This window comes from Petrotoga sp. 9PWA.NaAc.5.4 (assembly GCF_002895485.1).
Lineage (GTDB): Bacteria > Thermotogota > Thermotogae > Petrotogales > Petrotogaceae > AZRK01.
Window position 1 is genome coordinate 1 of the sequence record NZ_AZRK01000020.1, and the last position, 57,671, is coordinate 57,671.

The 57,671-nt window shown below is 29.2% G+C and carries 54 protein-coding genes and 1 pseudogene (1 of these 55 running past the window's edge); 26 read left to right on the top strand and 29 right to left on the bottom strand.

Going from position 1 to position 57,671, the window contains the following annotated elements:
• The 4 genes and pseudogenes from X924_RS10160 to X924_RS06765 all read left to right on the top strand — a co-directional run.
• A pseudogene (locus X924_RS10160) lies at positions 1 to 352 on the top strand (methyl-accepting chemotaxis protein); the annotation flags it as partial.
• Positions 353 to 608: 256 nt separating this feature from the next.
• Positions 609 to 1,856 carry an extracellular solute-binding protein gene (locus X924_RS06755; RefSeq protein WP_121958173.1) on the top strand — a complete coding sequence of 416 codons (1,248 nt, stop codon included), beginning with the start codon at positions 609 to 611 and terminating at the stop codon, positions 1,854 to 1,856.
• Positions 1,857 to 1,944: 88 nt separating this feature from the next.
• Entirely contained in the window at positions 1,945 to 2,868 is a 924-nt protein-coding gene (locus X924_RS06760; protein ID WP_121958174.1) for a carbohydrate ABC transporter permease, read from the top strand.
• Between the two features lie 26 nt (positions 2,869 to 2,894).
• Positions 2,895 to 3,698 (top strand): carbohydrate ABC transporter permease, encoded by an 804-nt coding sequence (locus tag X924_RS06765; protein ID WP_121958224.1) that lies wholly within the window; start codon positions 2,895 to 2,897, stop codon positions 3,696 to 3,698.
• 237 nt (positions 3,699 to 3,935) lie between these two features.
• On the opposite strand, the gene X924_RS06770 is transcribed toward X924_RS06765, so the two are convergent.
• From X924_RS06770 to pfkA, 6 genes are read right to left on the bottom strand one after another with little or no spacing between them, the layout of a single operon-like run.
• A complete protein-coding gene (locus tag X924_RS06770) occupies positions 3,936 to 5,480 on the bottom strand; it encodes a TrkH family potassium uptake protein (protein WP_121958175.1) in 1,545 nt (514 codons plus the stop codon).
• Between the two features lie 11 nt (positions 5,481 to 5,491).
• Positions 5,492 to 6,166: a TrkA family potassium uptake protein gene (locus X924_RS06775; RefSeq protein ID WP_121958176.1), complete on the bottom strand. Its 675-nt coding sequence runs from the start codon at positions 6,164 to 6,166 to the stop codon at positions 5,492 to 5,494.
• Complete coding sequence (locus X924_RS06780) at positions 6,163 to 6,594, bottom strand: NAD(P)-binding protein (RefSeq protein WP_121958177.1); 432 nt, start codon at positions 6,592 to 6,594, stop codon at positions 6,163 to 6,165. The genes X924_RS06775 and X924_RS06780 overlap by 4 nt, the downstream gene beginning before the upstream one ends.
• A 19-nt stretch (positions 6,595 to 6,613) precedes the next feature.
• A complete protein-coding gene (hslU, locus tag X924_RS06785; protein WP_121958178.1) occupies positions 6,614 to 8,023 on the bottom strand; it encodes an ATP-dependent protease ATPase subunit HslU in 1,410 nt (469 codons plus the stop codon).
• 29 nt (positions 8,024 to 8,052) lie between these two features.
• Positions 8,053 to 9,489, bottom strand: a complete 1,437-nt coding sequence (gene pyk, locus X924_RS06790) for a pyruvate kinase (protein WP_121958179.1) — start codon at positions 9,487 to 9,489, stop codon at positions 8,053 to 8,055.
• A 45-nt stretch (positions 9,490 to 9,534) separates the two neighbouring features.
• On the bottom strand, positions 9,535 to 10,494 hold the full coding sequence (gene pfkA / locus X924_RS06795; protein WP_121958225.1) for a 6-phosphofructokinase: 960 nt from the start codon (positions 10,492 to 10,494) through the stop codon (positions 9,535 to 9,537).
• A gap of 290 nt (positions 10,495 to 10,784) precedes the next feature.
• Between pfkA and X924_RS06800 the strand changes: the two genes are divergently transcribed.
• A complete protein-coding gene (locus tag X924_RS06800; RefSeq protein WP_158245340.1) occupies positions 10,785 to 11,231 on the top strand; it encodes a Fur family transcriptional regulator in 447 nt (148 codons plus the stop codon).
• A gap of 5 nt (positions 11,232 to 11,236) precedes the next feature.
• Here the strand turns inward: X924_RS06800 and X924_RS06805 are convergent, their stop codons facing one another.
• The 10 genes from X924_RS06805 to X924_RS06850 form a co-directional block, all read right to left on the bottom strand.
• On the bottom strand, positions 11,237 to 11,779 hold the full coding sequence (locus tag X924_RS06805) for a ComF family protein (RefSeq protein ID WP_121958181.1): 543 nt from the start codon (positions 11,777 to 11,779) through the stop codon (positions 11,237 to 11,239).
• A gap of 67 nt (positions 11,780 to 11,846) precedes the next feature.
• Positions 11,847 to 13,115, bottom strand: a complete 1,269-nt coding sequence (locus tag X924_RS06810) for a HEAT repeat domain-containing protein (protein ID WP_121958182.1) — start codon at positions 13,113 to 13,115, stop codon at positions 11,847 to 11,849.
• Between the two features lie 312 nt (positions 13,116 to 13,427).
• Positions 13,428 to 13,874 carry a type II secretion system protein gene (locus tag X924_RS06815; protein WP_121958183.1) on the bottom strand — a complete coding sequence of 149 codons (447 nt, stop codon included), beginning with the start codon at positions 13,872 to 13,874 and terminating at the stop codon, positions 13,428 to 13,430.
• Positions 13,875 to 14,390 carry a hypothetical protein gene (locus X924_RS06820; protein ID WP_121958184.1) on the bottom strand — a complete coding sequence of 172 codons (516 nt, stop codon included), beginning with the start codon at positions 14,388 to 14,390 and terminating at the stop codon, positions 13,875 to 13,877. It lies immediately after the preceding gene.
• Positions 14,391 to 14,694: 304 nt separating this feature from the next.
• Positions 14,695 to 15,312, bottom strand: a complete 618-nt coding sequence (locus X924_RS06825) for an LptA/OstA family protein (protein WP_158245341.1) — start codon at positions 15,310 to 15,312, stop codon at positions 14,695 to 14,697.
• Entirely contained in the window at positions 15,309 to 16,085 is a 777-nt protein-coding gene (locus X924_RS06830) for a patatin-like phospholipase family protein (protein ID WP_121958186.1), read from the bottom strand. The genes X924_RS06825 and X924_RS06830 overlap by 4 nt, the downstream gene beginning before the upstream one ends.
• The gene (locus X924_RS06835) at positions 16,082 to 16,882 is read right to left on the bottom strand and encodes a patatin-like phospholipase family protein (RefSeq protein WP_121958187.1); all 801 of its coding nucleotides are present in this window, start codon (positions 16,880 to 16,882) and stop codon (positions 16,082 to 16,084) included. The genes X924_RS06830 and X924_RS06835 overlap by 4 nt, the downstream gene beginning before the upstream one ends.
• Positions 16,883 to 17,068: 186 nt before the next feature.
• Positions 17,069 to 19,144: a hypothetical protein gene (locus tag X924_RS06840; protein ID WP_121958188.1), complete on the bottom strand. Its 2,076-nt coding sequence runs from the start codon at positions 19,142 to 19,144 to the stop codon at positions 17,069 to 17,071.
• 2 nt (positions 19,145 to 19,146) lie between these two features.
• Positions 19,147 to 20,838 (bottom strand): PEGA domain-containing protein, encoded by a 1,692-nt coding sequence (locus X924_RS06845; RefSeq protein WP_121958189.1) that lies wholly within the window; start codon positions 20,836 to 20,838, stop codon positions 19,147 to 19,149.
• An 11-nt stretch (positions 20,839 to 20,849) separates the two neighbouring features.
• On the bottom strand, positions 20,850 to 21,293 hold the full coding sequence (locus X924_RS06850) for a MarR family winged helix-turn-helix transcriptional regulator (RefSeq protein ID WP_233186604.1): 444 nt from the start codon (positions 21,291 to 21,293) through the stop codon (positions 20,850 to 20,852).
• Between the two features lie 354 nt (positions 21,294 to 21,647).
• Here X924_RS06850 and X924_RS06855 point away from each other — a divergent pair, with 354 nt between their 5' ends.
• Complete coding sequence (locus X924_RS06855; protein ID WP_199172660.1) at positions 21,648 to 23,009, top strand: MATE family efflux transporter; 1,362 nt, start codon at positions 21,648 to 21,650, stop codon at positions 23,007 to 23,009.
• A gap of 14 nt (positions 23,010 to 23,023) precedes the next feature.
• Here the strand turns inward: X924_RS06855 and X924_RS06860 are convergent, their stop codons facing one another.
• The 10 genes from X924_RS06860 to X924_RS06905 form a co-directional block, all read right to left on the bottom strand.
• Positions 23,024 to 23,785, bottom strand: a complete 762-nt coding sequence (locus X924_RS06860) for a Sir2 family NAD-dependent protein deacetylase (RefSeq protein ID WP_121958190.1) — start codon at positions 23,783 to 23,785, stop codon at positions 23,024 to 23,026.
• Positions 23,786 to 24,111: 326 nt separating this feature from the next.
• Positions 24,112 to 25,902: an ATPase gene (locus tag X924_RS06865; protein ID WP_121958191.1), complete on the bottom strand. Its 1,791-nt coding sequence runs from the start codon at positions 25,900 to 25,902 to the stop codon at positions 24,112 to 24,114.
• Between the two features lie 484 nt (positions 25,903 to 26,386).
• Positions 26,387 to 26,971: a ribosome biogenesis GTP-binding protein YihA/YsxC gene (gene yihA, locus X924_RS06870; RefSeq protein WP_121958192.1), complete on the bottom strand. Its 585-nt coding sequence runs from the start codon at positions 26,969 to 26,971 to the stop codon at positions 26,387 to 26,389.
• Positions 26,972 to 27,094: 123 nt separating this feature from the next.
• Entirely contained in the window at positions 27,095 to 27,571 is a 477-nt protein-coding gene (locus tag X924_RS06875; protein WP_121958193.1) for a metallophosphoesterase, read from the bottom strand.
• 12 nt (positions 27,572 to 27,583) lie between these two features.
• Entirely contained in the window at positions 27,584 to 28,231 is a 648-nt protein-coding gene (locus tag X924_RS06880) for a thiamine diphosphokinase (protein WP_121958194.1), read from the bottom strand.
• A 114-nt stretch (positions 28,232 to 28,345) separates the two neighbouring features.
• Positions 28,346 to 29,818: an NAD(P)H-hydrate dehydratase gene (locus tag X924_RS06885; protein ID WP_121958195.1), complete on the bottom strand. Its 1,473-nt coding sequence runs from the start codon at positions 29,816 to 29,818 to the stop codon at positions 28,346 to 28,348.
• Positions 29,819 to 29,866: 48 nt separating this feature from the next.
• A complete protein-coding gene (locus tag X924_RS06890) occupies positions 29,867 to 31,126 on the bottom strand; it encodes an adenylosuccinate synthase (RefSeq protein WP_121958196.1) in 1,260 nt (419 codons plus the stop codon).
• A gap of 288 nt (positions 31,127 to 31,414) precedes the next feature.
• The gene (locus tag X924_RS06895; protein WP_121958197.1) at positions 31,415 to 31,882 is read right to left on the bottom strand and encodes a 23S rRNA (pseudouridine(1915)-N(3))-methyltransferase RlmH; all 468 of its coding nucleotides are present in this window, start codon (positions 31,880 to 31,882) and stop codon (positions 31,415 to 31,417) included.
• Positions 31,883 to 31,884: 2 nt separating this feature from the next.
• Complete coding sequence (locus tag X924_RS06900) at positions 31,885 to 32,793, bottom strand: hypothetical protein (protein WP_146255679.1); 909 nt, start codon at positions 32,791 to 32,793, stop codon at positions 31,885 to 31,887.
• An 8-nt stretch (positions 32,794 to 32,801) separates the two neighbouring features.
• Positions 32,802 to 33,911, bottom strand: a complete 1,110-nt coding sequence (locus tag X924_RS06905) for an FtsW/RodA/SpoVE family cell cycle protein (RefSeq protein WP_158245342.1) — start codon at positions 33,909 to 33,911, stop codon at positions 32,802 to 32,804.
• 271 nt (positions 33,912 to 34,182) lie between these two features.
• On the opposite strand from X924_RS06905, the gene X924_RS06910 reads away from it, so the two are divergent.
• The 20 genes from X924_RS06910 to X924_RS07005 all read left to right on the top strand — a co-directional run bounded on the left by X924_RS06910 (position 34,183) and on the right by X924_RS07005 (position 54,302).
• The gene (locus X924_RS06910) at positions 34,183 to 34,917 is read left to right on the top strand and encodes a biotin--[acetyl-CoA-carboxylase] ligase (RefSeq protein ID WP_121958200.1); all 735 of its coding nucleotides are present in this window, start codon (positions 34,183 to 34,185) and stop codon (positions 34,915 to 34,917) included.
• 127 nt (positions 34,918 to 35,044) lie between these two features.
• A complete protein-coding gene (gene hpt / locus X924_RS06915; protein WP_121958201.1) occupies positions 35,045 to 35,557 on the top strand; it encodes a hypoxanthine phosphoribosyltransferase in 513 nt (170 codons plus the stop codon).
• 17 nt (positions 35,558 to 35,574) lie between these two features.
• Positions 35,575 to 36,411: a purine-nucleoside phosphorylase gene (locus tag X924_RS06920; protein ID WP_121958202.1), complete on the top strand. Its 837-nt coding sequence runs from the start codon at positions 35,575 to 35,577 to the stop codon at positions 36,409 to 36,411.
• 57 nt (positions 36,412 to 36,468) lie between these two features.
• Positions 36,469 to 37,476 carry a lytic transglycosylase domain-containing protein gene (locus X924_RS06925; protein WP_121958203.1) on the top strand — a complete coding sequence of 336 codons (1,008 nt, stop codon included), beginning with the start codon at positions 36,469 to 36,471 and terminating at the stop codon, positions 37,474 to 37,476.
• A gap of 34 nt (positions 37,477 to 37,510) precedes the next feature.
• Positions 37,511 to 39,058 (top strand): flagellar basal-body MS-ring/collar protein FliF, encoded by a 1,548-nt coding sequence (fliF, locus tag X924_RS06930; protein WP_121958204.1) that lies wholly within the window; start codon positions 37,511 to 37,513, stop codon positions 39,056 to 39,058.
• 25 nt (positions 39,059 to 39,083) lie between these two features.
• Positions 39,084 to 40,100 (top strand): flagellar motor switch protein FliG, encoded by a 1,017-nt coding sequence (gene fliG, locus X924_RS06935; RefSeq protein WP_121958205.1) that lies wholly within the window; start codon positions 39,084 to 39,086, stop codon positions 40,098 to 40,100.
• Positions 40,093 to 40,797, top strand: coding sequence for an HrpE/YscL family type III secretion apparatus protein (locus tag X924_RS06940; protein WP_121958206.1), 705 nt, complete (start codon positions 40,093 to 40,095; stop codon positions 40,795 to 40,797). The genes fliG and X924_RS06940 overlap by 8 nt, the downstream gene beginning before the upstream one ends.
• Positions 40,784 to 42,121, top strand: a complete 1,338-nt coding sequence (locus X924_RS06945) for a FliI/YscN family ATPase (RefSeq protein WP_121958207.1) — start codon at positions 40,784 to 40,786, stop codon at positions 42,119 to 42,121. Before X924_RS06940 ends, X924_RS06945 begins: the two co-directional genes overlap by 14 nt.
• 20 nt (positions 42,122 to 42,141) lie before the next feature.
• Positions 42,142 to 43,506, top strand: a complete 1,365-nt coding sequence (locus X924_RS06950) for a carbohydrate ABC transporter permease (RefSeq protein WP_121958208.1) — start codon at positions 42,142 to 42,144, stop codon at positions 43,504 to 43,506.
• A 236-nt stretch (positions 43,507 to 43,742) separates the two neighbouring features.
• Positions 43,743 to 45,974, top strand: a complete 2,232-nt coding sequence (locus tag X924_RS10240; RefSeq protein WP_199172661.1) for a carbohydrate ABC transporter permease — start codon at positions 43,743 to 43,745, stop codon at positions 45,972 to 45,974.
• 25 nt (positions 45,975 to 45,999) lie between these two features.
• Complete coding sequence (locus X924_RS06960; RefSeq protein ID WP_121958209.1) at positions 46,000 to 46,332, top strand: hypothetical protein; 333 nt, start codon at positions 46,000 to 46,002, stop codon at positions 46,330 to 46,332.
• On the top strand, positions 46,292 to 47,068 hold the full coding sequence (locus X924_RS06965; protein ID WP_233186605.1) for a class I SAM-dependent methyltransferase: 777 nt from the start codon (positions 46,292 to 46,294) through the stop codon (positions 47,066 to 47,068). The genes X924_RS06960 and X924_RS06965 overlap by 41 nt, the downstream gene beginning before the upstream one ends.
• Positions 47,065 to 47,979, top strand: a complete 915-nt coding sequence (gene miaA, locus X924_RS06970; RefSeq protein ID WP_121958210.1) for a tRNA (adenosine(37)-N6)-dimethylallyltransferase MiaA — start codon at positions 47,065 to 47,067, stop codon at positions 47,977 to 47,979. Before X924_RS06965 ends, miaA begins: the two co-directional genes overlap by 4 nt.
• Before the next feature lie 17 nt (positions 47,980 to 47,996).
• Positions 47,997 to 48,239, top strand: a complete 243-nt coding sequence (gene hfq / locus X924_RS06975; RefSeq protein WP_121958211.1) for an RNA chaperone Hfq — start codon at positions 47,997 to 47,999, stop codon at positions 48,237 to 48,239.
• 111 nt (positions 48,240 to 48,350) lie between these two features.
• Positions 48,351 to 49,337 (top strand): M23 family metallopeptidase, encoded by a 987-nt coding sequence (locus X924_RS06980; protein WP_121958212.1) that lies wholly within the window; start codon positions 48,351 to 48,353, stop codon positions 49,335 to 49,337.
• 426 nt (positions 49,338 to 49,763) lie between these two features.
• Entirely contained in the window at positions 49,764 to 50,969 is a 1,206-nt protein-coding gene (metK, locus tag X924_RS06985) for a methionine adenosyltransferase (protein WP_121958213.1), read from the top strand.
• Positions 50,970 to 51,417: 448 nt separating this feature from the next.
• On the top strand, positions 51,418 to 51,735 hold the full coding sequence (gene rpsT, locus X924_RS06990) for a 30S ribosomal protein S20 (protein ID WP_121958214.1): 318 nt from the start codon (positions 51,418 to 51,420) through the stop codon (positions 51,733 to 51,735).
• Positions 51,736 to 51,834: 99 nt separating this feature from the next.
• A complete protein-coding gene (gene trmB / locus X924_RS06995) occupies positions 51,835 to 52,785 on the top strand; it encodes a tRNA (guanosine(46)-N7)-methyltransferase TrmB (RefSeq protein WP_158245343.1) in 951 nt (316 codons plus the stop codon).
• A complete protein-coding gene (locus X924_RS07000) occupies positions 52,782 to 53,780 on the top strand; it encodes an NAD(P)H-dependent glycerol-3-phosphate dehydrogenase (protein WP_121958216.1) in 999 nt (332 codons plus the stop codon). Before trmB ends, X924_RS07000 begins: the two co-directional genes overlap by 4 nt.
• Positions 53,781 to 53,852: 72 nt before the next feature.
• Entirely contained in the window at positions 53,853 to 54,302 is a 450-nt protein-coding gene (locus X924_RS07005) for a hypothetical protein (RefSeq protein WP_121958217.1), read from the top strand.
• Positions 54,303 to 54,357: 55 nt separating this feature from the next.
• Here the strand turns inward: X924_RS07005 and X924_RS07010 are convergent, their stop codons facing one another.
• The 3 genes in view from X924_RS07010 to X924_RS07020 are tightly spaced (at most 44 nt apart) and all read right to left on the bottom strand, a layout consistent with a single transcriptional unit that may run on beyond the window.
• Entirely contained in the window at positions 54,358 to 55,680 is a 1,323-nt protein-coding gene (locus tag X924_RS07010) for a hypothetical protein (RefSeq protein WP_121958218.1), read from the bottom strand.
• Between the two features lie 44 nt (positions 55,681 to 55,724).
• Positions 55,725 to 56,642, bottom strand: a complete 918-nt coding sequence (locus X924_RS07015; protein ID WP_121958219.1) for a glycosyltransferase family 4 protein — start codon at positions 56,640 to 56,642, stop codon at positions 55,725 to 55,727.
• Positions 56,643 to 56,672: 30 nt separating this feature from the next.
• Positions 56,673 to 57,671, bottom strand: the 3' portion of a protein-coding gene (locus X924_RS07020) for a glycosyltransferase family 2 protein (protein WP_158245344.1). It continues 3 nt past the right edge of the window; 999 of the gene's 1,002 nt are visible here — the last part of the coding sequence; its start codon lies beyond the right edge, outside the window; its stop codon occupies positions 56,673 to 56,675.

Consider the following 57,671-nt stretch of genomic DNA (forward strand, 5'->3'; position numbering starts at 1 on the left):
TAGAGTAAACCAAACGACAGTAAAAGTAGTAGGAACGATAGAAGACATAAACAAAGAAATGGGAAATGTATTAGAAAGTTTCAAACACATAACAGAAAGAATAGAAAAGATGAATCAAGGGATAGAAAACATGACAGCCAGTGCTCAAGAACAAAGTGCAAGTGCCCAAGAGATGAGTTCGGCGATGCAAAAGGTTGAAAACTCTATTAAAAGTATAATGGAAAATTTACACAAAAACTATAACAGTATAAAAGAACTTCAAGGAGATTCAAATAAAATAAGAGAAAACAGCAAAAATTTACATGAAATATCCCAAAATCTTATTTCTCAGATTAGTACGTTTAACTTTTAACTTAGCAGGCATTTTAGAATTTTAGAAATAGAGGCTTTTCTTTTGAAAAATAAATTTTTTATGGGCGCAAGGCGGAGTCTTCCTCACTATCTTTAGGTAAAAATAGCGAAGAGTTAAAGAAATAGAGAATAGTTCAAAATTAGAATCGTGGAATCATTTTATTTAAAGTTAAACGTTAAAATATTGATAAAACTTGAATTTTATAATTTTTAAAGCGAGCAAAAAAAATCCAATTACCAAAAGGAGGTAGAAAAGCATGAAAAAGTTAGTTAGCTTAGTACTTTTAAGTGTATTAAGTTTCACGGTAATATTTGCTCAAAGTGGACGATTAGAAATATTCAGCTGGTGGACAGGCGGTGGTGAAGAAGCTGCATTACTTGCAACAATAAAAGACTTCAATTCCTTATATCCTAACATTGAAGTTATTAATGCAACTGTAGCTGGAGGAGCTGGAACAAATGCAAAAGCAGTTTTGAAAACAAGGATGCTTGGAGGAAACCCTCCAGACACATTTCAAGTACACGCGGGTTGGGAACTAACTGATACATATGTCATTCCTGGACTCATGGAACCTTTAACGGACGCATTAATTTTATGGGGTGTTTATGACAAGTTTCCATCAGGTTTAATAGATATAGTAAGTTACAATGGTGAAGTATATTCGATTCCCTTAACAGTTCATAGAAGTAATGTTATCTTTTACAACAAAAAACTATTTAAAGAAATTGGTTTAACTAAAGAACCAGAAACTTGGCAGGAATTCATCGACGCTTTGAATAAAGCGAAAGCCGCAGGATACATACCTTTAGCTATGGGTGATAAGGAAAAATGGGAAGCTGGACAAATTGTAGAAAATCTTATGGTTGCTGAATTCGGTTCCCAGGATTATAATGCACTTTTTAATGGGGAACTTTCCTTTAACGATAAAAGATTAGACAACGCACTACAAAAGATGGTACAACTAATGGACTATGTTAACGTTGATCACGCTGCCTTAGCATGGCAAGAAGCTGCAAGACTTTTGTATGATAACAAAGCAGTTTTCAATTTAATGGGAGACTGGGCTGAAGGTTATTTCAAAGAATTAGGATGGAAACCTGGAGAAGATTTTGGATGGTTTGAACTTCCAGGGACACAAACCGTATTTGTATTAATATCAGACACATTTGGATTACCCAAAAAGGCACCTCACAGAGAAAATGCTTTAATATTCTTAGAATATTTGGCTTCTAAAAGAGCTCAAGAAATATTCAATCCAATTAAAGGTTCAATTCCAGCAAGAATAGATGCAGATCCGGGAGATGATCCATATCTAATAGAAACTGCAGAAGACTTTAGAAAATTAGCTATTAGCCCTTCAATAGTTCATGGTTCAGCAGCGCCAGAAGCGTTTGTAACTTCCTTCAATGATGCGGTTAATGCTTTAGTTACAACAAAAAATATATCTCAAGCAAAACGAATGATTTTGTGGGCAGCTGAAGATGTAGGATTATTAACAGATTAATTTAAAAATATCAAAAATAAATGTGTTGTTTTAGACTCGGTTCTTTTGAACCGAGTCTTTTTAAAAAATAAGAAAAGGGGAGATAGAAATGGCTGTTCAAAGAAAAAGAGCAAGGGCAGGATTCTTCATTATTCTACCTTCTCTTATATTTATAGGTATATTTGTTTATTATTTTATCTTTCTAACTATTAAAACATCAACTTCGAATTGGAACAGTTTTGCTGCGTTGGTAAGGGGAGAATATCAATTTGTTGGATTACGAAATTACCAAAGACTTTTTATGGATCCAAGATTTCAAACTGACCTTTGGAATACGCTTTTTTTTACATTATTCTTTTTAGCAGGGTGCATAATATTAGGTTTATTCCTTGCAAATATTATTGATAAAAAATTAAAAGGATCAAGTTTTTTTCAAAATCTCTTCTTATTTCCTATGGCAATTTCGTATGTTGTTACTGGAACAGTTTGGGGATGGATATTTGCTCCAGGAAATCTACCTACTGATCCACAAGGCATAAATCTCCTGTTACAAAATCTTGGTTTAACAAATTTGCAATGGATGTGGTATACAAGTACCCAATCCCTCGGAAAATTTAACTTAGCACTTATTCCAGTGATAATTGCGGCAACTTGGCAAATGTCAGGTTATGTTATGGCTATGTATCTTGCTGGTTTAAGAGCAATTCCTGAAGAAATGATAGAAGCTGCCCAAGTTGATGGTGCAAGTGGAACACAAATCTTTTGGGGAATAAAAATGCCTATGTTAAGGCCAATTACTTTAAGTGCGATGATCGTAATAGGCCATATGTCTCTTAAAATATTTGATCTAATATATGCTATGACAGGAAGTGGACCAAACAATGTTACGGATATGCCAGCCATATACATGTTTGAACAAATGTTTAGATCGAATAGATATGCCATAGCTTCAGCAATAGCAATAATAATGTTAGTTATGGTAGCAGCAGTTATTATACCATATCTATACAGTTCTTTTAGGGGGGAGAGATAATGGCTGAAAAAACCAGTAAAACCTCTATGGTCATATATTATATAATACTTGCAATATTTACAATCTTTTATATACTTCCTTTTTATGTAACTCTAAGTACATCTTTCAAACCTTTTGAAGAAGTATCCATTGCTAATATGTGGAAATTACCAAATAAAGTATCTTTTGATGGTTTCAAGCAAGCTTTTATAAGGCTCAGTCCAAATCTTAAAAACAGCCTTTACTTAACTATTCCCGCTACTTTAATTTCAGCAATGATAGGTTCAATAAATGGTTTTGCATTATCTAAATTAAAATTTAGATATTCCAATTTAATTTTTGCATTAATCTTATTTGGTATGTTTATACCTTATCAAAGCGTTTTGTTCCCATTGATACAGTTTTTTCAAACAATAGGATTGTATGGAACGATACCTGCTTTAATAATTACTCATGTTATATATGGAATACCGATTACAACTTTGATGTTCAAAAATTATTATGAAGAAATACCCAATGAGTTAGTGGAAGCAGCATCGGTTGATGGAGCAAATATATGGCAGTCCTATACAAAAATTCTTCTTCCAATATCAATACCAGGATTTGTAGTAGTAATAATATGGCAATTTACCAATATCTGGAATGAATTCTTGTTTGCTGTAACTATAACAAGTGATCCTACAAAACAGCCTATAACAGTCGCTTTAGTAAATTTAGCGGGTAGTCAAATCGTAGAATGGAACGTGCAAATGGCAGGAGCTTTGTTAGCCGCTCTACCTACGTTGATAGTGTATATTATCTTGGGAAGATATTTTGTAAGAGGATTACTCGCAGGTTCCGTTAAAGGATAATTTTAAAATTTTAATTCAACCAAAAAATAATAAAATATTGAAAATCCATAACACATATTATGAAAGTAAAAAAGACAAATAAATATTAATACACTATTTTTTTAAAATAAGCCGCAATATTAAGCTATGATTCATGATGCGGCTTATATTTTGTTATTTTTAAATTTGTTTTTTGTATATGAAAAACAAATAATCGTTCAAGTATTATAGATGTTTAAAAATAAAAAATTTATAAAATTATAGAAATTCTCTTAAATCTTTCATAACTTTAATAACAGCATCAATAATTACAAAAAATTCCAAACGTCCTAAATACATTCCCAATGTTTGTGTCCAAATTACAACAAGAGGGGCATTTGCAGAGGTAATACCTGTTGAAAGGCCAACTGCAGAAAGAGTAGAAGCATATTCAAACAAAGCTTGATCTAAAGGATAACCATAAATAAGTAAGATAAAAACTCCTATAAAGTAGGTAAGAAAATACATTGTAAACACAACCACCACATTTCTAATAGCTTCAAGGTCTATTTTTTTTCTTGAGACGCCTTTGTAAACTTCTATGTAAAAAGTAGAACCAGTGGGTTTAAAAAATTCTGAAATTTGGTTTGCAATTAATTTAAAAGCTATATATACTCGATATAGTTTTAATCCTCCAGAAGTGGAGTCCATCATGCCACCAAGAGTCATTAGTATTGTCAGAATTAATAACCCAAAGTAGTTCCAGTTGTTAAAAGAAACTGTCGAAAATCCTGTTCCTGTTAAAGCTGTAACGCTCTGGAAAGCTGAATGTATTATTCCATCTTTAATGCCATATAGCGGGAAGGTTGTGAAAATAAAAATAACTATAAAAGCTATGATCAAAATCATAAACATTACTTTAGGTTCTGGATTTTTAAAGAAAGGTTCGGATTTTATCTTTTCTTTAAAATCCAGTGAGCTAATCTTACCTTCTCTATAATCCTTTCTATATCGCGCAATTTTTCTTACCATCAATAAGCCCGCATAATGTACACCGAAACCGGTACTACCCATTATCATTAAAAGCATAATAATTATTTCAACACTTAAACTATTAAAAGCACCAATACTTGCATTTTTAGTAGAAAAACCTCCTGTCGCTAAAGCCGTTAAAGTATGATTAAATGCATCAAAAAATGGAAGTTTACCGACTAATATTAAAAGTAAAAGTCCAATTATAGCCCATGTTAAATATATACGAGTTATAATTTTAGCAGATTCTCTAATATTGGGAACTAAGTTATCCGTCCTTCCTTCTGCTTGATATATACCTACTCCTAATGGGCCTGCTATAACAACAGTTATTATAGCAAAGCCTGCTCCACCTACATATTGCATAACAGATCTCCAAATTAATATAGATCGAGGTAATTTCTCAACATCCTCAAACATCGAAAGCCCGGTTGTTGTCCAACCGCTTGTAGATTCAAAAATAGCTTGATGAATATTGAGAAGCCCAGAAAATACAAAAGGTAAAGAAGATAAAAAAATAGATAAAGTCCATACGAAAAAGACAGTAACAACCGCATCTTGCATTGTTAGTTCTTTCCTTCTACCTTTTTTACCTAAGCTTCTAAAAAGCCAACCTATAACAAACGTTAAAAAAGCTGTATTCAAAAAAGGAAAAAATTCATAGTAACTATCATAGAAAAATGCACTCAAGCCAACCACAAATATCAAAACAGATAAACCTATAGTAATATTTCCGGTATTTCTAAATATTGTTTTGTATTTTAGCGCCAAAAAATGTCTGTAAGATGGCACTCAATCACCCTCTATTTTAAAATATCCCTAACTTTATCAACTTCTTCTTTAAGTCCTAAAATAATTAAACGATCTTCTGTATTTATAATGGTTTCTCCCTGTGGAACTAAAATGTCACCATTTTTTCGAACTATTACAGCTATTATTGAATTTTCTGGAAGTTTTAATTCTTTTAATCTTTTTCCTAAAGCTTTATCGTGCTCGTTCATCACTAATTCTAATATAGACAATTTCTCTACATATGGATTAAAAAAATCAGTAATATCTTCATGCAGAATAGAAGATTCTATAAGTTTTTCCATCCATAAAGTAGGTGATAAAGTTTCAACATTTATACCTTTAAATATAACTTCATTCTCCATAGCATTGACTAAAGCAATTATCTTTATATTTTCATAATACTGCCTTAGTAACCAAGAAACAACAAAATTTAATGAATCATCCGATGAAATAACAATTATTGCTTCCACTTTTCGGTTTAAATCAAGGTTCTCTATCCATTTAATATCTGTAGGATCTTCACGAACTAATTCTAACTTTGGGAAATTAACTTTCAATCCATCTAACATTTCAAGACTTTCTTTATCTTTACTTATATAATATACATCGTTTCCCATTAATAAAAGTTTTTTAGCCAAAGAATAGGCAAGCATACTCCCTTCAATAATATAAAAAATTCTACTCATATTTTTTCATCTACCTTGTCTAACTCTTCGACTAATTGATTGACAGAATCTTCAATAGGACAAAACAAGTTCACATTAGCTTTTATGAAAATAGCTTTTTTCAAAGGGTCATTAACTCTCGCCGCTAACTTTATTTCTTCGTTTATTTCACGAATACCGTATGCAAGCATAAAATTCAAATTATCATCAGGCGTAACTATATATATCATATCTGCTTTATCAATGTTCAAATCCTTTAAAGCTGCCATATCGTTAGTATCCACAACTCTTGTAAAGCCGATAAAATTCCTTTTCGTGAGCCTTTCAAATGATGTCTCATCTTTATCTATCACAACAACGTTGTGATTTTTACTTAATTTTATAGCTAATTCAGACCCTAATCTACCACAACCAATTATTATTATAAACTTAGTTTTACGATCTCTCATTTTATATCACTTCCAAAGTTTACAAAATATATTCTCTAAGATCTTCATCTCCAAAAATTTTGTTCAATCTAAGGTCCACATAATTTTTATCAATTTTTAATTCCCACTCTCCACTTGCGGGAGCTTCATACGAAACCTCTTCTAACACCTTTTCCACAATTGTATATAACCTTCTTGCCCCTATGTTTTCAACTTTTTCATTTAATTCAAAAGCAATATCTGCCATTCTTTCTATACCATCCTCTGTAAACTCAATATTAACTCCATCGGTTTGCAACAAATACTTATATTGCTTTAAAATAGCGTTCTTTGGTTGAGTTAAAATTCTTACAAAATCTTCTTTTGTTAAATCAGACAATTCAGCTCTTATAGGAAACCTTCCTTGCAACTCTGGAATCAAATCTGAAGGTTTTGATTCACTAAATGCACCTGCAGCAATGAAAAGAATATAATCGGTTTTTATGCTACCATACTTTGTTAATATAGTTGTTCCTTCAACTATTGGCAATAAATCTCTTTGCACACCTTCTCTTGATACATCAGGTCCTGAAGAGCTTCCTCCTTTAGAAGTTACCTTGTCTACTTCATCTATAAAAATTATTCCACTATTTTCAGCTCTATTTAACCCTTCCTGAACAAGTTTATCTTGGTCAATAAATTTTTCTGCTTCTATAGGTTCCAAAACTCTTCTTGCTTCCGAAATCTTCATGCGTCTTCTTTTTTTCTTTTTTGGCATCAAATTCTGAAACATTTCACCAAATTGTATACCCATATCTTCAAATTCTGGTCCTAATCCAGCAAACATTGGAGCAGACTGTTCTTCAACTTCTATTTCTATTTCCACATCTTCTAATTCTTTATTACGCAGTTTTTCTAAAATTTCTTGTCTTCTTCTTATTACTGATTCATCTTCTTCTATCGGTTTTTCACGACTATATTGATTTCCTTGATTGAGCATTTGAAACATATCCATAAATGATGCCTGCTGTTGCCGGTACTTCTTTTCTGGAGGAACTAAAGCTTCGGCAATTCTTTCTTCTACAGCTTTTTGCGCTTTATCTTTTACTTCTTCCATCATTTCTTTTCTTACCATATTCATAGAAATGTCTACCAATTCTCTAACCATACTTTCAACATTCTTTCCAACATATCCAACTTCTGTAAACCTTGTAGCTTCAAATTTAGCAAAAGGTGCATTTGCGATTTCTGCTAACCTTCTAGCAATTTCTGTTTTACCTACACCTGTAGGACCTATCATCAAAATATTTTTGGGTATAACGTCTTTTCTTATATCTTCATCTAAGGCAAGCCTTCTTATTCTGTTTCTTAAAGCAATAGCTACTTGCCTTTTTGCTTCATCTTGACCAATTATATACTTATTTAACTCTTCAACAACCTTCTTTGGAGTTAATTCATTTTTATTTTTCATAAAAATCACCTCAAATTTAAATTCTCATATTATATTTCATGAATTTTCAAAAGATTAGTTTTACTTGAAAAACCATATGGAATACCGGCAGTTATTACTATATTTTCTCCTGAGACTCCAAAATTCAACGATTTAACTATATTAGTTACATTTTCTAACATTGTATCGGTATCCGTAAACTTCTGCATAATAACAGGAGTCACTCCCCAAACCAAAGCCAATCTATTATAAATAACCTGCCTTGGAGAAGCGGCTATAATTTTAATATTTCTTCTAAAGCGAGATATTGCTCTGGCGGTATACCCACTATAAGTTGTTGCAACTATAACATTTATCCCTAATTGTTCAGCCACTTTTATCGCAGATAAAGAAATTGCATTTGTTGAAGGGTCTCCTCCTCCATAAGTGGAATACTCAAATTTATATGAGTAATCATCCAAATATTTTTCGGTTTCCAGAGCAACTTTACTCATAACTTTAACTGCTTCGGCAGGATATTTTCCAATAGAAGTTTCACCAGACAACATAACTGCATCGGTACCGTCTAAAATTGCATTAGCTATATCAGTTGCTTCAGCCCTTGTTGGAAATGGATTGTTTATCATGGTTTCAAGCATTTGAGTAGCAGTTATAACAGGTTTTGCCATCGTGTTTGCAATCTCAATAATTCTTTTTTGAAGTAAAGGAATTTGTTCTACTGGGGCTTCAACTCCCAAATCTCCTCTTGCTACCATAACCCCATCAGCTTCTTCAATAATAGCTTCAAGGTTATCGATTGCCTGAAGAGTCTCTATTTTTGCAATTATTGGTAAATCAGGGATTCCCATTTCAGTTAAAACCCTTTTTGTTTTTATTATATCTTCTGGTTTTCTTACAAAAGATTGGGCAATATAATCTATATCCCATTCCATAGCTTTTACCAAATAATCTTTGTCTTTTTGAGTTAAAGGTGGTAAACTAATATCAACACCAGGGACATTTATACCTCTATGATGAGTTATATATCCCCCAACTAAAATTTTTGTGGTAATTTCTTTCCCATCTACTTTCAAAACTTCTAACTTAATTTTTCCATCATCTAATAAAATTATTACTCCACTTTTAACTTCTTTTGGAAGTTCTTTATAATTAATGCTAACTCTTTCAGCATTACCAATAATATCTTCTGTAGTTAAAATAAATTGTTTACCTTCTTCAAGAAGTACCTGGTCTGTTTCAAAATTACCTGTTCTTATCTTGGGACCCTCTAAATCCAATAAAATCGCTAAAGGTACGTTCATTTCTTTTCTTACCTTTTTTAAAAGCATAACCCGTCTTTCATGTTCTTGTATACTATCGTGAGAAGTATTTAACCGGGCGACATTCATCCCATTAGATATTAACTTTTTTAACATTTCTTCACTATCAGTTGATGGACCTATTGTACAAACAATTCTTGTTTTTTTATTTTCAATATTATCGGACATTTTTCACCCCCTAAAACTTTCTAATAACTAATTTACCCAAAAGCTTTACGAAAGAACGTTAGCTAATTTAACGATATTCATATCGATAGACTTTTTTTCAGATAAAACCTTCTCTAAACTTACCCTTGCCATATCATTTCTACTAAGTCCGATCATAACATTATAATCTCCATCTAAAAGAGTTCTCACCGCTTCATGACCGATTCTTGAAGCTAAAATTCTATCAAAAGCCGAAGGAGAACCTCCCCTTTGAACATGCCCCAAAATAGTTATTCTTGTTTCAAAACCTATTTTGTTTTCTAAATGTCTTGCAACGGTATAAGCACTTGCAGACCCTTCAGCAACAACTACAATAGAATTAATTTTTCCTCTTTTCCTTTCGTCCCACATCTTTTCTGCCAAAGAATCGTAATCAATTGGAACCTCAGGAATGATAATTGCTTCGGCACCCACAGCGAGTCCCGCCATCAATGCAATGTATCCAGACGTTCTTCCCATAACTTCAACTATAAAAGCTCTTTCATGAGAAGAAGCCGTATCTTTTAGCTTTTGCATAGCATCAATAACTGTATTTAAACAAGTATCAACTCCTATACACATATCGGTATAAGCAATATCATTATCTATGGAACCAGGAATCCCAACAACTGGTATTCCTTGTTCTTCTACCAATAATTTACCGCCTGTTAAACTCCCTTCCCCACCAATTATTACTAAAGCATCGACACCTAATTCTTTTAATATATCCGCTGCTTTTTTTCTTACTTCTGGTACCTTAAATTCGGGCACTCTGGAAGTTCTTAAAATTGTTCCGCCACGTTCCATAATTCCACCCACATCCGAATAAGAAAGCTTTTTATATTCCTTGTCTAAAATTCCAGCAAAACCTCTTAAAAATCCATAAACTTCTATACCCTCAACAACGGCGCTTCGAGTCACAGATCTAATAGCAGCATTCATACCAGGGGCATCTCCTCCACTGGTTATAATTCCTATCCTTTTTATTTCATTCACTTTTATCCCTCCTAAAAGATCCTTTTTAATATCTTTAAATATTTTAAAACTGGAGTTTTTTATTATAAAACACTTCCAAAATCTAATTCTCACTAAATATAAATTTCTTTAACTTTTAAAAAAATACTTTTAAATAATTCTCTATAGAAAAAAACTACTTCATAATTATATCACTTAAAACATTAATCTTTTGTTAAGATGTCTATAAAATGGATTATTGAGAGTTGTATTTATGTTATAATATTTTTAGAAAGATTTTTATTAATCAAAAGGTGATGCCAATGGAGAATATTTATGATAAAGGGAATATAGCAAAAATTTTAAAAAATTATAATATTAAAGAAACTCCGAATAGAATAAAAGTAGCTTATGAACTACTTAATTCTTCAAATCATCTTACAATAAACGACATTCATGAAAAACTTTTAAAAAAAGGGCAGAGAATATCTTTTACTTCTATATACAATATAGTAAAACTTTTTGAAAGTGCTGGATTAGTAAAAGAATTAAAAACTAACGACAAAATACATTATGACTCTAATACTTTGCCGCACATACATTTCATATGTGAAAAATGTCAAAATATATGGGACTTAAACATTCAAGAAAATACTGATTGGAAAGAATTGCTGGAAAGCAACTTACCAAATTACAAATTGGGAAGTGTAGAAATTACTTTGCATGGAATATGCGAAAATTGCTCAAAAAATCAGAATATTAATGTTTAAAAAAATTATCTATGAATCGTGCGAGCTACAGTTAAACATACGAGAATTTCGCACTTATTTTTAACTAAATTCTCTATTTCATTCATAGTAGATCCTGTTGTGTAGACATCATCTATAATTATTAGATAAGGTGTAGGAGTTCCCGTTAACTTAATTTTATTCTTCATATTTTTTGTTCTTTCTTTGACATTGAGTTGAGCCTGCCTTCTGAACGCCTTTGATTCAAATAGCTGAATTAGTGGAAATCCTAAAAGTTGTGAAAAACTTTCAGCAATTAGTTTAGCTGGAGTAAAACCCTTTTCGTATTTACTAAGATAATTAGATGGTACATAAGAAACAGAATAAGATAGTTCGGGAAAGTTTAAACTTAAAAACCATTTTGATAATAGTTCACCAAACGTATTAGCTATTTTAGGATGTGAATGATATTTAAATTCGGTAATTATTTTTGATAGAGGGTATTCATATTTACCATAATGATAAATTTTATACGCTCCATCTGTAATGGAAGGAGCATATATCTTTTTTATACACTTTCTGCACAACATTTTATTAAAAGCAATAGGTTCCCCACAAATAATACAAGTTGGTTCAAAGAAGATTTCAAAAATTTTTTTAAAAATTTACTACCATCTCCGCATTTAATCTCAGAAGGGCATTTAAAGCCGATAACTTCAAACTACCGTTTTCATAAGGATCTTTTAAAATCCTATGAGGGATTTCCCAATACTCTTTAGCATTAAAAAATTTTAGCAAATTTACAGCGGCTTTTCTTATTGAAACAGGATAAATCTTTTTTGCAGCAATTTCTGAAATCTCATTTAAAAAATTATTTAATTTCATTTTTTTAATTATTTTTAAACCTTCTTTTATACGTTTAGATGAAACAGAATTCATGAAATCATTAATATAATCTGTTAACGTATAATCTTGAAAAGAGAGAAGATAATCAGCTGCTCCTATAACTAAATCATCATCGATTTTGTTTAATAAATTTCTGCTAAACTCAATATATCCCATATCTTCTTTCTCAGCTGCTAATTTCAAGCCGAATCTTATCAATTTAGTATTCTCACTATTTATAAATCGATCGATCAAAAATGATGGTAAATTATCAATCCCACATACTTTTTTTAATGTTTTTGCAGCATTTTGAAGAACTTCTAAATTATTCTCTTCGTTAATTACTTTCTCTATAAACTTATTTATAACTTCGCACGGCAGTCCAGAAAAAAACTTAACGATTAAATTTTTTACTTGGTCATCACATTCAAAATAAATTTCTTTTAAAGAATTAAAAAAACTTATAGAATCTGATACAGCATAAAATCTTCTTAAAGCCATAAGCTTGACACTGTTTTCTATATTTGTATCTATAAGAGTTTCTGAAATATTATCTAACGCAAATATCAATTGCCTTATTTTGACGTAAGGATCTTCTTTCATTAAATCAATTATTTCGTTAGATTCTTCAGGACAAAATTCTAAAAACATACATAAAAGTTGATATCGAACATTAGGATCAGGATCTTTACTATATTTTAAAATGAAATTAAGGGGTTCAATTTTCATTGAAATATAACTAACAATAGCTTCTTTTCTAATTGCTGATGAAATATCGTTTAAAGCTGTTTTCACTGTTTCTTCATCTAAAAGAGCCATTTTATCTAAATATTTGTACGCATAAAATCTTACATCTTTATCAGGATCTTGCAAATAATCTTTAACTATTGAAATTTCTATTTTGTGCTTAGTTAATTCTTGAATAGCTTTTGATTTAAAAGCCGGATATGGAGAATTTAACATTTCATAATATATTTGAACATTTTCTGATTTTATTCTTTCTTCTAATATCTTATAACTTTCAATTATTTCGTTAGCCATTTTACCTCCTAATAATAGACGTTACTTACTTTAGAAATTCCAAAATCCTTATTATATGTATGTTTTAGATTTGAATTATTTTATAATGCCGATCTTGGTACTTGTAGCCAAGAAAGGGGAAAGGGCTCCGCCCTGAACCCGTTTTAAATTCAAAAGCTTATTTTTCAAAAATCTTTAATCCTAAAGTCCCTATCCAATCCTTACTAATTCTTAATTTTTTTAACTCTTTCGCTTACGTATAGCCAACGAAGGGGAGGGCTCCGCCCTGGACCCATTTTAAATTCAAAATTCTATTTTTAGAAAATTCTCATTTTACTGAGGAAGAGGGGAGGATTCCGGTTTTATATATAATCTCATTATATTTTCCTCATTGAAAATTACTTTTAAGAAATTCTCGTCATATGAAAAACCGATTACTTTATCCGAAATTAAAGTTTCACGAGAAGGATACTGTGATCGAAACCTATAAATCCTTTTGGTAAGATTATCATAATACAAACCAACCTGACCGCCTTCTTTAAAATCTCCTTGTACATATTTAGAATCATAGACTCTAACATTTTGCATCTCATTTTTTGAGATGATGATAATCTCCATTGCAGCATTTGATATGAGATTTTGATAAATCATCTCTTCTAAAGATATCTTTAAAATATTAACGGTACTTGCAAAAGTTGTTAATACGATTAACGTGCTCAAACAAACTATAAATATTTCAAAAACTGTCTCTAAAAGTATGAATCCTTGATTTCTTCTCATTTAAATTGGTTCTACTAAAAAAATTGAAAAATCTATTCTACCGTTTACAAGTCTTAACTCCATTTTTAAATCATCTATAAAGTCTACAGGTTTAGGAACAATATATCCAACTTTTAATACAAAATAATCTAAGAAATTTTCACCTCTTTGAAAAGGATATCCTACATAAAATTTAGCCAAAATGTTTTGAAAATTAGCATTTATCGCAGAATATAAAAAGTTTCCTCTATATGCAGCATCATTTAACCACAACAATCCCACATCCAAAAAAAGATATTCATTAATATCCCAAATTTTTGCAGAAACATCTGTTATAGTAATCAATTCAAAATTTTCACCAAACTTAGGGCTCATATCAAAAGAAAAGTTAAAAGCACTTGATTCCAAACCAAATCTTAACGCAAAATTGAAGCCACTTTCATCATTTAAAACCGAAAAACCAAGGTCATAAGAGGTTTGAGAAAAAGTTAGAATTATTATTAATAAAGCTAATAAAACTAAAAACGTTCTTTTCATATTTTTCCTCCTTTATTTTATTCATTTACTAACTTTAGAAACTCTCAAATCCATATTTTATAAATATTTTAGCCTTTAACTTTATATAAAATACCTTCACAGATCTAATTTTGAACAATTCTCTATTTTTTTAATGCATTCAGTACTTGTCCGAAAAAGAAAGATAAGGCTCCGCCTTGGACCCTTTATAAATTCAAAATATTATTTAGAAAGTCTCTATCTCCAAAGTATCTATTTATCCATTTACTAACTTTAGAAACTCTAAAGCTACTATTTTATTTATATAACAATGTTGAATAGATTATTAATCACCTACTTCTAACGTCAAATCAACTGTTGTTGCTTCTATTTCCTCTGTTATTGTATCAAAAGTAGCTTTTTCAGATTTCATATCGATTTTTTTTGCTTTATTAATAATGTGAACTTCTTCCATTAGATTCAACAAATTTTTTTCTTCTTCATATCTGAATTTTTTTGAATATATAAAATAATCACTTTTTGTAATAGTCACTAAATTATTTGAATTTCCTTCATAAATTTTATTTATGTTATCAAATTGCATTTCATCACAAATAATTTCTATTGTTGAATCCTCTAACAAAATTTTAGAAATAACCTCACCTTTTAATAACCCTTTCTCCATTTGAAGGTCAAAATCCATTAATAATGCTTTTGATTCAAAAGATTCACTTTTAATTGACACTTCATTTGTTTTTACATTTCTCCACTCATTGTTGATCAAAGTAATTGTAGCATGATTAGTGGTTATAGATAAATCCCCTTTTTGAATCAGTACATTATCCGTTAAAATGTATTGATTTTCACCTCCTCTGACATTTCCTGCGCGAACATTTATTGTAGCAGAAAAAAGTAAAATATTTATTAAAAAAAAGCTTAATAAAAGAATTAAAGACTTTTTCATACGTGCTCCTCCCACCATTTTTCTGATTCATTATGGCCATCAAAAAATAAAGCCATATTATAAAAATTACTATTAGAAATTTTCGAAGGTATAATGCTTTGATGTTTTTCTGATAATATTTTATAATTTTTAAGAGTTCGAGAATAAGAAACTTTTAATAGCAGTTCAACAATATTTTTGGGATTAGGGTATTCTAAAGATGAATCAAAAGATATTATTACTGCGTTCTTAGAAAATTTCTGAGGAATGAATGAAAGAAAAGAAGTAGGGATAAAATTCCCTCCTTGATACTCATAAAAATGGTAATATGGTGGAAAAGATAATTCCATCATTAACATATCAACAATCATTGTTTCTTTAGGTAAAATAAAAACTTTGTTCTTTTTAATATCAAAAACTTCAAAATATATGTTTGCTGGTAAACTTTCCAAAGTTTTATCCCCAAAGTACTTTTCTAAAAAGGCTTTTAAATCATTTGGTTCATACAAAGACATCTTGCCTCTTCCAAGCTTTAAAAGTGCTGCGGTTTGTGCATACAAACTATTGTACAATTCTGAAGATTTCATTATTTCTTTCAGAGGATTATTTTTTTCTAATATAAAGTCTTTTAAACGAATAAAAAAATGTTGTCCATATAACCCAAAAAAGACACCCCTTAAACTCCCTATACCCGTAGTATAAAGTGTTATGTTTTCTGTTTTTTTAGCAAAGAATTCTAACGCACCTGATTCCCAATAAAAACCTTCAAAATTCCCTCCCATTACTAAATTCATTGTAAAACACCTTCTTGCTGAAAATTCTCAGATATCTGCTGTTTGGATTGTTGATATATCTCAGTAAAATGGTCGAAATCATTCCAAGAAAATCCTATTTTATAACTATATACTTCATCTGCATTTTCTAAATCTTTTTTTACTAAAAATTGGTTTTTATAATCATCTATAGAAATTAAATATTCTAAGCCATTGTCAAATTCAAAATTTTTTATTTCATCTTCATTTAAATCACTTGCTATAACATAATCTGAACCTAATTTTTTTGCAAAATTTACAGGAATTGGATTTAAAATTCCGCCATCTAATAAATCCATTCCTCCCAATCTAAGAGGGGGGAAAACACCAGGAACACTCGATGAAGCCATAACTGCATCTATTATATAACCTTCTGTAATTTCTACTTCCTCTCCACTTTCCAAATCATAAGAAACAACTCCTAACTTAATTTTACAATCAGAAAATTTTTTCTTTCCATAAAGTCCTTTGTAAATATCATAAACAAACTCATTTTTTAAAAAACTTTTCGAAGCAACTAATTTAGGAAAATTAGAAATTTTTCTATTTAAAACTTTGAAATTTGAGGATATCTTCTTTTTATTCTCTTTTATTATTTCCTGAAAAACTTCTGTTAAATTACTTTCAGGATACAATGCAAAATATGCTCCAACAATGGCTCCTGCACTTGAACCAGTTACTATCTCTATATCGATCTTTCTGTATTTTAAAACTTCTATTAAAGCCAAATGAGCAGCGCCTCGTGCTCCTCCACTACCTAAGGCTAATCCGTAATGCATTTATTTCTCCTTTCTTTTTATTTATAAATTAAGTAAAATATTTAATTCTATATTTAATTTTTTATTATACTATAACTAAAAATACTATTAACTACGAAATAGTCGCATTCTTGTAATATTTTTAAATTCAAAACTCCATTATTAGAAAAATCTTTACTTCTATGCATCAAATAAATATGTGCAATTTTATTGAGATGACAAAATGAACCATGTAATAATTACCCCCGCTGCTACCCCTAATAATCCTGTAGTAAGAGGAATCCAATAATTTTGTTGAGGTTTTTGAATTTCAATTAATGAATTTTCAACAGCTTCTACACGTTTTAAAGTTTCTTCATTATTCAAAGTTAGTTTTCTTATATTATCTTCATAGGTAACAAAAGTTTTTTCAATGTTAGTTAATCTTAAATCTAAATTATATAGCTCGTTGCTCAAACTATTAATATTTCTTTCTAAACCAACTATTTCTAAAGATAAATTTTGAGATAATTCAGCTTTAATATCATTTTTCAATACCATTGTATCTGTTGTATATTCCCATTGGCTTCTAAAGACATAATACTCGTCAAGCAAATCATTATAAGCTTTTCTAAGTTCTTGTATCTCAGCAGAAGTTATTTGAAAGTTACCCAACGCATTTTCTATTTCATTTATCCTGCTTTCTAAATTTATTATATCATTTGAAAGTTGAAACTGCTCTTTACGTAAATTTTCTATGTTATTTCCTAATACATTAAAATTAAATGACAATTCAGCAATATCTCCCATATGTGTCAAAGTTTCTTGATCAAGATTGTTTAATTTTGATAAAGCCTTAACCTGTGCATCAATACTCTCCATTTGTTTTTGCAAATTGCTCATCCCTGCTGAATTTATTTCCACTGTTCTTTTTAAAGCTTCAAAGTCCTTATTTAATTTCTCAAAAGTTGAAGCATAAACACTTAACTTTCCCATTTCATCATAATAAATGCCCATAGTTCTTTCTAAACTAGACACTCTCTCTTCCAAATTTTTTAAATTTGTATCATTTAGAGAAAGTAAAGTTTCCGTTGAATTTGAACTCAACTTTGATATTTCAAAGATTATACTATCCAATTTTTTATTCTGAAAATTAATCTGTTCTAATAATGATTCATACTTTTTTTGCATATCATTTATTGAATTGTTGTAATAAAAATGTCTTGCGTCAAAAGTTTCTATATATGATTTGTTAGTTTTAATTTGATCACTAAGTGAAGAAAGTTCCAATAATATATTATCAGTTTTCATCTTTAAACCTTCAATATCAGCCTGAATCCACAAAAATTTATCATTATTATTAACTTTTGCATCTGAAATAGTAATATTTTCTAATATATAATTTAACTTTGCTTCATTTTCGTTAATTCTTCTATTGAGCTCTAAATAATCTCTTTCTTGAGGATTAATTTGGGATTCTAAATTTGCGACTCTCATATCTAAAGAAGTTATCGTGCTTGAAATAGAGGCATTCAAAAGAGCGACCTCATACCGAGCAATGTTAGTTAAAGAAGTTTTTAAAGCATCGATTTCTCTGTTTATTTGAAAATCAATATAATTTTTAAAATTTTCTTGATTTTTTTCAATATAATCTGTAAAAAGATTGTTTAGACTTTGAGTAACTTTATCAAATTTTTCATTTAATGCTTTTACTTCTGATTCAAATTTATCAAGTTGTTCTTGATAAATAGTAAGTGTTGTTAAAGAAGTTTCTGAAATTTTTTGAACTTCTTTTTGTGCCGTTTTTTCTGCTACTTCTATAGCACCTTGAGCAATATTTTGGAAAACAATATTTTCCTCATTTATTGGTTGACCTATTTGTATAACTTCAAGTATATCCGATACTTCTTTTTCCAACTGTAAAAGTACGGAGTTCAAATAAGAGAGTCTATCGTCAAACGCAAAAATAGTATTTTCTATGTTAGAAATTCTTGGTTCCCAATTTAAATTTTGTAACTGGTTCAATCTTTTTTCCAATTCTTCTATTTTAGGATCATATGTCCTTCCCAAATAATCAAGCATATTTGAACCAAATTCAGCCAAATCATATCTTACAACTCCTTGAGAACCACGAAATCTACCTTGAACATCTATACTCATAATTCTTGTATTAATCATCCTTTGTACGTAAGGATATGCTGGAGAGGAAACTGGAACATCTACAATACCTGTTTGAGAAAAAAACACATTTGTCATAAAAACAACAAATAATAAAAGCATAATTTTTTTATTTTTCTTTTCCACAATTATTCCTCCTCAAATAACTTATCCAAATCTATATTTTGTGGTTTATATATGAAAACAACTACTGATTTTTCTCCGTCAGAAAATAGGTTTGGACCAGATTTTAAATACAACAACTTTGGAGGTTCCATATATGTTTGTGAGTTAACTATTAAATTATCTCCACTATAACTTAAATTTACAGGAATTTTTTGATCAAAACTAAAATTAACGTAAGTTTTTTCTTTTTCTTTAATATGTACTTTCTGTGTTTTAACTTCATTCATATATCTCACTTCTATATTATATATACCGGGTTTTAATGGAATTCCAAGAGCTTCTTCTTTTGTTAAATACTTCCCATCTAAATAAATTAAAGGTTTTTCAATATTAGTAGTTATAAAAAGAACTCCAAAACCTTGATCAATAAAAAGGTCATAACTTTCTGAAGCTTCAATTAATAAGCTATAGGTCCTATTTAAGGTCCTAACGTTAACGAACTGAGACTTACCCAAAATATTAAATGGGAAAAAAGCAGGAGTCTTTTGTGATTTATCAAACAAATTTACAGTTTCTTTGTTTTCAGAATATACATTTACAGTACTCATCCTATTCAAATCAATAACATTACCGTTTTCCCAAAAATTAGGATATATTATAAATTCTAAAATTTTACCTTTTGAAGAACTTCTTAATAAATGTTTATTGTCATCTAAAACTATTTTAGTAATATTTTTTCCTAAATTGACTCCATCTATATTAAACTCATAATTATCAGAATTAATAAACATCAAATTATCCATTCTTTTATCTAATTTAACAAAATATCTATTCAACCCTTCTTTATTTATTGATACATTCATTTCTTTTGCTTGATAACCAGTCTTTGAAAAATATAATTTATAATCACCACTTTCAATAATTTTTTCTAAAGGTGTCAATCCAAGAAATTCACTATTCAAAAAAACAGCAACGCCTTGAGGGTCACTATCAATGAACAAGGAAGCTCCCTTCTTTAATTCAGCAATTACCGTTGGACTTTCTTTTGAAGGTATAATATCAAATTTTTTATCTATATATCCATCTTTTTTTAAAATAACCTTAGGAAGATCTTCTTTTTTTACCTTAATAGGGGTTTCGCCAATAAAAACATTATCTAAAAACACTCGAACATTTTGAGGTTCAGAACATATCAAAACTTCATCCATACCAATTAAATCGACTTTAAGTTCTTTTTTCATAAAAGGTTTAAGATCAAATTCTATCTCTTTAGGATAATAACCTTCCTTTTTCAAGAGTATTTTTGAAACTGTGTAAGGAAGTTCAACTTCATCTAAGGAATTCACAGTTATAATATACTTTTTTTCTAAAAATTCATACTCTAATAAAACATTATTAAGTCCTACTCCAAAATCAAAAAAAATTTTGGTCAAAGGTACTTGTATAGCTTTTATTGTAGCCTCACTTCCAACAAATTGAACCTCAACGCTAAAATCACTGTATCCATTTTTTTTAATTAGTACATTACCGGACGTAACATCAGAAACATTTATTTTAAAAGGAATTTCTTCTACAATTCCTACGAATTTTGTATTAAAATAAACACTACTTCCTTTTAGAGCTTCTATATTTATCATATATGAAAAAAAAGTGACCCCTAAAACCAAGTAAAAACATAAAATAAAGAAACTTTTATATTCATACTTTACTATCATAGAAAAACCTCCTAAGTGTTTTCAATCAGTAAAATATTTATTTCGTTTAATATTTCTATAGTTTCCTCTTTATTTCCCAATTTATCATAGACTTTTTCCATTAACCCAACTCTGTTTTTTATTACATTGTTTATAATTTCTTCTCCAATAGGAGTTATAGTAACAACAAAAACCCTTTTATCCTCTTTTGATTTTTGACGTTTTAAATATCCCATCAACTCTAACCTTCTTATAAGACCAGTCGTCGTACTTTTTGTTATGCCAAGCCTTCTGCTTATTTCACTCAATTTTTTTGGGCCTCGAAAATATACATTTTGTAAAACATCAAATTGAGCAGGTGATATATTAAAATCTTTTAAAACCTTTCTTCCTTCACTTTTGATCTTTGAACATATTTCTCTCAATAATTTTTCCATTTTTTCAGATGGAGCCATATCATTAATATCTTTTCCCATAATTATATTCTCCTTTCTTTTTTTGATATAAACCTTTTTTAAATATTTTAATATGTATTGATCTATTTTTAGATTTCAAATTTTAATTTTAAAAAAACTTATTTAAATAAAATTTTTATTTTTTAAAAACTCTTAAATATTATATGATTTCATTTGTTAATTAAAATTATTTATGTTATATAGTATATCATAATTTATAATTAATATATTATTAACAAGTGTAAAAAATGGTATTATCAATAATTTTTGAACAACATTATACTGTTCATATGATAAAATAAAAATAAATAAAAATGTAAAATACGAAATAAAATACGAAGCTAGAAATCCAAAACATAGGAAATGGAGGAATGAATGGAAAGAGACCTAACTCACGGTAATGTTCTCAAACAAGTTTTCTCAATGTCTATTCCTACAATGATAGGCTACAGCGCTGAAATGTTTTATGACTTAGTAGATCTTTATTGGATAGGCATGATTTCAAGCGATGCAATTGCAGGTGTCACAGTTTTTTCTACCATCTTTTGGATCGTTACTGTTTTGAACGAAATAATAGGTTCTAGTTCCATTTCCTTGATATCTCAATCTTACGGGAACAAGGATTTTGTTCAAACAAGTTTGGTAATAGAGCAAACTATTAGCTTTAAATTTTTGATGGCTTTAATTGCTACAATTTTTATGGCATTTTTTTTGAAACCTTTAATGCTTTTATTCACAGATGAACATGTGGTAAATTATGGCTTAGATTATGGATACATACGCCTCTTTTTTTTACCCATTATGTTTTCTTCATATTCTGTAGGAACAATCTTTCGTTGTTTAGGTGATTCCAAAACGCCCATGTTAATAATGATATCAGTAAGCACACTAAATATTTTTCTAGACCCTATTCTGATATTTGACAAAATACCTTTTACTAATTTAAATGGCGCTGGTTTAGGCGTATTTGGCGCCGCTGTAGCAACAGTTATCTCCCAGACTATATCTTTTTCAATCGGTTTTTTTATTTTATTCACAAGAACTCATGAAGTCAAACCAAAAATTAGAAAGCTTTTCAAACTTGTACCTTCTATAGACAAAAAACTTTTAACAATCGGTTTACCAAATGGGTTAGAAATTTTTTTTAGAAATCTTTTTAATATAATTATTTTAGGATTTATTTCAATTTTTGGAAATGAAGCCATTGCAGCAAATGGTATCGCTGGAAGAATATTTGGTTTTGCTTTCATTCCGTTATTTGGTTTAACCACGGGCGCAGCTGCGGTAGTTGGGCAATCGTTAGGTTCAAACAATATACCAAGAGCACAAAATGCTGCAAAATCAACTGCAATTATTTCTTCATTCATTATGTTTTGTTTTACTTTGCTATCTTTTTGTTTAGGAGAACAAATTATGCATTTATTTACTGACAACTTAGCTGTAATTGACTATGGAAAAGATTTTTTAAAGTTTGGTTCCTTAGGTTTACTAGCATTAGGATATGGTTTAGGATTGACACCTGCTTTTTCAGGATCCGGATATAATTACCCTTTCTTTTTTTCGAGTATAATTTCAAGGTGGGGGGTCCAATTACCTATATTAATCTTTGCCATAAATGTATTTAAATTACCTATAACCTGGATTTGGTTATCTTATATGTTCGGTGATATTGCAGAATCAATTATTCACGTTTATTTTTATAAAAAAGGCAAATGGAAAAATAAAAGAGCTTGGTAACATTTGCAAAAATCTTATTTTTTTAATTTATGATAATTGTTTGCTACTCGTCTAAAAAAGGAATCTAATTCTTCATCTATTATCATGGCTGTTTTATCTAAGGGTAAATACATTTTAGAAATTTCTCCCTTGTTAATTACGATTATTTTCCCTTCTGTCAAAGACGGAAGCATAGCGGCAGGTATTACAACAAGTGAAGAACCCAAAACTAAAACTAAATCGGCATTTTTCATTAACTTTTCAGCTTCAGTTAAATATTTAACAGGTTCTCCAAAAAATACAATATCTGGTTTAATAATTCCTTCGCAGGTATCACATTTTGGAACAATCTCTTTGTCCATTTTTTCCATTATTTCATCTTGTGAATATTCTTTGCCACATTTTAAACAATAATTTTTCCAGCAGCCTCCATGGATTTCGTAAACTCTCTTCGAACCAGATTTTTGATGTAAAGAATCTATATTTTGAGTTACAATTCCTTTTAATTTTCCTTCTTTTTCTAGTTCCACTAAAAATTTGTATGTAAAAGTAGGTTCAGCATTTTTTACTAATTCTAAAAATTTTTTATGAAACTTATAAAACAAAGTGGGATCTTTATAAAAGTAATCTATATCAAATATCCTTTCGGGATTTTCTATATTCACTCTTTTATATATACCATTAGGGCCACGAAAGTCAGGTATTCCTGCATTAGTAGACATCCCAGCCCCACTTAAAACTGCTATTGAATTTGAATTAAAAATCATTTCAGCGCATTTTTGAGGTAGATCTTCCATTTTTATCTCCTCCTGTAATAGGTCTCATTAATCACTTTAAAAATTATAAAACTTAACTTTTTATAAATGTTTTAGTTTTCAATTTTTTCAAAAATTTCTTCATAGATCTAATCCTTACTAACTATGGTTTTTTTAGTTTTTTCATTATGCGCAATTAAATAAAGGATCCGCATCTGAACCCGTTTTAATTCAAAAACTTATTTTTAAAAATCTTCATTTCTAAAGCCTTTATCAGTCTCATTATAAATTCACAACATTATTTTCAAAATCATTGTTAGAGTTTCTAAACCTAATTAAAATAGGAATTAGTAGTATACTACTAATTCCTATTTTATAATTTTAATATTTTTCAAATATTTTAATAACCCTTCTGCTGCAATTAATGGGCCCTTTTCTTCAAAGTCCGGTATACCTAATTGAGTTCTAATTGTTCCAACTTTAACTCCTGATTTTATCATCGCTTCCATATACCTTTTAGCTATTTGTTCATGTCTTTCTTTTCTTTGGATGGCGCCAAAAGGATTTGCAAAATAACTATAAGTCAATCCTTTTTCCGAAGTAGTTCCTTTAGCCATTCTTGCTCCTTTAGAAAAAACTTCCAATGCTTTTTCAACCTCGTCATAAAACTCAATTATTTCAAATTCATCTCCAACTTTTTCATAATTATTAGCATAGAGAAAGAAATCTATTTTAGTAGGTTTGATAATTTCTTCGTAATTAGAGTAAGGAACAATAACTCGAGCATTTACTTCATTAGGATTCATAAAAATACTTCTATCTATTGCTGAATAAGCATATCCTGGTTGTAAGTCGTCCAATCTTACAAACGCTCCTGTCTCAGTTCCATAGGCTACAACTGTTCCATCTGATAATATGTCTAATGAACCCATATCATCTATCAAAATATTTACTTCTGATACTTGTTTTTTAATCCTATTTAAAGCATCTAATGTTTCAGATTTTCCTGCTCCACTGTCTCCAACAAACATTATATTAAATGAACTACCATTTCTTAACTTTATTTCGGCTAACGCTCCGTGAACGGGGAGTCTATTTTCATCTATTACAATAAGATTATGAATAGTCAAAATCATTTTTTTCATGTATCCAAAATAATCTATGGAAGGATCGTCCCCCACCAACGCCACATATGTCCCATCATTTTCTTTGTAAATAATACCATTGGAATCTTCTTCACTTTCAAAAAAACTTTTCTTTACACCAAAAAAGTAAATACCCTCAGGTTTTTGATTTTCTAATGTCTCAAACTTAGCAAATTCGAACAGATTAGCTAATCCAGTTGCTAAAGCAAAATATTCTTTATATACAACTACAAATATCAATTTATCATTGACATGTATAGGAAAGACTAACCAATCATCTGGATTTTCAATATGTATTTTTTCAAGTATTGGACTGTCAACTACTTTAAATAAGCCTGATCTTTTATTTGAGCGAGTATAAAAAATCACAGGTGGTTCCAAAACGACACTCCAAACGTAATTCATATTATATAAGAATTCTGCATTTTTTATTTTAATTTCTTCATTAAATTTTGGATTATCGAAAATAAAACCAGCCTGAGCACCACTTGGTAATTGTCTCAGTATTTTCATTCTTCTTTCAGAAATATTAACAAGTATTTGCCTATATAAGCCCAATACTAAACTTTTTAAATCGGAATTATTTTTTACTAATGATATTTGCTTATGAATTCGTGTTGAAGAACGGTAACTAAATGTATCTTTTTTTATCATGAATCTATGTTTGCTACGCCATAAGTTGAATACATCTTCAACAAAAATTGCTAATACCTCTCGATAAGGAGCCAAAGTAGGAAAACTGAAATATGAAGAAGAATCTAAATGATCCAATGTATTGACAGATAAAGCTAATAACAACTGAGTTATTTCTTCTATATCGTATCTATCCGCTATCAATTCAGCTTCTGAATCCTTAAGAAACAATTTAAAAAATGAATATAAAGAATTGTTAGTTTCTTCAGAATCTTGTATTAATTCTAAAATAATATTTTTTAAATAAACAGAGTTAAAAATCTGTGAAATATTACTATAAGAAACTTCCCCAGGAATCAAAGCAGTTCTTTCAAATGACATATCTAAAGCCCTCCCTTAAATATATTTTTACTCACTTTAAAAATTCTAAACTTCACATTTTATAAATATTTCAGCGTTTAACTTTTTATAAAATACCTCTCCACTTCTAATCCTTACTAATTACTAATTTCTTTACCTTTTTCGGTATTTTTACCGAAGGAAGGGGGAAAGGGCTCCGCCCTGAACCCATTTTAAATTCAAATGCTTATTTTCTGAAAAATTATCATTTCTAAAGTTCCTAATATACTTTTATAATGTCTTTAGAAACTCTAAAACTTTACTTTTTTTAGTGTTTCAGCGTCTTATTTTTTCAAAGATACCTCCTCAACTCTAATACTTATAAAATATGAATTTCTTTAACTTTTTAAGTATTTTTACCTAAGAAGAAGGGTTTCTCACTGAACCAACTTTAAATTTAAAAGCTTATTTTTATAAAAACTATCATTTTTAAAGTTCCTAATACATCTTAGGTAATTAACTTTAATTAATCGCCTAAAATCTCTCCTATAGTTTTCAACAATAAATTGATACCTTCTTTGGTTTTAGAAGAAAATGGTAAATATATATACTCTCCATAATTGGAAAGAGAGATTTGAATTTCTTTAAACTTTTTTTTCTTCTCAAAATTTTTTAATTTATCAGCTTTGGTTAATACAAACATAAACGGTATTTCAAGTTCTCTTAACCATTCTATCATCGAATAATCCAATGGCTGTGGCACATGTCTATGATCCAAAAGTAAAATAACAGTAATTAAATTTTTTCTGTTTTTAAAATAATCATCTAACAAATAACTCCACTTTTCTTTTTCTTGCTTTGAAACACTCGCAAAACCATAACCTGGCAAATCCACAAAATAATAGTTATCATTTACCAAATAATAATTTATGGATCGAGTTTTACCTGGCGTTGAACTAACCTTAGCAATTTTGATTCCCAAAAGTGTGTTAAGTAAACTTGATTTTCCTACGTTAGACCTTCCTGCAAAAGCTATTTCTTTTTTATCTTCTGGAGGCATATCTTCTATTTTATAAACAGTTTTAATTAATTTTGCTGAATTGACTTTCACTTTGATTATTCCTCCTTGACGTTACTCAATCAATCGTCTCGGACCTACTCTATACTCTAAAGTAAAACGTTCCTCTTCTTAAAACTACATTTCTAAATTTTTTAACATTTTAGTCGACTATTATTATAATTCCTTTATTTCAACTTCACCTGTAATGGGATCTAACAAGGCATAAGTCGCTTTTGATGTCAACCAACCACATAATTCACCAGGATTCAATACTAAAGTTTTCCCAAATCTTCTTTTTACTATTTCGTGAGTATGTCCAAAAAATATGTAATCATACAAACCAGATTTTTCTGCTGATATTAAAGAATAAGGTTCGTGCATTAGAAAAATCTTTTTATTTTCTAATTCAATCGTTACTGGACCATTTTTAATCTTTCCATTAGATTTTTGGTGAAGTAATATCTTTTCTCCATCATTGTTTCCGAAAACTCCATAAAATTCTATATTTTCAAATAAAAAATAAGGTAAAGTAAAAGGAGATACAAAGTCTCCACAATGAAAAATAGCGGTTACATTATTTTCCTCAACTATATTAGGAATGTGTTTTATTTTTATCATATTATCATGTGAATCAGAAAGTATAAGCCACATTATTTTCTCCTTTCACCATTTTTTATTTATCCATCTTACAAATAATATAGTCCCTTTTTTAAGAAAAATTCTTACCTTATTACTTATTGCTTCATTGCTTATACCCAAGGACCTAAAATTATTTAAATCTTTGTTCTTAAGTTCATATTTAAAACCTTCAAGAGTTAATCCTTCAACTTTATCTCCTATTCTCAAAATGGACCATGTTTCTCCAACAAAAGCATCTTCCTCTTTAAATCCGCTTACAACTCCTATTTTCACATCTTCCTCTAAAATACAAGGATTTAAATCGATATATTCTACTAATAAATAGAGCGAAGCAACTTCTTGATCTATTCTATCGCCCAAAACTCCTGAAATAATAACATCTTTTTCTTTTCTCTCCCTTAAAACTATCAAAGCTAATTCTGTATCAATTTCTTCTTTTTCTGCCGGATATGTTAATATTTCACACCCATTCTTTTTTGCCCATTCTAAATCTTCAGGAGAGGCTGAATCAAAATCACCAATCAAAATATCTGGAACCACATTAATCTCTCGGTAAATTTTAATACCCGAGTCACACGCTATTTTTAAAGAAGCTTTTTCTACTATATTTTTATAAAATTTTAAAGAACTTCTTTTTCCTGCTCCACCTATTACATAAACTATTTCGTCCACTTCCTTTTAATTAATAATATTTGTATATTTGTCACCTACCAATTTTAATCTTTATACTTTGCAAATCAATCATTTTAGTTAAATTCACAGATTTTTTCAACTTTTATAAAGACCTTACTTTGTTAACTTAGAAATTGTTCTATAAATATTATCACATATAAGTTTAGGAGTAATAAAATATTCTGTATAATCTTTAGATAAATTTTGAGCTGTATCATAAACCACATATGTCCCTATAATAGAAGCTTTAAGTGAGCTTAGGCCTTGAGCAATATAACCACCTATTACTCCAGAAAGCAGATCTCCTGAACCACCTTTTGCTAAGCTTGAATTACCAGCAATATTAAAATATGTTCTTTCTCCATCAGTAATAATCGTTGTAGAAGATTTTAGAACTATTGTACTGCCTATCTCTTTAGAGTAAGATTCCAAACCCAAAACATCATTTTTTACATTTCTATAAACTTTCGTTAATTCTCCTACGTGAGGAGTAATAACAAAATTTTTATTTAGTTTTATCTTTCTATCTTTTAATATCAACAATGCATCAGCATCAAGTAAAAAAAGCTTTTCTTCTTTGTAATCGTTGACTAATCTCAGTATAAACCCTGTTGCTTGCTCTGTAATTCCCGGACCTATGATTAAAACATCAGCTTTTTTTATATCCTCTTTTATTATTTCTACATCTCTACTTTCAAAATATTCCTTATCAAGTGATCTGTAAATTATTGAAGGTTCTAAAGCTAAAATACCGGAAGAATCAGCCGGAGTAATCAGTTTAACTATTCCCGTACCAACTCTTTGAGCGCCTAAAGCGGTCAAAATAGGAGCTCCAGGATATTTAGCGCTTCCTGAAAGTATTAAAACACTTCCAAATTTATATTTATAAGAATCTTCCGGCCTATCAGGAAGTAAAGATTTAACCATATCGCTTGTTACCAAATTTCTATTAATTGAATCTAAAATAGAACTATCAAATGAAAGATTAGCTATTTTTATATCTCCACAAAATTCCCTTGCAGGATAAAGTAGATGCCCTATTTTTAAATTACCAAAAGTAACTGTTTCACTTGCTTTAACAGCGTTCCCCATAATTTCTCCCGTATCACAAGACAGTCCTGAAGGAATGTCTATAGAGATAATTACGTTGTTTGAACTATTTATTTTATCTATTACCTCTGCTATTTCATCTTTGACATCTCCATTCAAACCTATACCAAGGAGTCCATCTATTATCAAATCATATTCCTCAAAATCTACATTATCTTGCCCAAAACGATAAACTTTTACTCCATAATTATTTGCTATTTTAAATTGTTTTTTGAATCCTTCGCTTGATTGCCCCACATCTCCTACTAAAAGAATTTCAACTTTATAACCTCTATTTTTTAATATTCGGGCTGTTGCAACTCCATCAGCACCGTTATTACCTTTTCCTACAACACTTAAAATGGCATGAGGCTTATATGTTTCTACAATATCTGCTACAGAAGCTGCCGCTTGTTCTATCAAAGTTTCTTCCATTATACCTTTTTGAACAGTTTCTCTATCTATCTGCTTAGCTTCTTGAGATGTTAATACTTTCATTTTTTATCACCTTCAATTAAAACAATAAATAAAATCTTTTTAACTTTTTTATCTATCAATATTCAATATTAAATGATTTTTTGAACACATTTCTTCAGTTTTTGGACCATAGGATATGTAATCAACATTTATTTGTGTTTGTTCTTCTATAAATGAGAGATATTTTAAAAAGTTTATGTCACTTGTATTTTTCCAACCCTTTAACTCTTTGTAAACTGGTTTTGCAACAAAAAAATCATAAGATGACGACGGCGTATCTTTAATTTTTCCTTTTATTTCATAGTTTGTACATACTTTTATTTGATCAAAACCATTTAATACATCCGACTTGGTTATAACTAAACCTGTTAAACCTGATCTAATTTTAGCGTATCTTAAAGCAGGTAAATCAAGCCATCCTACTCTTCTTGGCCTTCCTGTTGTTGCGCCATATTCGTTACCTAATCGCCGTATCTTTTCTGCTTCTTCACCAAAAATTTCGGTTGGGAAAGGACCTTCTCCAACTCTGGTGGTATAAGCTTTCAATACGCCATATACATCATCTAATTCAAACGTCGAAAATCCAACAGAAGAAACACCATGAGCCATACAAGAAGAAGAAGTAACAAAGGGATAAGTTCCAAAATCCAGATCAAGTAAAACACCTTGAGCGCCCTCAAATAATACAGATGTACTCCTGAAAACTTCCCCCATTTCAATAGCACTAGCATAATTAACTTTTAATTTCTCTAATCTATTTCGAGCCTTTATTAAAAATTCATAAACTTCGCTTATCGAAGTTTTAAGCTTATTACCATAATAACTGCTCTTAAGATAATATATATCCTCTAATCTGTTCATGAGCAAGCTTTCATCAAATAAATAATAAAATTTTATGCCTTCTCTTGAAACTTTATCCGTATACGAAGGCCCTATTCCTCTTCTTGTAGTACCAATAGGTTTTTTTCTCATAGACTCAATAATTTCATCTTCTTCTTTATGCCAGGGAAGAACCAAAAAAGCTTCTAAATCTATATAAAATTTTGAAGATATATCAGGAAAATCCGATTCTAAAATGGATAATTCTTCAACTAATTTTTCAAGATCAAGAACCATGCCTGCACCTAAAAATCCTTTAGAATTAGAATTAGGCATAATTGAAGGTAATAAATGATTCACATATTTTTTATCTTTGTAATATATAGTATGGCCTGCATTAGAACCCCCAGAAAAACGAACTATCCATTCAAAGTCTTTTGAAAAATAATTAACAATTTTCCCTTTACCTTCATCTCCCCATTGAGCACCTACAATCGCCATTTTTTTCATAATTACATTTCACACTAATTTAAAAGTGTGCTTTCCCTCCTTTTTCAAAGACGTTTATTTATTTACTTTAGAAATTTTAAAAACCTTATTTTATATAGGTTTTAATATTAAATTTTTTATGAAATACCCCCACAATCTTAATTTTGATCAATTCTCTATTTCTTTAACTTCTTCGGTAAGCATCCTGAGAAAGAAAAAAGGGCTCCGTCCCAAACCCGTTATAACAAATAAATTCAAAACATCATTTTTCTAAAATCCTTTTAATTAAAAAGATTATTTAATAATGATTTAATAATGATAACTCTCATTGTTCAATATTTTGTTACTTCTAAATATCTGTTCTAATATCAACAATACTGCATATTCGTGGGTAAAAGTAAATTTCGATAAAGATATCATATCATCAGCAACGTCATAAACTTTTTCTGAATGGCCGAGAGGTCCTCCAACATAAAAACTTAGAAATTTTTTACCACATCTGCTTTTTATTTTATCATAAAACTCTGCAAATCCTATAGAATCTAATTCTTTACCTCTTTCATCTAAAAAAATATTGTAAGAATCTTCAAAAAATTTTTGTATCTTTTCAAAATCTCTATCTTTAATACTCTTACTTGGAAGTTTGTTCAAATCTCCCGAAATGGGAAGCTCTATTAATTTAATATTCTCATATTTTTTTAACCATTTTAAATATTGCTTTACACCACTTTTTACAAATTCAGTTTTCAATTGTCCAATTACTATTATTCTTGTCATAACTATATTTGATCTTTTCTTATTTTTCTAACTTCCGAATTTGCCAATATTTTTTCTTCTATTGTGATTATTTCTCCATCCAGTTTTTCAGCTAAATTTCTAAAGGATTTAAGAAAAGTACTTCCCATTATTGGAGAAGATAAAGTCACCCTTTCTAACTCACATCCAAAATGGTTTATGACTCTTGTTACCTCATTGTATAAAATTGTTAAAGAAATCTCACCTTCTTTGGCATTGACACTCATATTAAATTTACCATTGAATTTTCTTTCTAAAAAAATATTAGCTGGGAGAATCATCAAAAGTTCTTGCTTTATTTGTTCTACAAGCCATCTGTCAGAATTATTTAAATGAAAATCTAACGTTATTAAAGGATCTCTAACTCCCATTATTGTAGCTCCAGCCGTTGGATGAGGAATATCAGGACCAAAATCTGGTTTCCATTCAGGTAACTTCATCTTTTTTTCTAAAAACTCGAACTCACCTTTTCTTATATTATTTATATTCTTTCTTTCCTCTTTTTTTGCAGATTTCTCGTATAGATATATAGGTAAGGAAAAACTTTCAGAAATCTTTTTAGCTAATCTTTCTACAAGATTATTTGCCTCTTCAAATGTAATTCCAACAACAGGTACAATAGGTATCACATCAATAGCTCCTATACGCGGATGATAACCTGTATGATTATTCATATCTATTTTTTCGATACAAATAGCCGTTAATTTATACAAAAAGTCTTCAATTTCTTCACAATCTCCCGCAACACTGATAAAACTTCTATTAAAATATTCATCACTTTTACAAGATATAAACCAAATTCTATTATAATTATCTGATAAATCCCTTATCTGCCTTATTAATTCACTATTTCTTCCTTCACTAATGTTTGGAAGTGTCTCTATTATTTTCATAGACAAACTCACCCCGTAATATTTTTTTCAATCATCAAACCTTTAGCTGCTAACCCTAAAATTATAGAAAACGTTAGAATAGACGTTCCTCCATATGATATTAAAGGTAAAGGAATACCTGTCACTGGCATAATTCCTAAATTCATACCGACATTTTGGAAAACGTGAAAAAAAAGTAAAAATGCCGCTCCAAAATAATAATATTTCCAAAAATTATCTTCGGAAATTTTATATCCTTTAAACAGCCTCCACAAAATAATAATATACAATAACAATATCAAAGATACACCTACAAACCCAAACTCTTCCCCAATAACTGAAAGTATAAAATCTGAATGACTTTCAGGTACAAAATTCGTTAAATTCATAAAACCACTCATATAACCTTTACCTAAAATTCCTCCTGAACCAATAGCTTTCATTGCTTGATCTGTGTTATAAAAATAACTCAACGCATATTGTTCGGGAAAAAGAAACCCAAGTATTCTTCCTTTCTGATATTCTTGTAAATTTAAAAAAACAAATGGCCCAGCTATCAAAGCTAAACCTAATGAATATTGCCATAATTTTTCAAATTTTCCTGAAACAAAAACGATTATAAACCAAGTAAACAAAACGATCAAAGTAGTGCTAAAATCTGGCTCTTTATATATTAAAATCGACGAAAAAATAATTATTAACGAAGAAAAATAAAAGTATCTTTTACTAACTTTTTCAGAAATAACATAACTCAGATACAAAATTAAAGACAATTTAAAAAATTCCGATGGTTGAAACCCGAAAGGTCCTACCCTTATCCATCGTCGCGCTCCACTTATAGGATTTGAGAATAAAACTAAAATCAAAGCAAAAAAATTCAAATAAAACAATACTGGGGCAAAAGTCTTAATTAATCTTTCTGGGATAAATAGCGATAAAGTAAAAAAGACTATCCCTAAAATCATCCATAAAAATTGCTGTTTTTCTATACCTTCTAAAGAACTATTCAAAACTGAACTTTTAACCGCAAAATACCCAATAGTCAACAAAACAACATAAGAAATTATCAAAAGAAATTCTATTCTCTTAATCTTTTCTTTATTATTGAAAAAAGATAATTTGGAAACAGCTTTCAACAATCTTACACCTCTTAAATTTAAGAAAAAAACATTTATCTTTTTAACCTTTATTTATTATATCATAAAAGAAAAGAGTATTAATTTTTTCAGATTACCTCAAAGCTGTGATAAAATAAAAATAAAATTTATTGTAAAAACCTCAAATAAAATCAAATACTCCCTTCCCATGTGTTTTATAAAAACTTAAATTTTAAACTTTAACATAGATGAAATTTGAGTTTCATAACTTAAAAACCAAGTAAAAAATGAATTTTAGGAGGAAAATTCCAATATGATTGGAGATAAACTAATTATATTAGATAAAATAGACTCTACTAATCAATATATTAAGGAAAATTGGGAGAAGCTCCCTTCTGAAACTGTTGTTTGGGCTTTAGAACAAAAAATGGGATATGGAAGAAAAAAAAATTTTTGGCATTCACCCTTAGGAGGACTTTGGTTTTCCGTTTTATTTAAACCAAGAAAAAGGCCTTTAGTTCCTTATTATTACGTTCGAATGTATTCACTTGTTATATTTGACTTATTAAAGAAAAAATACAATTTAAAACCTGTTATAAAATGGCCAAATGATATCTTAGTTAACGAAAAAAAAATATGTGGTATATTAGGTGAAAGCGTGTATAAAGGTAATAACCCAGTATGTGTAATAGTAGGAGTTGGTTTAAACGTTAACAATGAACTTCCATTGGAAATAAGTAACAAAGCAATTTCTCTAAAAGAACTTTTAGGTCGAGAAGTATCTCTTAAAAAAATCTTGAATCAAATTAACCATATCGCTTATAATTCATATTATCTAAAATATTTTAAGCCTAAAGCTTTGAATGGTTTAACCAAAATTTGGATTAAACATCTTAACATCAAACCAGGTGATACAATAAGTTTAAAATATAACGAAGATATCATATATGGAAAATTACTTGAAATAAAATCCGAAAGCTTAGTAGTACTAACAAACAAGGGAGAAATAAAAGAATATAATTCTGGGGAAATAAGCGTCTTAAAATAAATCTTTCTCGTCTAAAAATTAAATGTCAGAATTAATTGAAAATGACGCTAATGTGATACAATATTTATAAAGATAAGAATTTAACATTATATAAAATACATTTTTATTATCCATTAGGAGGCAAATTATGTCATTAAATGTTCTTATTGGGGAAGAAAAAATAAACAAGAAGATTGAAGAATTAGCTTTAAATATAACTGATTATTACAAAGAAATGACTGACGAAATCGTTGGAGTGTGCGTTCTAAAAGGATCGGTTAATTTTTTTAGCGACCTTGTCAAAAGAATAAAATTAAATGTGAGATATAATTTTATACAAGTTTCAAGCTACACAGGAGAAGTTACAACTGGATCTGTAAAAGTAAAAAGTTGGCTTGATGAACCTTTAGAAAATAAACACGTCCTCATAGTGGAAGATATTGTGGATACTGGTAACACTCTAAAATACATAGTAAAATATTTTCAAAGGCAAAATCCTCTTTCTTTAGAAATAACTTCGTTGTTAATGAAGACCGTCCACAATCATGAAGTTAATGTTAAATTCCCTGGTTTTGAAATTGGAAACATATTTGTTGTAGGATATGGGTTAGATTACGACGAAAAATATAGGAATCTCCCTTACATAGGGTATATTAACTAATAAAGGAGGCTATTATAATGGATATGAAAGAATACGTTTCAAAAGTAAGACAGGCTGCTAATTATATAAAAGAAAAGTCAAATATAACCCCAAAAATTGCTATTATATTAGGATCTGGTTTAGGAAAGATATCGGAAAATTTAGAAAGTCCTATCCAAATTGTTTATGAGAATATCCCAAACTTTCCAAAATCAACTGCCCCTGGCCATAAAGGTGAATTACTTATAGGTAAATTCGGAGATAAAAATATTTTACTTATGAACGGAAGATTTCATTATTATGAAGGATACACAATGAAAGAAGTTACATTTCCTATAAGAGTAATGCAAGAATTAGGAATTGAATATTTAATATTGACAAATGCTGCGGGAACTTTAAACCCCGATTTTGAAATAGGGTATCCTTGTTTAATAACAGATCATATTAATTTTTTTGGAGATAATCCTCTAATTGGACCTAATTATGATGAATGGGGAGAAAGATTCCCTGATATGACAGAAGTGTACTCAAAATATTTGATAGATGCCGCGTTTAGTTCCGCGAAAAAATTAAACATTCGCATTTACTCTGGAGTATACCTTGGATTAAGCGGTCCTACTTTCGAAACTCCGGCAGAAATGACTATGATGAGAAACTTTGGAGCAGATTTAGTTGGCATGTCAACAGTTCCTGAAGCCATAGTTGCAAGACATGCTGGTATAAAATTATTAGGATTCTCAGCTATTACAGACAAAGCAGTACCTACTCAATTAAAAAAAGTGACTGCCGAAGAAGTTTTAGAAGTAGCAGAGAAAACCGGTGGAAAAATTGCTGACATAATAATGGATATGATAAATTCAAATATTTTTGAATAATTTTACTAGATTCTTTTTTAGCTTGATTTTAATTATCTTGGTTAGAAGGTGAACCTTTTGAAAAATGTTGGTTTATTTATATTATTTTTCTTTTTTTCTATGCAAGCGTTTTCTTTTTATGAAATGTACGATTATTTTTTCATGAAACCTGGAAATTATTTTGAATATAATTCAAGCAGCAATGGAGACTTCGGATTAGAATTTTATACAGTTAAGAAATATCCATTAATGGATTCAAACACTCTTTTAGAATCCGTTTGGTCACAACCTAGGTCTTTAATCGGCGGTCAAATGATGGTTGAATCCGGAAACTATACCCATGCCATATCATCATCAAAAGCTATGGGATTATTACAAATTAAAAACCTTACCGCACTTGACCTTTACGTTTACAATCTTTTTGATCCATATGATAATTTAAAAGGTGCTTTAGAATATCACGGTTACCTTCGTAGAATGTTTAATGACGAAAGACTGCAATTGATAGCATATCATGATGGCCCTACAGCAGTAATGGCTGGAAACATTTCTGCATCAGGTGAAAGGTACTATGAAAAAGTAAAAGAAGCTCAAAAAAATTATACTAATAGAAAAATATACTCACCATATTTTTTGGGAGGCAGAATATCTTACGACGATGATAAAATTATTGACGGAGAATTTAAAGCAGGCTTAGCATATAGAAAATTAGAACTTTATGGCGATATTTCTGTTAACTTAAATTTTAGCGAGAATACTCAAGATGATAATTTTGGAATTGACTATAATTACACAATACTTTATGTGCCTCGTACAAATGTTGGTTTTGGTATAGGAGGAAATCCTATCCCAAATAAAATTGTTTTAAGATTAGGCTTTCCGTGGCAGAATTTTGTTATAACAGCTTTTGATGAACCATCAATTACATATAAACACGAATTAAATAAATATTTTACTTCTAAAATCACTTTAAATAATGATAATTTGCTATTTTCAGGTTATTTTTCCATATACAATATTGACTTGTTTTTGGGATATGAAGTCTTCCATCAAGCTTTAAATTTAGGATTTCGTTTATCTTTTTAATTAAATATAGATATTTCAAAAGAGAGAGGTCATCATGGAAAAATATTTTCAAAGTGTTGTTGACTGGTGGAAAAATTTAGGAAAAGAAAAACAAAGAACGATATTAATTATCGGTTCTATTATCTTGATACTAACTATTATACTTACAGTATTTCTCACACGAAAAAATTATACTTTTTTAATTGGAGGATTAGATCAAGTAAGCTCAGGAAATATAATTAGAAGTTTAGAAGAGATGAGAATACCCTACAAAGTTGATAACTTTGGAAATATATATGTAGCTAATCAAAATGTAGCGGAACTAAGAATGAAAATGGCAGCAGAAGGGATTTTAGGAACAAATATTCAAGGATATGAGATTTTACAAAATCAAAGTTTTGGAGCTACAAGCTATGATAAGCAAGTCAATTATCAAATAGCCTTGGAAGGCGAACTTGCTCGAAGTATTTCTTCAATGTCAGGTATAAACTCTGCCAGAGTACATTTAGTCATTCCACCCAGGACTTATTATCAAGTTGGCAGTAATCCAGAACCATCTGCTTCTGTTTTGTTGATGGTTAATCCAGGCGTAACTATAACTCAAGATCAAGTGAGAGCCATAATTAATTTAGTATCGGGAGCTGTTCAAGGGTTAAAACCTGAAAACGTTAAAGTAATAGATAACTTTTCCAAAGATTTGAGTGCCCAAGTTATGCTTTCAGAAAATATAAACGATGCCAACACAAAATTTCGATTAAAAACAGAAGTTGAAAAATATTATTCAAATAAAGTTGAAAACAGTCTTCAATCCGTTTTCGGTTTAGGAAACGTTGTAGTTGTCTCTGAAGTTGACTTAAACTGGGAAAAGATAGAACAACAGGAAAGAAGGGTAGAACCTGTAGTAGATGAGAACGGAATAATACTAAGTCAACAAAGTAAAATGGAACAAAGTGGCGGGCAATCAACAGGTAGAATTCCCGGAGTAGATTCAAACATTCCACCTTATACTTATCAAACTCAAGCAGGAACAGATAATTATTATATTAGCTCTAACATAATTACAAATTATGATGTAAACGAAATCTATAGAAAGACTATAGAAGATAAGACCGGAGAAATAGCTAATAAGAGTTTTACCATTTTTATTGATTTTTCACAAAGTAAAATGCAAAACTCAGAAGAATTAAGATCTCAAATTACTAAAGCTATAGCAACTGCAGTTGGAACTTCTGAAACAAATATCTCATTAGTCGATATTCAGTTTAATAGAGATATTGAGACTTTACGTTCTCAAATAGAAAGCGAATTACAACAAAGAAGACAGAGAATTGTAAACATTGTAATCGCTATTATTATTACTTTAATGGTAATTATCTTTTTGATTATAGTTTCTAGAACTGCAAAATCGAGAAAAGCCGCTCGTCTCATAGAAGAAAGAAAAAAACAGTTAGAAACAGAAGCTGAAGCAGTTATAAACCAAAAAAAGGTAGAAGTTAAAGAATACAGCCCGGACGAAGAAAAAATAAAAGAACTTGAAGATTTAGTAAATAAAAATCCAGATGAAGTAGCGGAAATTATAAAAATATGGTTAAGGTCTCAATAATTGAAAATTCAGAAGGTGAATGACAATGCCTGAAAAAAGTAAAGATTTAGACGGTATTAAAAAAGCTGCCGTCATATTAGTAATGATAGGCCCTGATAATGCTAGTAAAATTCTTAAAAAACTTAATGAAGAAGAGGTTGAACAAATAACCCTTGAAATAGCTAATTTAGAGAAAATAGACGAAGATATTAAAAAAACAGTCATAAATGAATTTTATGAATATATGCAAGCTAAAGATTTTTTGAACATTGGTGGTGTAGAATACGCAAGAAACCTTTTAGAAAAAACTTTTGGACCAGAAAAAGCCATAGACATAATAGAAAAATTGGTTTCAAATTTACAAGTAAAACCTTTTGAATTTTTGAGAAAGGTTGATGTAGCGCAGTTAGTTAACGTTTTACAAAACGAACATCCACAAACCGTTGCTTTAATTTTATGTTATCTCCCCCCTCAAATAGCAGCTCAAGTTATCTCGGAACTTCCAGAATCGTTACAAATAGACGTAATAAAAAGGATTTCCACTATGGATTCAGCAAATCCTGATATTGTTAAGGAAATTGAATCAAAACTGAAAGACAGATTATCTGCTTTTACAATACAGTCTTTTTCACAAGTTGGTGGTATAGATATATCTGCTGAAATAATGAACAATATTGATAGAGCTGTTAGTAACAAAATTTTCGAAAGACTTTCGGAAAGAGATCCAAAATTATCAGATGAAATTAGAAGAAGAATGTTTGTCTTTGAAGATATAATAAAACTTGATGATAGATCAATACAGAGAATTTTACGAGAGGTAGACAGTAAAGATTTAACGTTAGCTTTGAAAGGTGCCTCTGAAGAAGTCAAAAATGTTATATTTAAAAATATGTCTAAACGGGCATCTCAAATAATTAAAGAAGAGTTAGATTTCATGGGACCTGTGAGAGTAAGAGACGTTGATGAAGCTCAGCAAAGGATCGTTAATATTATTAGAAAACTTGAAGAAGCTGGAGAAATAATTATAAGTAGTGGCGGGGCGGGTGAAGAATTAATTGAATAAACGATATATAAACAATAAATTTGTGGTAATTGATAAAGCAATATCTATAAAAAATACCAATATTGCAGAAGAAAAAGGTAATGAAAAGTTAAAATTTAACGACATAGTAGAAGAAAAAGAAAAACTTTTAGAAAATTCAAAAAAAGAAGCTGAAGCAATAATTCAAGCTGCTAAAAATGAAAGTGAAAAAATTTTGCAATCTGCAAGAAATGAAGCTTCAAAAATTCAAAAAGAACAACAAAATTACTTAGAAAAAAAACAAAAATTATTTGAGGATGAATTAAAAAAAATACTTTCAGAAATAACCCGCATAGAAAAAGAATATGAAATTTACATCAACGAGGTTATTAAACAAAGTCTTGTTTTTACAGAAAGTATAATAAAAATAACGGTAGAAAAATATTTTAAAGAAACTATAGAACCGCCTAAATGGTTTGAGACAATATTTAAAAACTTTGAAGATAAGCTAAATTCATTAAAAAACGCTAAATTAAGGATTAGCCCAACTTTTAATAAAAATTTAAGAGAAATAGTAATAAATGTTTTCAAAGAAAATTTTATGATTTTGGAAGATTCAAGTTTAAGAAACGGTGAAATTTTCTTAGAAACAGATCAAGGTATTTTTGATTTAACTCCCGAAACCTTCGTAAACAGTATATTAGAAATCTTGGAGGTTTCTTTTGATGAAAACAATTAATTTTAATGCTGCGTTATCTATTTTTAAAGAAAAAGTAGAAAATAAGCCATTAATTGAATTAGAGGGAAAAGTTAATAGAATTATAGGAGTTACTATAGAATCTATAGGCCCTAATTGTGCATTAGGTGATCTATGCAAAATAAAATTAAAAAACCACTCTAAAATACTTGCTGAAACAGTGGGATTTTCAGATAACAAAGTATTGTTAATGCCTTTAGAGGACGTCAATGGAATCTACGTTGGAGCCCCAGTCGAAAAAGTAGATAGTAAGATAAATATAAAAATTGGTCCAGAACTTTTAGGATATGTTTTAGATGGCATAGGTAGACCTATAGATGGAAAGAAAATTAAACACTATGAAACACGAAGTATTTATGCCAATGCTCCGAATCCATTATTAAGAAAAAGAATAAAAGAACCATTATCTGTAGGAGTAAAGGCGATTGATGGATTTTTAACGTTGGGAAGAGGGCAACGTATTGGCATAATGGCTGGTAGCGGAGTTGGAAAAAGCACTTTATTAGGCATGATCGCCAGAAATACGGAAGCTGATATTAACGTTATAGGTTTAATAGGTGAACGCGGAAGAGAAGTTAAAGAGTTTATTGAAAAAGATCTTGGTGAAGAAGGACTCAAAAAATCCATCTTGGTTGTTTCTACATCTGATTCACCTGCATTATTAAGGGTAAAAGCATTATATACTGCAACTACTATTGCTGAATATTTTAGAGATTTAGGATACAACGTTTTACTGATGGTTGATTCAATAACTAGATGGGCAATGGCTCAAAGGGAAATAGGTCTTTCAATTGGAGAACCTCCTACTACTCGAGGATACACACCAAGCGTATTTGCTAATATGCCAAAAATATTAGAAAGAGCTGGAAATTCTTCTCAAGGAAGCATGACAGCTATATATACCGTCTTAGTTGAAGCAGATGATATGAACGATCCAATAGGAGACTCTGTCAGAAGCATTGTTGATGGACACATTGTACTTTCAAGAAAACTCGCTGATTCTTCACATTATCCTCCAATTGATATTCTTTCAAGCGTGAGTAGACTTATGACAGAAGTTGCAAGTAAAGAGCATTTAGAAGCTTCTAAATTTCTCAAAGATATTTATGCAAATTATATTGATTCTAAAGATTTGATAGATGTTGGCGCTTATAAAAAAGGTGCTAATAAAAAGGTTGATATTGCTCTTTCAGAAATAGAAAATATAAACAATTTTTTAAAACAAGGCATAGAAGAAAAAGCAGATTTTAAAACCACGATAAACTCCCTTTTGGAAATTTATGAAAGATGTCAAAAACTTTTATAATTTTTACTTGGAGGTATTAAATGAACATTTCAACAATAGGCTATATACTTTTCTATGTTTTTTTAATTATATTTTTTTTACTTTTGATAAAATTCTTTTCAAAAAGATTTCTAAAACCAATAAAATATAGAAAAGTAAAAGAGAGCGTTTCAGCTTATCTATATTTGTTACCTTCTTTTGTGATTTTAGGAATTTTTGTATTTTGGCCCATATTTTATTCCTTCTTTCTAAGTTTTTTTAAATGGGATTTCCAAAACCAAAGTAACCCAATTTTCATTGGTTTTGAAAACTATACTAAATTATTCAAATTAAACAATCCTGTTTCGATATCTTTCAATAACGCTTTTTTTAATACTCTACTTATAGTTATGACATCTGTGTTTCTAATGCATCTTATTTTTGATTTTAAAAAGATAGAAAAAAAAAGTCAAAAAACCTTAGTAATTGTTATGTTTTTATTAGGAATGATTGGTTTATTCCTACAAGGAAAGATAAATTATCTAAATATAATAATATCCTCATCTTTAGTTATAATATACACTGTTTTAATTTCTTCGCGATTCATATATCAATTATCAAACAAGATTATACTTAGAACTATTTTTATCGTTGGCTTTTGGTTGATATGCTATTTTTGGGGAATTCCAGAAATCATAAGATTTTTATCTTTAGCAAAGCAACAATCTTTATTTATTAAAGCAATTTGGAATACGACTTACTATGTCTTACTTTCAACTCCAATTACTATACTTCTTGCTTTAGTAATTGCTCTTCTTTTAAATAGAAATTTATTTGGAAAAACTTTTTTCAGGACAGTTTATTTCATACCTTTTGTTACAAGTGTTGTAGCAATTTCATTAGTTTGGCAGTGGATATTTAATGACAACGGGCTAATAAATTATTTTCTAACTCAACTTGGTTTTTCTAAAGTCCCTTGGTTAAAAGATCAAGCATACACCATACCAACAGTTGCTATAATTTCCATTTGGAAAATGGTTGGATACTACTCAATCATTTTTCTTGCCGGTTTACAAAACATAGACAAAAGTTATTATGAAGCTGCAGATGTTGACGGAGCAAGTTCTTTTCAAAAGTTTAAGTATATAACGATACCTCTACTTTCACCAACAACATTTTTTATAACCATAGTTGCGCTAATCGGAGCGTTTAAGGTTTTTGATGAAATATTCATATTATATGTAGGTATGCCAGGTCCTTACAATAACAGCGGTATGACGTTAGTATATTATGTATATGACAAATTTTACAATCAGCAAAGAATGGGAGAAGCAAGTGCTGCGGCTTACGTTCTTTTTGCAATTACTTTGATTTTTACGTTCATACAAATGAGAATGAGTAAAAAAAGTGTCTATTATGATTCGTAAAGAATAGAACCCTTAGAAAATAAAGTTTTATAAAAGTTTCAAATTTTATAATAGGTTCAGAGTGGATCGCTTTCTACTCTTCTTCGTTACATGTAGCGAAAAAGATAAAAAATTCATAGTTAGCAGGGATTAGAATTATGGAGATATTTTATAAATTTAATATTAAATACTTATAAAACAAACTTAAGTTTTATAATTTTTAAAACAGCATAAAGAAATTAAGGAGGATCACCATATTGAATTATAAAAATTTCTGGAAAACTATGCAAATTTTAATAATATATCTATTATTAGTTGCGGGTACTATAGCAATGCTCTTACCTTTTGCTTGGATGATAATTACCTCTTTAAAAACTACAAGCGAAATTAATCAATGGCCACCAACATGGACAACTAAAAATTTTAAAAATCATTGGAATTTAAATTTAGAAGTGTCTTCTTCCACTTTTTCGACACAGCGTGGGTTAAGTTTAGCCGAATTTAGAACTATATCGACTGAACAAGATTATATTCCAAACAAATTAGTTTACACAATTAACGGAGATTTAGTAAAAAGAGGAGATATAAAGATTTCTTTTGAAAATATTAATTACTCTGATAGCTCTGACATAGACGGATTAATGACCGACATCTTCGAATATGTAGATAATATTGCATTAAAAGACGACTTACAAAATTTGTTGATAAACAGAGATATTAATCTTAAAAACTTTGAAAAAATATATATCGATTTGTTCTCAGAAAATTCAGGTTATTACAAACAAACTAATATGATAAGAAGAGTCCAACAAACTATTATAAACGTACAAAATTTTATAGATTTAACTTTAGAGAGAAATATAAACTTGTTACCTTATTTTAGAACAAACGAAAATATGGATCCATCTCAAATTGAGAAAATTCAAGAAAGTAAAAAAATCTTTTCAAACTATCTTCAGTCAATAAAAGAAGAATCAGTGAAACTAAATGAAATCCTTCGATCTTATAAATTAGAATTGAGATTGATAAATTCTCAAGAAGCTGAAGAAATAATAAATCTATTAGCTGATTTTTTATCTAACATCGAGACATTTGATGATGAAATATTATCTAATACTAACACACTTATTCAAAGAAATATATATAATCCTATCCTTCAAGATATAAATACCCTTACTTTTTACATATTTTTTAAAGAAAAATACAACGTCATTCAAAATACTGCTTTGAATGACGTTTTCATATCTTTTAAAATACCAGATAAGCATATTAAATACCAAAACCTAATGCAAGATTTAGAAAGTTCAAATTTTTCATCTTCTTTTATAAACACAGTGAAAGATTTAGCTTCACCGAATAATATAGATGCCTTAAATCATGAAATAATTTCATACTTCGAAAGAGATATTTTGGACGACATAGAAAATTTATTAGTAAAAGATCCTCGAGAACTATCAACTTACTATAATATTATAAGAACTTTAGCAAGTAGAAATGTCCCTTTGGAAGAAGCAAGTAAAGTACTTTCAAGTAACGATTATCAATTTTTAATTAACAATATTACAGGCAAAGAAGATAATTTTTCAACAATCTTGGAAAAAAAGAAAGAATATGATAGAATAATTAATGAATTTAATAAGTTTTATTTAGATTCAATTGCTAGAGCAATTTTAATAGAATCTCCCGATTTTATAGATAAAATTTTATTCAAAAATAACTCTAAAATTGAAATTTTTACAAAGAATATTCCTGCTATTTGGTTAATAGACGAAAAACCTCAAGGAGAAGTTAACTTCACTTTTGGTGAAGTTTTATTAAATACTTTTCAGAATTATTCAGACGCATGGAATGCAGCACCTTTTTCAAGATATTACATAAATACAATCATTGTTGCTATAGTAACAACAATTTGCGAAATAATATTTGCAGCAATGGCTGCTTTTGCTTTTGCAAAGCTTAATTTTTGGGGAAAAAACTTAATATTCACTATTTTTTTAGGAACAATGATGATACCAGGCGAAGTTTTATTAGTTCCAAATTATATCACAATAAGCAAATTTTCTTGGATCGATAGTTACTATGCTCTAATAGTTCCGTGGGTAGTAAGTGTTTTTGCTATATTTTTAATTAGACAACAATTTATGACAATTCCAAATGATCTTTGGGATGCAGCAAAGATAGATGGATCTAGTAGTTGGCGTTTTTTATGGACAGTAATGGTTCCTTTAAGTAAATCCGCAATTTTAACTGGAGCTTTATTGAAATTTGTCGGCAGTTGGAATGCTTTCTTGTGGGTATTAATAGTTACAAAAAGTCCAGAAATGAGAACTTTGGCAGTAGGATTACAAAATTTCAGAACAGATGCTGGAGAAATTTACAATTTATTGATGGCGGCTTCTACATTTACGATGATTCCGATAGTGATTCTTTTTATATTCTTACAAAGATATTTCGTAGAAGGAATATCCAGAAGCGGCTTAAAAGGATAGATTAAAATATTGAGGAAGTGTTTTCATGCCGCTTATACAATTAGAAGATAAAAAATACAATAATAAAAATATATTTAAAAATCATAAAAAAAATTATTCATTTTTGTGGAAAATCATTCTAATAATGATTCTAATTTTTGTTATAATATTTATAACATTTCAAATATATAGACAAGTTGAAAATTATTTTTTTCTTAAATCACAGTACGAAGACCTTGAAAATCAAAAAAAACTATTACAAAATAGAATAAAAGAAAAAGAAAAAATTATTTCCCAGCTTCAAAATGAATTGGAAAAAAAGGGTGTATTTTTTGATTATGAAAAACCACGGCAAGAGAGTATTTACAACTTCCCATAAACCAACTGAAAAGCAGATAAAGACTGCTATGAAATTAAGTAATAAATATGATGGAATTTATATATCCAGAAAAAATTTAAGTAATACAGTAGATAACGATGAATTCTTTTTTGTGATTGATAAAAATTTAAAAATAATTTGTCAATGGAAGGATGGAAGATTGTTTTTCCATCCTTCTGTTTCAAAGATTAGGTTAAATAACTATTTAAAAACTGGAGTAGATTATTTAGTAAACTCTATTAAGCCTCATAAAGATGAAATAATACTTGATTTGACATTTGGCCTTGGTAGCGATGCCTTGCTTTTAGGATATTTTTGTAAAAAGGTTTTAGGCCTTGAAGCGTCTTTACCTATATATATTGTAGTAAAAGAAAGTATATTAAAGTACCCTTACAAAGAAGAATGGCTCAAAGAATCCGCAAAGAAAATCGAAATTTTGAATCAAGACTATAAAAACTTTTTAGCTTATCAAGAAGATAATAGTTACGATACTGTATATTGTGATCCTATGTTTGAAAATCCTCAGCTTAAGTCCAGTTCTATGAATCCACTTAGAAAGTTTGCAAGTTATGATACCATCTCTGAGAATGATTTAGAAAATATGTTAAGAGTCGCAAGAAAGAGAGTTGTAATAAAAGCTCATTTAAACGATTCAATTTGGAATAAGTTCCATTTTAACATAAAAATGGGAAGCGACAAAAGTAAGGTTATATTCGGAGTGATTGAAAAACAATGAAAAAAGTTTTAATAATTGCTGGTCCTACCGGAGTGGGAAAAACAGACCTTTCCGTAAAAATAGCTCAAGTTTTAAATGGTGAGATAGTATGTTTAGATTCAAGACAAATATACAAGTACTTCAAAATAGGTACTGCATTTCCAGATGAAGTAACTTTGAAAACTGTAAAACATCATTTGTTTGGAGAAATAGATCCTTCGATAAATTTTACAGCTTATGATTATAAAATAAAAGCAGAAACCACCATAGAAAATATAATAAATCAAGAAAAATTACCTATTTTAGTTGGTGGAACAGGTTTTTATATAGATGCTTTGCTGAACGGATTTCTGAATGTTGAATCAAATTATGGACTAAGAAGCTATTTGAGAAAATTAGAAGATAACAATCCTGGAATATTAAGGAAAATACTTGTAGACCTGGATCCCCAAAGTGCCTTAAAAATTCATCCAAACGATATTAAAAGGATTATAAGAGCAATAGAAATTTATATAGTAACTGGTAATAAAATGGGAGAGGTTATCAAAGAAAATAAAACAAAAAATAAAAAATTTGATTTTGATATTTTTATTTTGGACAGAAACAGACAAGAGTTACATGAAAGGATAAACCAAAGAGTAGAAAAAATGATAGAGCAAGGTCTCATAGATGAAACCAAGTATATTTTATCCTTAGGATACTCGAAAAATCTAAACGCATTAAATACTATCGGTTACAAAGAAGTGATACAATATTTAGAAGGAAGAATAGATTTCAATAAAATGGTTCATCTTATAAAAGTACACACAAGAAATTATGCCCGTAGACAAATTATTTATTTCAGAAGGTTAGAAAAAGCCAAATGGATAAATTTAAGTTTGGATTCTGAAGAAAATGTGATAAAGCAAATAATTGAAAATATAAAAAATTAAAAGTAGGGGTGATCAAAATGGCTGAAAAATTTAATTTACAGGATAGGTTTTTAAACATTCTCAGAGTTAGTAAAATTGAAGTCAAAATCTACTTAGAAGGGGGATTCCAAACGAGCGGTATAGTTAAATCTTTTGATGATTACACTGTTCTTTTAGAAAAAGGAAGCGAACAGTCCTTAGTATATAAACACGCAATAAAAATGATGGTTCCATCAAAATATATCAAATTATTTCAAGAACAATCTAATAAAGAAGAATAATTTTTGTCTTAAACGCATATTTTAAATATATTTTAAATATTTTAATAAGTAAGTCTTAGAAATAAAGATTTTCGAAAGATAGCATTTTAAAATTAAAGGGAGGAAGTTTCTTTGAAAAAAAGTTTTTTATTATTAATAACATTAGTGTTTTCATTCACTTTAATATTTTCTCAACTTTTTCAACCACCTATAAAAAATTCTTATATAACCGCTTCTTTTGGTGAATATAGAAACACAGGACCTTTATCTCACTTTCATTTAGGGGTTGACTTTTCAACATTTAACAGGCGAGGTGAACCCGTTTACGCCAGCGCAAGCGGCTCACTTTATAAAGTTTGGCTTAACGATCCTTTATATGGTAACGCAATTTTTATTTATCATGAAAAATCAGATTTAATTACCGGATATGCTCATTTACAAACATTTTCCGATAAAATTTTACAATATACTAAATTAGTACAAAACGAATTTGGAAATCAAAGAATTGAAATTGTATTTCCTAAGGGTAAAATACCTATAAATGTTAATGAAATCATTGCTTATTCTGGAGATACAGGAGAAGCAATAGCTCCTCACCTTCATTTTGAAGTGCTACAAGAAACCAATGAAGGTACTATCTTTTTCGACGCTTTAGACTTTTTGGAATATACCGAAACAAGACCTAAACAATTAGAACTTTTACAAATAAGATCCAACAACAAATATTTTGATGTTGTTGAAAATGGCCAAACGATAGTTGAATATTCGGGTCTTTATCCCCGAATTGAAATTAGAGTAAGAGAAAAATTAGGAGATAATTCTACTATTTTACCTAAAAAAATTTCTTTATATATTAACAATATTTTAACTTATAAACTTGATTTTAGTAAAATAAAAGAAGAAGAGTTTTACCAAGGAGATATAATTTATGGTTATGCTTCTACTTCTTCTGTTTATTGGGTAAAAATGTACTCAGATATTCTTTTATCTCCAATTGTCGTCAATGATTTTTCTGCGTTTTCATCTATACCAACAAATGGAAGATTGAATGGTAAAGTTATTTTAGAAGATGCATGGGGAAAGGAGAAGTCTTTTGATCTGATTTTTGTTAGACCTTAAATATTTATTATGATTTCAATTATCTGCTGTATAGAAAATTGGAAGCCCTTCTCCATAAGACGATAAAATATATGATAATAAAAATTAACAAAAAATTATAAATATTGAGTTGAAGAAATTATTTTTTTTGATATAATTTATGCCGGTTATTTTACATAAATATCTCAAAAATAAGATTTTAAATTTAAAGTAGGTTCATGGTAAAGTGTTATCCTCTTCCTGAGAGCGCTATATTAGCCAGAGGCGAAAAAAAGGTGCAGCATATTTCTTGATACAACGTATCAAAAATATTTAGAGATGCATGATTTTATATCTAAACCGTGTTTAGAAAATATTTTTTAAAAAAATTAAAATCAAAATGTTTATAAAACTTAAGTTTTGAAGTTTTTAAAATGGGCAGCATACATCTTGAATAGGAGGTTTATAATGAAGAAATATTTATTTACTAGTGAAAGTGTAACAGAAGGTCATCCTGATAAAATTTGTGATCAAATTTCTGATGCCATATTAGATGAACTGTTAGAAAAAGAACCCGAAGAAAATAGGATAAATGTAAGGTCTGCTGTTGAAACCTTAGTTACAAGAGGTTTGGTTGTTGTAACTGGCGAAATTAGAACTTCTGCATACGTTGATGTCCCAACTGTCGTTAGAAATACTGTATTGGATATAGGATATAACAGAGCAAAATTTGGATTTGACGGAGAGACTTGTGCAGTTGTTACTTCTATTGAGGAACAGTCCCCTGATATAGCTTTAGGTGTAGACAAATCTTATGAATCTAAGTCAAAAAACGAAGAAGACCCTTTTGAGAAAATTGGAGCTGGTGATCAAGGGCTTATGTTTGGCTATGCAACAAATGAAACGGAAGCTTATATGCCTTTACCTATAATTCTTGCGCATAGGCTTGCTAAGAAATTAGCCGATGTCAGAAAATCAAATGTCTTAGATTTCTTAAGGCCTGATGGAAAAACACAAGTTACCGTAGAATACGATGAAAATTTAAAGTCTATCGCAATTAATACTATTTTGATTTCTACTCAACATTCACCTGAAGTGAAGAGACAGGATTTAGAAGAATCTATTAGAAAATATATTGTAGACCCTGTTGTACCACAAAATCTTTTGACAAAAAATACAAAAATATTAGTTAATCCAACAGGAAGATTTGTTATTGGTGGACCTCAGGCTGATACAGGATTAACAGGAAGAAAAATAATAGTTGATACCTATGGTGGTTGGGCACCACACGGTGGTGGAGCGTTTTCTGGAAAAGATCCTACAAAAGTAGATAGATCAGCATCTTATATGGCGAGATATGTTGCAAAAAATTTAGTTGCTTGCGGTGCCGCTGATCAAGTTTTAATTCAAGTATCTTATGCTATCGGAGTTGCACATCCTGTGTCACTTAGCATCGATACAAAAGGTACTGCAAAAGTTGATGAAGAAAAAATATACAAAGTAGTGAACGATATATTTGATTTTAGACCTGCAGCAATAATACATAATCTTAACTTGCTACAACCAATTTATAGAAAAACCGCAGCTTATGGACATTTTGGAAGAGATGACATAGAATTTCCATGGGAAAAGTTAGATAAAGTAAAAGAACTTAAAAGTGCTTTGGGACTTTAATTTTATAAATTATTGTTTAGATTATAATTCTTTTATTTAAACAACCATAGAACATCTGTAGTGAGCCTATACATAGTATTAACTTAACTTTAGCAAAAACATATCAGTGTATATAAAAATTATACACTTTATAAAAGATGTTTTTTCAAAAAAAGATGTTTTGAATTCATATTGAAACCAACATAGACAATAAAAATGAAAATTAGGAACTTTATAGAAATGAAAATTTTCTACAAATAAGTTTTTGAATTTAAAATGGGTCCACAGGATAGGGCCCTCTTCCCATTCCTTGGCTACAAGTACCGAAAAGCCAAAGAAATTAAAAATTAGTAAGGTTTAGAATGGGGGAGGTATTTTGTAAAAAAATCAGATATAAAACAATATATAATGAGAATTTTAGAATTTTTAAAGTGATTAAAAAATGAAAATTATAGGAGGTATTTAAAAATTGCCAAATACAAAATCAGCAAAAAAGAGAGCTAAACAATCAGAAATAAGAAGAAACAGAAATAGAGGTTATCTAAAAAGAATCAAAGAGGTTTCCAAAGAGTTAGAAAAGAGTATTTCTCAAAACGCTGATAAAGAACAAGTAAATGAACTATTACGTAAAGCTTTTAAAACCATAGATAAAGCAAAATCTAAGGGTGTCGTTCATAGAAATTATGCAGCAAGAAAAAAATCCTCTTTACACATTAAAGTGAAAAAGTATTTAGGAGAATTAGCACCTGAAGCAGTGAACAATACCGTTGAGACTTCATCTAATTAAAGTTAGTTGATTTAGAAATTGTTTTTAATTAATATACTTATAAAATCTAACTCTTGAAATTTTTAAAGTGAGTAATATATTTAAAGTTGGAGGATTGCGTTGAAAACTTCCTTTTTAGGAAAGTATGAAGTGTATACTAATGATTTTCAAAAATATCCGATCCAATGGCAGAATATATTTGAAAATAACCATTCTATTACCGTTGAAATCGGATTTGGCAGAGGAGAATTTTTAATTGAATCAGCCAAAAGAAATATTGATACAAATTTTATAGGTATAGAAACTTCTTTGACTTCTTGCTATAAGATTCAAAAAAAGATATTTGAAAATAACTTGAGTAATATAAGAATCATACATGAAGATGCGGGATTTGCTTTAAGAGAGTTTTTCTCAGATAATTCTATAGGAAAAACTATATTTAATTTTCCTTGTCCTTGGCCAAAAAAGAGGCATGCAAAAAGAAGACTTTTCGACGATAATTTTGTTGAAACCTTGGCACACGTGTTAACTTTTAATGGAGAAATTCTTTTGAAAAGCGATTTTTTACCTTATATTGAAGAAGTAAGAGAAAGACTTTTAAATAATGCTTCTTTCCATATCGATTCGATTGTAAAAGATTATGATTCTCATATAAAAACAAAATACGAACTTAAATGGAAAGAGTTAGGTAGAAAAACTTATTTGTTAGTTGCAAAAAAAGTAAAAACAAGTGATAAATCTTTAAAACGATTCTTAGAAGGGGAATTTGCCTTGCCTCATAGAAAAGTTTCTGATATTTTGCAAATAAAATTAACCTCTCTTAAAGGTTTCCAATTTACAAAAGGTGAAATCTTTTTCGTTATCAAAGACGTTTATTGCAATATAAACAAAAATGAATATATGTTAAAAATTCATTCCTCAGATGCAGGATTTAATCAATTTTTCTTTGTTGTTGTCACTAAAAATGATGAAAACTGGTTAATAAAATTAGACGATACATCTAAAGCTTATAGAACACCATCTGTAAAAGAAGCTGTTAATATCATAGCTCAGGAACTTGAGAAAGTATGAATAGAATTACTGTTTTAGGAGCGGGAAGTTGGGGAACAGCTATAGCAGCTTTATTAACAAAAAATGGTTATAAAGTTACTATTTGGGATAGAAACCCAGAAATTTTAGAGGATATCAAACAGCGGGAAAATAAAAAATATTTGCCTCAAATACATTTACCAAAAGGTATCACAGTTGAAAGAAATATAAACCAAAGTGTTGAAAATTCTAATATTGTTATATTAGCCATTCCTGTTCAGCATTTAAGAGAAGTACTTTCAACAATCGAGAAAAAGAATATTCAAAGAGAAACTATTTTTGTAAATCTTTCCAAAGGAATAGAAATAAGTAATTTAAAATTACCTAATCAAATATTTGAAGAAGTCTTGGGAAAATACAGATATTGTACTTTAAGCGGTCCAAGCCACGCTGAAGAAGTCTCAGAGAATGTTCCAACGAGCGTTGTCGTCTCAGGTAATTCTCAAGAAGCGAATAATATTATCCAAAAAATATTTAGTTGTGAGACTTTTAGGGTTTATTCCAACACAGATCTTATAGGTGTCGAGATAAGTAGTGCTGTAAAAAATATATATGCCATTGGAGCTGGGGTTATCGATGGATTTGGAAAATGGGATAATACTAAAGCGGCCCTTATTACACGTTCGCTTGTCGAAATAATTAGATATGGTTCTCATTATGGAGGAAACAAGGAAACATTTATGGGATTAGCTGGTATAGGAGATTTAGTAGTCACTTGTACAAGCACGCACAGTAGAAATAGGTATGTGGGCGAAATGCTTTCAAAAGGGAAAACTCTTGAGCAAATACTAAAGAAAATGACAATGGTTGCAGAGGGCGTTTATACAGCAAAAGCCGTGTATAATGATGCAAGAAAGAAAAACATTGAAATGCCCATAGCATTTAAAATTTATGAAGTATTATATACAGGATTAAATCCTAAGAAAGCAATCTATGAGCTAATGACGAGAGAATTAAAATCTGAGCTTTTTTATTAGTGAAATTTATGATATAATTTTAAGTGTCAGACTTAGTTAGTTTGATAAATTTTATATTTTGGAGGCATTTTAATGCAAATTTCTCTTGATCAATTATTACAAATTTTGATGGCACGTTTAGAAAGTTTGGAAGTTTCGATGGAAGATCTGAAATTCCGAACAAACGTTGCCTTAAGGTTATTAAGGAAAAATGATATTTTAACTGAAGAAAATATCAAAGAAGCCGTAAAAGAAGAATTTGAAGCATTGAATGAATTAAGTGAAGAAGAAGTCGAAATTACAGAAGAAAGAATCGATTCAGTTACTGAAGGTATAGTTAATTGGGTTGATAATAATCTTGATACCTTAAAAAAGAGGTTAGAAGACTATCAAGAAAAGCTGAAACAATTGATGGAGGAAGAGGAAAAAAGCAACAATATTTCTATAGCTTCACCAGAACTCTTGAAAGAATTAGAAAGAATTCAACCCCCTACGGCGAAACCAAAAAACTCACCTAACCGTGGAAATATAATAAAACCATAAATTTTAAAAGTCGGCTTTTGAAAGCCGACTTTTAAAAATATTCCTTTGTTATCATTTAGTTTTTAATAAATTCTCTCATATTTTTACTTTTCTTAAAAATAATCTCTTTATACCAACTTTTATAATCTTTCAGAAGTTTATCTTCTGAAATTTCATAGATATCTTTTAAATCTTTATCCAAATTTAAGTATTGAAATATTTCTGAAAGAACATCTTTTTTATTTTCTACTTGTTCTATACCATAACCATTAACTAAATCAAGAAGAAGTTCTTTTTCAAATTCTTTTTTACTTTTCAAATCATTAAATAAAGATCCTAATTCATCTATTATATTTTTAATACCTTTTAAATACTTTTTCTTATCTTGCTTATTTAATTCATCATACATAATATGATCCATAAAGTTCATAAATTCTTCTTCCATTTCAATGAGTAAATCATTGTATTCGTTATAAAAGCTATCTTTATTGATTTCCTGCATATCGTTATTTTCTTCATAAATTGAATCTCTAATTTCTTCTTCCAATTCTTCCATATTACCAATTGTAAAATCTATATCTATTTCCGGATCTTTATTCATATTTTCAAAAAGATAAAAGTCAGAACTTTCCTGATCTTTTAAAGACGACAGATAATCTAAAAAATTTTCAAAATCGTTTTTAGCTTCCATGTACCCAATAACTTGTTCAGGAAAGATGTCAAACAATGAAAAAAAATCATCGTTTACATTTAAAATATCTTCATAACTAACTATACCGATTTTTTCAAGGATTTTTTCATAATACGGTGTAATTCTCTGAATAATATTTGGTAAAACAGCTAATCTAAAGTTATTTGTCTCATTCAATAAGTTTTTATAAAAACTTTTGATACTCTTTTCATCAGTTTGAACAACTATATCAAAAAAGTTCCCATAATTCTGAACTGTGAAAACTACATGGTGTTCAATTAGCCCATTTTCTATCTTTTTTAAATACAGAAAAACTCCATCGCTACTTTCACTTACAGCATAATTAAAAAAATTTTCATATATAATTTCTGGAGTATTATTTTCCTGATCCGTAGAAAAAAATGAAACCATACTTTTTTTATTAGTTCTAAAAAATGTGTTAATTCTCAAAATGGTTAACACTAACGGAACATATTCAATATCTATACAAAGTTTACTCAATTTATTTTTTTTATTTTCTTCTTCCAATTCAAATTCATTGTTTAACCACTTAAAATTACCAAACCTTCCATCGATTTCATATGTATACTTTTCATAAAGATCTGACCCTTGATTGTTTCTCAAAACCACATCATCAAAAAAGATCTTCTTAACTGCAACAGGTCTTAATTTCATATAATCTCCATATGCACCTTTTAACATTATCATATTTAGCACCTCTTTTCTTATTACTTCGATTTATTTAGATGATCCTAATTATAAGTATATAACTTAAAATAATATCCAATAAAAGCAAAGGTTATTATTACTATTATAACACCGATAAATTGAAAATCCCAACTAATTACTCCTATAATTCCAAAAATAGATGAAATTAAATAAGTAAAAACAGCAACAAACTTAGATTCCTTATTGAATTTTTTCCTTATTTTATCATAAATATGATCTTTATCGCCCAAAAAAGGAGATTTTTTATTCAAAATTCTCCTTATTACAGCATAAGTTAAATCAGTAAAATAAAAACCAGTGATAATCAAAGAAATAAAATATCCGCCTCTTCCAGATCTTCCAGACAAAAAAGAAAAAGAATAAAACAAAATGTATCCTATAAGATATGATCCGGCATCACCTAGAAAAATCTTTGCAGGGTGAAAATTATAAATCAAGAATCCTGAAATTGCTGCTGCAAAAATTAATAATCCAAAGTTCTTAGAAATAAAAGCAAAAAATAACAAACTAACAACAGCCGTACCTGCACACACTCCATCCATTCCATCAACCATATTTACTCCATTTATTAAGGCAATTCCTGTTATAACAAGCAAAATAAATTGAAATGGTTGATCTATCCCTGCTACGTAATATATAGCCATAGATACTACGATAAATTCTGCTATTAATCTTATAAAGGGAGAGACTCGTTTTATATCATCGTATAAACCTATACAGGTTAATAGACCTGCAGGAATTATAAATCCCAAATCCTTATAATAAAAAGGCAACACAGATAAAAAAATTACTATTCCACCTAAATATGGTGTAGGTTCTTTGTGAACCTTTAAAATATTATCTGGTTTATCAACAATATTAAACTTCTTGGCAATTTTTATCATAAAAGGAACTAATATTACCGAGATTAAAAAAGAAAGAAGCACTTGAACTAACAACATATTTTTTGCCACTCTCCAAAAATGCTATAGTCATTGCAATGACTTAATTATACTCCACAATGTCCCCAATCCATAAGAAATATGCAAAACAGGAAACATTGACAAACAGTAGAAAAATAATCGTATATTCTTGCTACTTATTGCAAATTTAAAGGAAAAATAAATATCTATTAACAAATATACCAATATGGGAGAAGAAAAAAGTAAATTAAACAATATATTATCAGAAAATATTAAAAATAATATTAAAAAAAATATATACAACGTAAAAATGAAAGGGATGAAATGTCTAATGGAAATACCATGAGGAGCTAATTTTAAGGTTAAAAAGTTCCAATATCCATTAGAAAAATTTTTTTTGACAAAATCACTGAAATTTTTAGGAACAAAATAAGTATTTTCAATCGGCATAAGATATATTTTCAATCCGTTTTTTCTCATTCTATAATTAAATTCAATGTCTTGATTTCTAAACAATCGTTCATCAAAGTATCCTATTTTCTCAAAAACTTCTTTTCTATAACATGCATATGCAACCGTATCTACTTCCTTTTCTCCACTTTTATCGTATCTATGTTTAGCAGCTGTACCAAAAGGAGAAGAATACACAAAAGCAAACGCCTTCTCTAAAAAATTATTACTATCTATTGCTTCAGATCGAGTAATACCGCCTACAGCATAAGCTTCATGATTTTTAACAAGAAAATTTATACATTTTTCTATATAATATTTATTGAATATTGTGTGAGCTCCTGCTATCAATATAAAATCCCCTTTACTTTTTCTAATGCCTAAATTGAGACCATATGGAGTGTAAACCTTATCGTTAAAAAATAATGCTATATGATTATACTTTCTCTGATACTTCCTTACTATTTCAACTGTATTATCTGTCGACATTCCATCAACAATTATAATCTCATCTGGAACTTTCGTTTGATTTATCAATGATTCAAGGCAAGATTCTATAGTTTTTTCTTCATTTTTTGTAACTAAAACTACCGAAATTTTATACTCTTTCCCACTTTC

Excerpts from the sequence above, each read along its gene's own strand:
- X924_RS06755 (WP_121958173.1), top strand. The coding sequence starts at position 609 with ATGAAAAAGTTAGTTAGCTTAGTACTTTTAAGTGTATTAAGTTTCACG.
- X924_RS07000 (WP_121958216.1), top strand. The coding sequence starts at position 52,782 with ATGAATAGAATTACTGTTTTAGGAGCGGGAAGTTGGGGAACAGCTATA.
- X924_RS06860 (WP_121958190.1), bottom strand. The coding sequence starts at position 23,785 with ATGGAAGATCTACCTCAAAAATGCGCTGAAATGATTTTTAATTCAAAT.
- X924_RS06855 (WP_199172660.1), top strand. The coding sequence starts at position 21,648 with ATGGAAAGAGACCTAACTCACGGTAATGTTCTCAAACAAGTTTTCTCA.
- X924_RS06950 (WP_121958208.1), top strand. The coding sequence starts at position 42,142 with ATGAACATTTCAACAATAGGCTATATACTTTTCTATGTTTTTTTAATT.
- X924_RS07010 (WP_121958218.1), bottom strand. The coding sequence starts at position 55,680 with ATGATAATGTTAAAAGGTGCATATGGAGATTATATGAAATTAAGACCT.
- X924_RS06775 (WP_121958176.1), bottom strand. The coding sequence starts at position 6,166 with ATGAGTAGAATTTTTTATATTATTGAAGGGAGTATGCTTGCCTATTCT.
- X924_RS06960 (WP_121958209.1), top strand. The coding sequence starts at position 46,000 with ATGCCGCTTATACAATTAGAAGATAAAAAATACAATAATAAAAATATA.
- X924_RS06890 (WP_121958196.1), bottom strand. The coding sequence starts at position 31,126 with ATGAAAAAAATGGCGATTGTAGGTGCTCAATGGGGAGATGAAGGTAAA.
- hslU (WP_121958178.1), bottom strand. The coding sequence starts at position 8,023 with ATGAAAAATAAAAATGAATTAACTCCAAAGAAGGTTGTTGAAGAGTTA.
- fliF (WP_121958204.1), top strand. The coding sequence starts at position 37,511 with ATGGAAAAATATTTTCAAAGTGTTGTTGACTGGTGGAAAAATTTAGGA.
- X924_RS06965 (WP_233186605.1), top strand. The coding sequence starts at position 46,292 with ATGAAAAACCACGGCAAGAGAGTATTTACAACTTCCCATAAACCAACT.
- X924_RS06805 (WP_121958181.1), bottom strand. The coding sequence starts at position 11,779 with ATGTTGTGCAGAAAGTGTATAAAAAAGATATATGCTCCTTCCATTACA.
- X924_RS06920 (WP_121958202.1), top strand. The coding sequence starts at position 35,575 with ATGGATATGAAAGAATACGTTTCAAAAGTAAGACAGGCTGCTAATTAT.
- X924_RS06825 (WP_158245341.1), bottom strand. The coding sequence starts at position 15,312 with ATGAAAAAGTCTTTAATTCTTTTATTAAGCTTTTTTTTAATAAATATT.
- fliG (WP_121958205.1), top strand. The coding sequence starts at position 39,084 with ATGCCTGAAAAAAGTAAAGATTTAGACGGTATTAAAAAAGCTGCCGTC.
- X924_RS06780 (WP_121958177.1), bottom strand. The coding sequence starts at position 6,594 with ATGAGAGATCGTAAAACTAAGTTTATAATAATAATTGGTTGTGGTAGA.
- X924_RS06845 (WP_121958189.1), bottom strand. The coding sequence starts at position 20,838 with ATGATAGTAAAGTATGAATATAAAAGTTTCTTTATTTTATGTTTTTAC.
- X924_RS07005 (WP_121958217.1), top strand. The coding sequence starts at position 53,853 with ATGCAAATTTCTCTTGATCAATTATTACAAATTTTGATGGCACGTTTA.
- X924_RS06815 (WP_121958183.1), bottom strand. The coding sequence starts at position 13,874 with ATGAGAAGAAATCAAGGATTCATACTTTTAGAGACAGTTTTTGAAATA.
- X924_RS06765 (WP_121958224.1), top strand. The coding sequence starts at position 2,895 with ATGGTCATATATTATATAATACTTGCAATATTTACAATCTTTTATATA.
- X924_RS06895 (WP_121958197.1), bottom strand. The coding sequence starts at position 31,882 with ATGACAAGAATAATAGTAATTGGACAATTGAAAACTGAATTTGTAAAA.
- X924_RS06875 (WP_121958193.1), bottom strand. The coding sequence starts at position 27,571 with ATGTGGCTTATACTTTCTGATTCACATGATAATATGATAAAAATAAAA.
- hpt (WP_121958201.1), top strand. The coding sequence starts at position 35,045 with ATGTCATTAAATGTTCTTATTGGGGAAGAAAAAATAAACAAGAAGATT.
- X924_RS06945 (WP_121958207.1), top strand. The coding sequence starts at position 40,784 with ATGAAAACAATTAATTTTAATGCTGCGTTATCTATTTTTAAAGAAAAA.
- X924_RS06885 (WP_121958195.1), bottom strand. The coding sequence starts at position 29,818 with ATGAAAGTATTAACATCTCAAGAAGCTAAGCAGATAGATAGAGAAACT.
- X924_RS07015 (WP_121958219.1), bottom strand. The coding sequence starts at position 56,642 with ATGTTGTTAGTTCAAGTGCTTCTTTCTTTTTTAATCTCGGTAATATTA.
- X924_RS06850 (WP_233186604.1), bottom strand. The coding sequence starts at position 21,293 with ATGGGAAAAGATATTAATGATATGGCTCCATCTGAAAAAATGGAAAAA.
- X924_RS06900 (WP_146255679.1), bottom strand. The coding sequence starts at position 32,793 with ATGAAAATAATAGAGACACTTCCAAACATTAGTGAAGGAAGAAATAGT.
- X924_RS06865 (WP_121958191.1), bottom strand. The coding sequence starts at position 25,902 with ATGTCATTTGAAAGAACTGCTTTGATTCCTGGGGAAGTTTCTTATAGT.
- metK (WP_121958213.1), top strand. The coding sequence starts at position 49,764 with ATGAAGAAATATTTATTTACTAGTGAAAGTGTAACAGAAGGTCATCCT.
- pyk (WP_121958179.1), bottom strand. The coding sequence starts at position 9,489 with ATGTCCGATAATATTGAAAATAAAAAAACAAGAATTGTTTGTACAATA.
- X924_RS06810 (WP_121958182.1), bottom strand. The coding sequence starts at position 13,115 with ATGGCTAACGAAATAATTGAAAGTTATAAGATATTAGAAGAAAGAATA.
- X924_RS06910 (WP_121958200.1), top strand. The coding sequence starts at position 34,183 with ATGATTGGAGATAAACTAATTATATTAGATAAAATAGACTCTACTAAT.
- X924_RS06760 (WP_121958174.1), top strand. The coding sequence starts at position 1,945 with ATGGCTGTTCAAAGAAAAAGAGCAAGGGCAGGATTCTTCATTATTCTA.
- hfq (WP_121958211.1), top strand. The coding sequence starts at position 47,997 with ATGGCTGAAAAATTTAATTTACAGGATAGGTTTTTAAACATTCTCAGA.
- miaA (WP_121958210.1), top strand. The coding sequence starts at position 47,065 with ATGAAAAAAGTTTTAATAATTGCTGGTCCTACCGGAGTGGGAAAAACA.
- X924_RS06800 (WP_158245340.1), top strand. The coding sequence starts at position 10,785 with ATGGAGAATATTTATGATAAAGGGAATATAGCAAAAATTTTAAAAAAT.
- X924_RS06820 (WP_121958184.1), bottom strand. The coding sequence starts at position 14,390 with ATGAAAAGAACGTTTTTAGTTTTATTAGCTTTATTAATAATAATTCTA.
- X924_RS06830 (WP_121958186.1), bottom strand. The coding sequence starts at position 16,085 with ATGAATTTAGTAATGGGAGGGAATTTTGAAGGTTTTTATTGGGAATCA.
- X924_RS06835 (WP_121958187.1), bottom strand. The coding sequence starts at position 16,882 with ATGCATTACGGATTAGCCTTAGGTAGTGGAGGAGCACGAGGCGCTGCT.